This is a genomic window from Aequorivita soesokkakensis, from assembly GCF_001641085.1.
Classification (GTDB): domain Bacteria; phylum Bacteroidota; class Bacteroidia; order Flavobacteriales; family Flavobacteriaceae; genus Aequorivita; species Aequorivita soesokkakensis.
The window spans coordinates 1-45,405 of the sequence record NZ_LXIE01000007.1; the positions used below are offsets into that span (position 1 = coordinate 1).

The 45,405-nt window shown below is 37.5% G+C and carries 34 protein-coding genes and 1 pseudogene; 19 read left to right on the forward strand and 16 right to left on the reverse strand.

Going from position 1 to position 45,405, the window contains the following annotated elements:
- Both A7A78_RS15195 and A7A78_RS04420 read right to left on the reverse strand, forming a co-directional pair.
- Positions 1 to 230 (reverse strand): annotated as a pseudogene (locus tag A7A78_RS15195) (hypothetical protein); the annotation flags it as partial.
- A gap of 4 nt (positions 231 to 234) precedes the next feature.
- Positions 235 to 585 carry a hypothetical protein gene (locus A7A78_RS04420; RefSeq protein ID WP_068761247.1) on the reverse strand — a complete coding sequence of 117 codons (351 nt, stop codon included), beginning with the start codon at positions 583 to 585 and terminating at the stop codon, positions 235 to 237.
- 211 nt (positions 586 to 796) lie between these two features.
- Between A7A78_RS04420 and A7A78_RS04425 the strand changes: the two genes are divergently transcribed.
- From A7A78_RS04425 to A7A78_RS04500, 17 genes are all read left to right on the forward strand, one after another.
- On the forward strand, positions 797 to 1,420 hold the full coding sequence (locus A7A78_RS04425) for a Pvc16 family protein (protein WP_242649247.1): 624 nt from the start codon (positions 797 to 799) through the stop codon (positions 1,418 to 1,420).
- On the forward strand, positions 1,417 to 2,292 hold the full coding sequence (locus tag A7A78_RS04430) for a hypothetical protein (protein ID WP_068761248.1): 876 nt from the start codon (positions 1,417 to 1,419) through the stop codon (positions 2,290 to 2,292). Before A7A78_RS04425 ends, A7A78_RS04430 begins: the two co-directional genes overlap by 4 nt.
- Positions 2,293 to 2,300: 8 nt before the next feature.
- The gene (locus A7A78_RS04435; protein ID WP_068761249.1) at positions 2,301 to 3,725 is read left to right on the forward strand and encodes a phage tail sheath family protein; all 1,425 of its coding nucleotides are present in this window, start codon (positions 2,301 to 2,303) and stop codon (positions 3,723 to 3,725) included.
- Between the two features lie 95 nt (positions 3,726 to 3,820).
- Positions 3,821 to 4,258 (forward strand): phage tail protein, encoded by a 438-nt coding sequence (locus A7A78_RS04440; RefSeq protein ID WP_068761250.1) that lies wholly within the window; start codon positions 3,821 to 3,823, stop codon positions 4,256 to 4,258.
- On the forward strand, positions 4,258 to 4,698 hold the full coding sequence (locus A7A78_RS04445) for a phage tail protein (protein ID WP_068761251.1): 441 nt from the start codon (positions 4,258 to 4,260) through the stop codon (positions 4,696 to 4,698). Before A7A78_RS04440 ends, A7A78_RS04445 begins: the two co-directional genes overlap by 1 nt.
- Before the next feature lies 1 nt (position 4,699).
- Positions 4,700 to 4,861 (forward strand): DUF5908 family protein, encoded by a 162-nt coding sequence (locus A7A78_RS15075; protein WP_165593547.1) that lies wholly within the window; start codon positions 4,700 to 4,702, stop codon positions 4,859 to 4,861.
- Positions 4,861 to 5,547, forward strand: a complete 687-nt coding sequence (locus A7A78_RS04450; protein ID WP_068761252.1) for a CIS tube protein — start codon at positions 4,861 to 4,863, stop codon at positions 5,545 to 5,547. The genes A7A78_RS15075 and A7A78_RS04450 overlap by 1 nt, the downstream gene beginning before the upstream one ends.
- Before the next feature lies 1 nt (position 5,548).
- Positions 5,549 to 7,294, forward strand: a complete 1,746-nt coding sequence (gene vgrG / locus A7A78_RS04455) for a type VI secretion system tip protein VgrG (RefSeq protein WP_068761253.1) — start codon at positions 5,549 to 5,551, stop codon at positions 7,292 to 7,294.
- A gap of 39 nt (positions 7,295 to 7,333) precedes the next feature.
- A complete protein-coding gene (locus A7A78_RS04460; protein ID WP_068761254.1) occupies positions 7,334 to 7,627 on the forward strand; it encodes a PAAR domain-containing protein in 294 nt (97 codons plus the stop codon).
- An 80-nt stretch (positions 7,628 to 7,707) separates the two neighbouring features.
- Positions 7,708 to 8,118, forward strand: coding sequence for a GPW/gp25 family protein (locus A7A78_RS04465; protein ID WP_068761255.1), 411 nt, complete (start codon positions 7,708 to 7,710; stop codon positions 8,116 to 8,118).
- A 5-nt stretch (positions 8,119 to 8,123) separates the two neighbouring features.
- Positions 8,124 to 11,261, forward strand: a complete 3,138-nt coding sequence (locus A7A78_RS04470; protein ID WP_068761256.1) for a baseplate J/gp47 family protein — start codon at positions 8,124 to 8,126, stop codon at positions 11,259 to 11,261.
- Complete coding sequence (locus A7A78_RS04475) at positions 11,249 to 13,909, forward strand: YegP family protein (protein WP_068761257.1); 2,661 nt, start codon at positions 11,249 to 11,251, stop codon at positions 13,907 to 13,909. The genes A7A78_RS04470 and A7A78_RS04475 overlap by 13 nt, the downstream gene beginning before the upstream one ends.
- Positions 13,910 to 13,920: 11 nt before the next feature.
- Positions 13,921 to 16,545, forward strand: a complete 2,625-nt coding sequence (locus A7A78_RS04480) for a hypothetical protein (protein ID WP_131811106.1) — start codon at positions 13,921 to 13,923, stop codon at positions 16,543 to 16,545.
- 250 nt (positions 16,546 to 16,795) lie between these two features.
- A complete protein-coding gene (locus A7A78_RS04485) occupies positions 16,796 to 18,145 on the forward strand; it encodes a contractile injection system tape measure protein (protein WP_068761259.1) in 1,350 nt (449 codons plus the stop codon).
- 4 nt (positions 18,146 to 18,149) lie between these two features.
- On the forward strand, positions 18,150 to 20,897 hold the full coding sequence (locus A7A78_RS04490; protein ID WP_131811107.1) for an eCIS core domain-containing protein: 2,748 nt from the start codon (positions 18,150 to 18,152) through the stop codon (positions 20,895 to 20,897).
- 11 nt (positions 20,898 to 20,908) lie between these two features.
- Positions 20,909 to 21,829 (forward strand): hypothetical protein, encoded by a 921-nt coding sequence (locus tag A7A78_RS04495; RefSeq protein WP_131811108.1) that lies wholly within the window; start codon positions 20,909 to 20,911, stop codon positions 21,827 to 21,829.
- A 72-nt stretch (positions 21,830 to 21,901) separates the two neighbouring features.
- Entirely contained in the window at positions 21,902 to 23,230 is a 1,329-nt protein-coding gene (locus A7A78_RS04500) for an ATP-binding protein (RefSeq protein ID WP_068761262.1), read from the forward strand.
- Position 23,231: 1 nt separating this feature from the next.
- Here the strand turns inward: A7A78_RS04500 and A7A78_RS04505 are convergent, their stop codons facing one another.
- The 14 genes from A7A78_RS04505 to A7A78_RS04570 form a co-directional block, all read right to left on the reverse strand.
- The gene (locus tag A7A78_RS04505; RefSeq protein WP_068761263.1) at positions 23,232 to 24,356 is read right to left on the reverse strand and encodes a DUF2891 domain-containing protein; all 1,125 of its coding nucleotides are present in this window, start codon (positions 24,354 to 24,356) and stop codon (positions 23,232 to 23,234) included.
- Between the two features lie 97 nt (positions 24,357 to 24,453).
- A complete protein-coding gene (locus A7A78_RS04510) occupies positions 24,454 to 27,300 on the reverse strand; it encodes a M16 family metallopeptidase (protein ID WP_242649248.1) in 2,847 nt (948 codons plus the stop codon).
- 123 nt (positions 27,301 to 27,423) lie between these two features.
- Complete coding sequence (locus A7A78_RS04515) at positions 27,424 to 28,965, reverse strand: YifB family Mg chelatase-like AAA ATPase (RefSeq protein WP_068761265.1); 1,542 nt, start codon at positions 28,963 to 28,965, stop codon at positions 27,424 to 27,426.
- An 85-nt stretch (positions 28,966 to 29,050) separates the two neighbouring features.
- Positions 29,051 to 30,619 (reverse strand): glucose-6-phosphate isomerase, encoded by a 1,569-nt coding sequence (gene pgi / locus A7A78_RS04520; protein ID WP_068761266.1) that lies wholly within the window; start codon positions 30,617 to 30,619, stop codon positions 29,051 to 29,053.
- 27 nt (positions 30,620 to 30,646) lie between these two features.
- Positions 30,647 to 31,504: an N-acetylglucosamine kinase gene (locus A7A78_RS04525; protein ID WP_068761267.1), complete on the reverse strand. Its 858-nt coding sequence runs from the start codon at positions 31,502 to 31,504 to the stop codon at positions 30,647 to 30,649.
- Positions 31,505 to 31,507: 3 nt separating this feature from the next.
- Complete coding sequence (gene gap, locus A7A78_RS04530; RefSeq protein WP_068761268.1) at positions 31,508 to 32,506, reverse strand: type I glyceraldehyde-3-phosphate dehydrogenase; 999 nt, start codon at positions 32,504 to 32,506, stop codon at positions 31,508 to 31,510.
- A gap of 15 nt (positions 32,507 to 32,521) precedes the next feature.
- The gene (pfkA, locus tag A7A78_RS04535; protein ID WP_068761269.1) at positions 32,522 to 33,505 is read right to left on the reverse strand and encodes a 6-phosphofructokinase; all 984 of its coding nucleotides are present in this window, start codon (positions 33,503 to 33,505) and stop codon (positions 32,522 to 32,524) included.
- A 248-nt stretch (positions 33,506 to 33,753) separates the two neighbouring features.
- The gene (locus A7A78_RS04540; protein WP_068761270.1) at positions 33,754 to 35,598 is read right to left on the reverse strand and encodes a CocE/NonD family hydrolase; all 1,845 of its coding nucleotides are present in this window, start codon (positions 35,596 to 35,598) and stop codon (positions 33,754 to 33,756) included.
- 6 nt (positions 35,599 to 35,604) lie between these two features.
- Positions 35,605 to 36,867 carry a tRNA lysidine(34) synthetase TilS gene (tilS, locus tag A7A78_RS04545; RefSeq protein WP_341271715.1) on the reverse strand — a complete coding sequence of 421 codons (1,263 nt, stop codon included), beginning with the start codon at positions 36,865 to 36,867 and terminating at the stop codon, positions 35,605 to 35,607.
- 54 nt (positions 36,868 to 36,921) lie between these two features.
- The gene (locus tag A7A78_RS04550) at positions 36,922 to 37,626 is read right to left on the reverse strand and encodes a DUF3307 domain-containing protein (protein WP_068761272.1); all 705 of its coding nucleotides are present in this window, start codon (positions 37,624 to 37,626) and stop codon (positions 36,922 to 36,924) included.
- Positions 37,627 to 37,631: 5 nt separating this feature from the next.
- Positions 37,632 to 38,318, reverse strand: a complete 687-nt coding sequence (locus tag A7A78_RS04555) for a fumarate hydratase (RefSeq protein ID WP_068761273.1) — start codon at positions 38,316 to 38,318, stop codon at positions 37,632 to 37,634.
- Between the two features lie 133 nt (positions 38,319 to 38,451).
- On the reverse strand, positions 38,452 to 39,753 hold the full coding sequence (locus tag A7A78_RS04560) for an anthranilate synthase component I family protein (RefSeq protein ID WP_068761274.1): 1,302 nt from the start codon (positions 39,751 to 39,753) through the stop codon (positions 38,452 to 38,454).
- Entirely contained in the window at positions 39,753 to 40,295 is a 543-nt protein-coding gene (locus A7A78_RS04565) for an NADPH-dependent FMN reductase (RefSeq protein WP_068761275.1), read from the reverse strand. The genes A7A78_RS04560 and A7A78_RS04565 overlap by 1 nt, the downstream gene beginning before the upstream one ends.
- A gap of 86 nt (positions 40,296 to 40,381) precedes the next feature.
- Positions 40,382 to 43,831, reverse strand: coding sequence for a M36 family metallopeptidase (locus A7A78_RS04570; RefSeq protein ID WP_068761276.1), 3,450 nt, complete (start codon positions 43,829 to 43,831; stop codon positions 40,382 to 40,384).
- 209 nt (positions 43,832 to 44,040) lie between these two features.
- Between A7A78_RS04570 and A7A78_RS04575 the strand changes: the two genes are divergently transcribed.
- Positions 44,041 to 44,574 (forward strand): RNA polymerase sigma factor, encoded by a 534-nt coding sequence (locus A7A78_RS04575; RefSeq protein ID WP_068761277.1) that lies wholly within the window; start codon positions 44,041 to 44,043, stop codon positions 44,572 to 44,574.
- A gap of 6 nt (positions 44,575 to 44,580) precedes the next feature.
- Complete coding sequence (locus A7A78_RS04580) at positions 44,581 to 45,375, forward strand: anti-sigma factor (RefSeq protein ID WP_068761278.1); 795 nt, start codon at positions 44,581 to 44,583, stop codon at positions 45,373 to 45,375.
- Positions 45,376 to 45,405 lie beyond the last annotated feature (30 nt).

Here is a 45,405-nt window from a genome sequence, read left to right on the forward strand (position 1 = left end):
GAATAAATATTTCCCCACCAGTAATTTGTCTCGAAGGGAGTTCCTTTTAAAAAATGCAAAAATCCAGTATTTACAAAATAGGCATACCAACTAAAAAGTTCGGAAAAAAAAGTAATTCCCAAAAACCAAACCAGATATAAAGTAGGTTTGGATTTATTTTTTTGGTAATAGAATATTCCTGTAACAAATGCTATTATCTCAAAGAAGTTTATTAGTAATCCTGCTAGCACCGAATCAATAGTTTGTAGGGGGAAATCCCGTAATACCTTTATTTAAAGGTTCCAAGTTATAGTTGTTTGGCGATCCCGCTGTAATACCCGAAGTGGGTGCTAAAAATACGGTCGCTTTATCATTGGTAGGATTGTCATAAGCAGCAAAATAGATACGGACACCCGGCTGTGCGCCCATTCCTGAGCCTGATTTTATATAATCCAAAAACTGTTGAAGCTCTGCAACGCTGAACAAAAATTCACGTGTATCCACAGAGCCCATGGCTGCTTCAATATCTACAGCGCGCGTTGCTTTCCAGTTGTCCTGTAATTGTCTTGCTTCTGTTACGGAAATACAATTTGATGGTTTTGGCATAATTGAAAATAATTTATTGGTTATATGTGGACGAATGTAGTAAAAACAATCAAATAAGCATTTTATCCAGCAAATAAACAGGGAAAATCCCCTTTACAAAAAGGGTTTTCCCTGTATGCATGTAGGGGATTTCCCTATTGAAAAAACAGTGAAAAACCCCTCGAAAATTCAGGTAAAAACCTGTTGTACAGAAGCTTATAAACACTTAAATTTGGGTTTCATTCTTAAAGATTCCTCACAATTGATCTACGAAACACTCGAAATAGTAAAGGATCAGGTTTCAAAATATTTGGAACTTAAAACCACGGACAGCAATCTGGTGGTACTGGAAAACGTGTCCAAACACGACGATCCGGACATCAACACCACGAATGACAAAGTGGTTCTTTCACTTTTAAATATTGAGGAAGAAACTGCGCTTAAAAACAATCCAAACGTAAAATTTAAAAACGGGGAAACTATCTATAAAAACCCAGCTGTAAACCTGAATATTTTTGCGCTGTTTTCATCTAACAGAAGTACTTATACCAGTTCGTTAACGGCACTTTCCTTTATAATAGAATTCTTCCAATCAAAAAAAATCTTTACCCAAACAAATACACCTTTAAACCCATCCATTCCCGCTTTGGAAAACATAAAAGAGTTTCGCTTTATAGCAGAGCTCTATACCCCAACTTTTGAGCAATTAAATTATATCTGGGGCACTTTGGGCGGAAAAGCCCTGCCCAGCGTACTTTACAAAATAAGTATTGTGAAAATTGAAAGCGACTCGCTTGTTGAAAAAGGAAAACCAATTACTGAAATTTCTGGAATCCTAAAAAATAATGCGCCATGAGTTTTATTGCCACATATAAAATTCTGTTTGGTATAAATTTGTACCACCACTATTTTTTGGATGATGGCAGTATAGCTTTTGATACGAATGCTTCTTTAAAGGAAGTGCAACTCAACAAATACAATTTTGGGGATTTTTGTGAAATAGTCCCTTCCGAAGAAACACAGGAAATTTTTAAAGGCAACAAGCTCGTTTTTAAAACCACTCCCAGTGGGTTCACTATGTATGCTAAGGCGGAAGAAACTGCCCCCAATTCGGGAACTTATAAACCTTTTGTAAACCTTCCGCAAACAACAGTTTTCAATTTTTTGATTTATGTAAAAGATTCACTTTTTGAAAATTATTCAACTGTAAATTCAAAACCGTCCATCCCTTATTATTTTTCCAATAAAAAACCAGTTTCCGAAGGAGTTTCCTTCAAATACATAGATTTGGAAACCACTACCCTGCCCATTGAAAATTTCAGCATAAACCAAACAAGTTATGATGAAATAGCAAAAAATCTTTCCACAAAAGAAAAGGTTGGGCTTTTCGGAATTATTTCCTTGGAAATGGCGGGCGATGATACAATTCCCTTTGACGGCAACCCTCGAAATATTTTGAACGCAAACGGAACAATTCCCGACTTCCCAAAAAACTTCAAACTTCAATTAAAAAACCGAAGCACCATCTGGAACTACCGCGATGCTTCAACCAATACTCTCCTCCACTCCACAGATCCCACAACACTCCCGCTGGCCAAAAACGGCATTATAGGTTACAGTTTCAACGGCCAAGAAAGACCTTCCGCATTCCCATCCCGACTCATATTTGAAAAGGACGGGGGCGGAAATATCATAAAAACCATTTCAGAAATATTTATTAACCAATAACAAAAACTATGGCAACTACGTACAAAACACCCGGGGTCTATGTGGAGGAAATATCGAAGTTTCCGCCATCTGTGGCCCAAGTGGAAACAGCAATCCCAGCCTTTATAGGCTACACACAAATTAGTGATACTACAGTTCGCAACAAACCGAAACGTATTGTTTCGCTACTGGAATATGAAACCTATTTTGGAAAAGCACAAAACGAGGCAAATATTGCTGTAACTATCAATGACACTATAAACAATGGACCGCCAATTCAGCTTTTGAGTCAAAAGTTCAGCGTTGCGGTTGGTGCTACAAGTCCCTATGTAATGTATTATGCCATGAGGATGTATTTTGACAATGGTGGTGGGCCCTGCTATATAAATTCAGTTGGCGATTATACGAGTGGAGCAGTAAATCAGCCTTTGCTCGCGGCGGGTTTGGATGAGTTTGAAAAATTTGACGAACCCACACTTTACGTATTTCCGGATGCAATGGCTGTTTCAACAGCGGCAAGTTATTATTCGCTTATAAACAGGGCATTGATGCAATCACAAAAATTGAAAGACCGCTTTGTTATTATTGATGCTTTCGCAAATAGTAGTGATAACATTCGCAATACTGCCTCATTGGGCAATGGTGTTGACTTATTGAAATACGGTGCCGCCTATCATCCATTCCTGAAAACAGTTTACAGCTATGCTTATGACGATGCCGATATAACACTAGCGCATAATGTTACTGATGAAACCAATACCACCACAACTGGAGCCTACGATGGAAAAGCTTTGAGCGAACTTGCTGACAGCGGTGATACGGATTTTAATTTGATTTTATACAATAAAATCAAGTCCGAATTGGAGCAGCAATATGTCACACTTCCTCCAAGCAGTGCAATGGCCGGAATTTATGCACGAGTAGACAGCAATCGGGGCGTTTGGAAAGCACCCGCCAATGAATCAGTAAGTGCTTGTGTGGAACCTTCCATAAAAATAACACATGAAGCGCAGCAGGATTTAAACATACATACTACCGGAAAATCCATTAACGCCATTCGTTCCTTTACAGAGAAAGGTATTTTGGTTTGGGGTTCGCGTACACTCGCTGGAAATGACAACGAATGGAAGTACGTTCCTGTCCGTCGTTTCTTCAATATGGTTGAAGAATCTGTTGAAAAAGCAACTGCGCAATTCGTTTTTGAACCTAATGATGCCAATACGTGGGTGAAAGTACGTGCTATGATAGAAAACTTCTTAATTCTTCAATGGAGAGCAGGCGCGTTAGCTGGAGCCAAACCCGAGCAAGCATTTTATGTGCGCGTAGGTTTAGGCGAAACAATGACGGCTGACGATATTCTCAACGGAATTATGAATATCGAAATAGGAATGGCAGCAGTACGTCCAGCAGAATTCATCGTTTTGAAATTCTCACACAAAATGCAGGAAGCATAAATTTAGTTAGCAGTATTCAGTGGCAGTTTGCAGTGATTTATGAGCAGCCCAAATACTTTTAACATATAACTTTTAACCTTTAACTTTTTTCAAAGATGACAAACACATATCCATTAGTAAAGTTTCATTTCTCAGTGGACTGGGGAGGAACAAACATAGGTTTTACCGAAGTCAGCGGACTGGATGTAGAAACCGAAATGATCGAGTACAGACATGGTGCAAGTCCGGAATACAGCAAAATCAAGATGCCGGGGATGCAGAAATACAGCAATATCACCTTAAAACGTGGTTCGTTTGCAAACGACAACGAGTTTTATAAATGGTGGAACACCGTAAGTTTAAATACTATAGAACGCCGGGATATTACCATTTCATTGTTGAACGAGGAGCATGCGCCCGTAATAGTTTGGAAAGTTAAAAACGCTTTTCCGCTAAAAGTGCAATCCACAGATCTTAAAGGCGATGGCAATGAAACTGCAATTGAATCTTTGGAAATTGCACACGAAGGTCTAACAATCCAAAACGGAGATTAATGGCGACAGCATATCCTCCTGTAAGTTTTCATTTTAAAGTGGAATTTAACGGAATTTCCGCTCAGGAAAAAGACGTTCAGTTTCAATCAGTATCGGGACTTTCAGTAGATATCGAAACCGAGGAATTTGCTGAGGGGGGCGAAAACAGGTTCAAACATAAATTTCCTGTGAGGTCGAAATATCCAAATCTCGTTTTAAAACGAGGGATGGTAACCGATTCCGAACTCATAAAATGGTGCCGAAATGCCATTGAAAGTTTTCAGTTCGAACCAGTAGATCTCACAGTAAAATTGCTAAACGAAAAGCATGAACCCCTTGTTACATGGAACGTGGTGCATGTTTATCCAGTAAAGTGGAGTGTTGATGATTTCAATGCCGAAGAGAGCAAAATTACTATTGAAACCATAGAATTAGCCTATAACTATTTTACACTCGTATAAAATGCCTATCGAAATTAAAGAGCTCCACATAAAAATAAATGTGAACGGTGATGAACAAACCAATGCCTCTCCAAACAAACAATCAGGAGGCAAAGCAGAAGCTGTAATAAAAGCTGCTGTTGAAGAAGTTATGCGAATTGAATCACGAAAAAAAGAACGGTAATGAAAGGGGAACTTACAAAGTTGAAAATAATAGCCTATCGCGATAACAAGTTTACACGAATTGTGGGTGATGGTATATTTTCATCATTATTGAACCCAGAAAAATATGCTTTCAAATACAAGGTGGAGTATACCGAATCGCAGGGCCAAGGCACTAGCACATCACAGCCAAAATACGTTCGTTCCGTTCCAGAGGATTTAAACTTGGAGTTTCTTTTTGACAGAACAGGTATAATCAAAGGCCACAGCAATGATCTAGGAGTGGGAATCGTGGCCGATATTGAACGATTCAAAAGAATTGTTTTCGATTACAATGGCGACGAACACAAACCAAATTATTTAATGATTGGATGGGGTACACTTCTTTTTAAAGGAATTTTGGCCGAAATGACCATTGAATACAAGCTTTTTTCTCCCGAAGGAGTTCCATTGCGCGCCGTAGTAAAAGCCAGCTTTAAAGGAATTGTTGAAGATTTATTGCGTTTGGCCAAGGAAAATAATAATTCTCCAGATTTAACACACGTGCGGATTGTGAAGGAGGGCGATACATTGCCTTTGATGACGTTCAGAATTTATGGCGATTCAAAATATTATTTACAGGTTGCCGCAGCGAATAATTTAACAAATTTCAGAAGATTGCAGGCCGGACAACATATCAAATTTCCACCCATAGAAAAAGTTTCATAATATGCCCAATAGTAGAATCATAGAAACACAGCAAAGTGCAGATTTAGTGACCTTCAAAATATTGATTGACGGCAGTGAAATTTCCGCTGCATATCAAGTGAAGAACATTTCTGTAGAAAAGGAAATAAACCGTATTCCCTTTGCTCAGATTGTATTTATTGATGGTGAAGCAGCTTCGCAGGATTTTAAATTAAGCAATGAGGACATTCTTATTCCAGGGAAAAAAATTGAAATTAAAGCAGGATATCATAGCGATGATGAAACAATTTTCAAAGGAATCATTATAAAACACAGTCTTAAAATTCGGGAAAACAATTCAGTTTTAATTGTAGAATGCAGGGATGAAGCCGTGAAAATGACCATTGGCAGAAAAAGTAATTTTTACTACGAAAGCAAGGATAGCGATATTATTGAAGAACTAATTGGGAAATATTCTCTCGAAAATGAGATAGAATCTACATCATTTATAAACAAAGAAATGGTGCAATATCGCGCTTCCGATTGGGATTTTATAATGATGCGTGCTCAGTTGAACGGACAAATCTGTACCGTTGATGACGGAAAAATAAAAATTTCCAAACCAGATCTTTCCCAAGCCGAAATAGAAACTGTTGCTTTCGGTTCTACTTTATTGGATTTTGACGCCGAAATGGATGCCCGAAATCAATTTAACTCAATTACTGCTTACGGTTGGAATCCCTCGGAACAGGAAATTATTGACGCTGAAGCCAATGATCCCGGAATTTCCCTTAACGGAAATATTTCAGTTTCAGATTTAGCTGAAGTAATAAATCTCGAAAATCTAGAATTAAAACACGGCGGCAATTACAATTCAACACAATTACAAAATTGGAGTGATGCAAAAAATCTTTTTCAGCAGCTTTCAAAAACTCGCGGAAGGGTAAAATTTCAAGGAATTCCGATAGTAAAACCCGGAACCATGCTGAAGTTGCAAGGCGTTGGAGATCGTTTTAATGGAAAAATATTTATCAGCTCCGTACGCCATGAAATTGTTAATGGAAATTGGACCGTTGACGCTGAATTTGGAATGAACCCAAAATGGTTCAGCGAAACCTATGATATTTCAGAATTGCCTGCTGCTGGTATTATTCCAGCAGTTAGTGGTTTGCAAGTTGGGGTTGTTTCACAATTGGAATCAGACCCAGATGGCGAGGATAGAATTTTGGTAAAAATACCCATCATCAACAATGACGAACAAGGCATTTGGACACGAATTGCAACTTTAGATGCCGGTGATAATCGTGGTTCTTTCTTCTTACCGGAAATTGGCGATGAAGTAATAGTTGGTTTTATTAATGACGATCCAAACCATGCCATAATTCTCGGAATGCTTCACAGCAGCGCAAAACCTGCTCCATTGACAGCTTCCGACGACAATCACGAAAAAGGATTTGTAACCCGAAGCGAAATGAAATTGATTTTCAACGATGAGAAAAAATCAATCATTATTGAAACTCCGGGCGGTAAAAAAGTAACCATCGATGAAGATGCGGGAGTTATAAAAATTGAGGATGACAATAGAAATATAATAACAATGGATAACGCCGGAATTGCAATGGAAAGTGGAAAGGATTTCAGCATAAAAGCAACAGGCGATTGCAACATTGAAGCGATGAACATAAATGTAAAAGCCAATGCCCAGTTTAAAGCCGAAGGCAGTGCCGGCGCGGAAGTTTCAACCAGCGCCATTGCCGTTTTGAAAGGTTCTTTGGTTCAAATAAATTAAAAAACTATCAACTAACAACCATAAATAATCAACCAAATTATGCCTCCAGCAGCCAGAATAAACGATATGCACATTTGCCCGGTGACAAACCCAAACGGAAGTCCCCATGTGGGTGGGCCAATATTGCCGGCAGGAGAACCAACAGTTTTAATTGGCGGAATGCCCGCAGCAAGAGTTGGAGATATGGCGACGTGCGCAGGACCACCGGATTCAATTATTATGGGCTCTTCATCGGTTTTGATTGGCGGAATGCCAGCAGCAAGGTTGGGAGATAGCACGGCACACGGCGGAAGTATTGTTTTGGGAGAATTTACGGTTTTGATTGGTGGGTAAAGCACTTCTACTGCGCTCAGTGTGACAAGTGTTGGATGACGGATGATGAAAATAAATAATAGAAATAGAAAATAATTAATATGAATACATCAGATACATTTTTAGGGGAAGGATGGAGTTTTCCGCCGCATTTTGATAAGAAAACTGGGGAATTGGTTACAACTGCGGGAGTTGTTGACATTAATAAAAGCCTCGAAATTCTTTTATCAACCCGTTTGGGCGAGCGGGTAATGCTTCCGAATTATGGCTGCAATCTGGAAGAACTACTGTTTCAACCACTTGATGTGACCTTAAAAACATATGTAACGGAATTAATAAAAACCGCAATCCTTTATTACGAACCCCGAATCGATACACAAACCGTAACATTGGATGCCACAAATGAATTGAATGGCGAAATTTTAATAAACATTGAATACGTGGTCCGAATCACCAACTCACGGGCAAACATGGTATTTCCATTCTATAAAACCGAAGGAACTGAAGTATAAAAACAATGGCAAAAAACTGCGAAAATAAATTCCTGATAAACCATAAGGGCACCGAACAAACCCAAAGGTCAATCAGCGCTATGCTTTCAGAAAATCTAAACCTGAACGATTTTTCAACGGAAGACTGGATGAAGTTTGCATATAATTTCGCTTCGGAAGTAAATTATTTTTCAGTTGAAAACGCTACAGTACCATCGGGAAATTGGGAATCATTTTTTATCGAAAAGGATAAAATAAAAAGTTTTCTTTCTGAAGCTGAAAATTCCAATAACCTCACCCCGCACCTCACCCTTTTTGTGTGTTTTCTGAAATTGCTTGAAATTTCCAAAACACATTTTAACACGCTTACCAAAAGACATCTCGATTTCTATTACAACGAAATTCTTCAAATAGATAAAAAAGCTCCGGTCGCAGATAGTGTTCATCTCATTTTTGAATTGGCCAAGAATTTTTCTACATCTAAAGTAGATGAACACACGCTACTGGAGGCCGGAAAAGATGCATTGGGAAAACGTCTTCAATATGCAACCGATAAAGAAGTTGTAATCAATAAAGCGAGTGTTGCCGCGTTAAAAAGCGTTTACCATCACAGAAAAACCAACAATCTAAACCCAAATGAATTCAACGAACTATTCGTTGCGCCAGCAGTAAATTCAGTAGATGGAAAAGGCGAACCTTTTAAAAGTGATGCAAATTGGTTGCCTTTTGGTTATCCAACCCATTTTAAACCTTCAGTTCCTTTGGAAACGCCCAATTTGGGTTTTGCAATTGCCGCTCCAACTTTAAATTTAGCCGAAGGAGAACGGATTGTTCAAGTGATTTTCAATCTTGATAAATCAATTCCGGTTTTTAATATTTCGCAGGTTATTGATTGCATTGACGTTTTTGCAACGGGTGAAAAAGGATGGCTCGGACCTTTTAAAATTTCAGCTTCTGTCAATGGTTTTACATCTTCTATTGGAAATAAAACAGTCCAACTTTGCTTAAAAATCGATAAAACCGAAAAAGCAATTGTTTCCTATAACAAAGAAATTCACAAAGAAAATTTTGAAACCGAGCAACCTGTTTTTCGATTTCTTCTGAAAACAAAACAACCTGAATTCACTATTGGGTATAATCTTTATACAGAATTGCTTCAGAAAAAAGTAAAAAAAGCAACAATAAAAGTCTCCGTTTCCGAAGCTGAAAAATTGCAACTGAAAAATGATTTCGGAAATCTCGCAGCTGACAAACCCTTTTTTCCTTTTGGAACGCAGCCAATGGAGCGTTCGGCATTTTATATTGACTATCCCGAAATGTTCAGCAAAAAGTGGGATACAGTTTCGCTTAATGCTTCTTGGCTAAATACTCCGGCCGATTTCAAACAACATTACATTGCTTATAGAAGAGATGATACCAATTTCAATCTTTCGCCAAATCTCTATTTTCAAACGCTGTACTTCAATTTTAATACGGTAACCAAAAAATACGCAAAGCCTTCTGGTTTAGCTTTTAATCCCACCTCAAGTCCGAACAATCTTTACGTTACTGGAAATGATTATTTCAAAGCGAAAGTTTCCATTGAAAACAATGAAAATTTGGTTTCAGTAAATGATACTTTTACGCTTTTCACCAAAAATGGGGAAATATTTGAAAGCAATCTATCAGTAAATAATTCAAATTATACAACTGGGAAAAACGGACCAATAAAGCTTTCATTAAATCAATCATTTTTGCACGCTTTGTTTCCAAAAGTTTATGCGCTCGCACTTTCCACGGAAGAAGATACCGTATTGCCAAATGAGCCCTATACTCCAATAATTGAAAAAATGGAGCTTTCATATACGGCAAGTCAAGAAGTGGATTTTGGTATTTCACAAACTGCAAATCTTGAAAAAATCCAGCTTTTTCACGAGCATCCGTTTGGGCAGGCGGAAACTTCCGAAACTTTGGTTCCCACCTATTGTATGGGCGGTGAGCTATATATCGGTCTTGAAAATACCGAAGATTTGCAGCAAGTTCAGCTTTTATTCCAATTGCTTGAAGGAACCGAAAATCCTTTGGCGGAAACTTTTTCTTCTTCGAAAAAAATTTCTTGGTCTGTTCTTTCAAACAATTTGTGGATGGAACTTACGAGCGATTATCTTTTGGGAAATACGACAGATAATTTCCTAAAAACAGGAATCGTAACCATTACAATTCCTAGAGAAGCTACAACTGACAATACATTATTGAGTTCAGGTTTGGTTTGGATTCGCGCGAAAAGTCCGAAAAGTTTTGATGCGGTTTGCAGATTTATAAATATTCACGCACAGGTTATTACATCAACTTTCTTAGATAATGGCAATGAACTTTCCCATCTTGAAAACGGGTTGCCATCTGAAACGATAAGCAAACTTACCGAGCGTGATTCAGCAATAAAAGGCGTTTCTCAACCGTACAATTCCTTTGGCGGAAAAGCTGAGGAAAGTGATGAAAGCTACTATCGCCGTATAAGTGAAAGGATTCGTCATCGCGACCGCGCAATTTCACTGTGGGATTATGAACATTTAATTCTTCAGAAATTTCCGGAAGTTTATAAAGTGAAATGTCTTAATCATACAAAAGGGAATGATTATCATTCCCCCGGAAGTGTTGCTGTAGTTGTAATTCCTGATATTAAAAACAACAATGCTTTCGATATTTTTCAACCGCGATTGAGCACTGCAAAGCGAAACGAAGTTCAAAATTATATCAATGATTTGAATACATTTTTCGTTTCTGCGGAAATAATAAATCCCGATTACGAAGAGGTTGAGGTTACGCTTGGCGTGAAATTCAATATAGGTTTTGATGAAAATTTTTACACAAAACAATTAGAGGAAGACATCAAAAAATACCTTTCGCCGTGGGCATATTCTGAAACCTCTGTTCTGAATTTCGGGGTGGCTTTTCACAAAAACAAACTTATTTCCTATTTGGAAAACCAACCGTATGTTGACTTTTTGGACGATGTGATTGTAAAACACAGAACTTCTGAAACAGCTGTATATATTGAAAAAACTAATGTAATTCCATCGAGTCCGAAAGCGATTTTAGTTTCGGCAAAAAAGCATTTTATAACTGCAGTCCAATCAAAATGCAGTGTACAAACCCCTAAAAAACCTGTGGTATGTCTTCCGTAAAAACATACAGCACCATTGCAAAGAATACGTCCACGCAGGACGATCTTGATTATGAATTCCTTCGAAAAAAAGGAATTGAATACATCGAGTCTTTAGGAAGTGGTTTGTGGACGGACTACAACGCGTACGATCCGGGAATAACCATTTTGGAAGTTTTGTGCTATGCCATTACCGATTTGGGTGCGCGGCTTTCCCTTCCGTTGGAAAATATTTTGGCAGAAGAAAATAATCCGAGTTTTTTAAACGAACAATTTCTAACCGCGGAAAATGCACTTCCTATAAAACCAGTTGCAGCACTGGATTACCGAAAATTGTTTATCGATATTGAAGGCGTAAAAAACGCTTGGTTGAAAAAACACGAAAAGAAAGTGTATGCTAATTGTAAAGAAAATAAGCTTTCATACAGACCTTTTGAAATAAAAGAAAAATATAAAAAAGACTTCCTTTTAAATGGATTGTATGATGTTTTGGTGGAATTGGACGAGTTGGATGTTGAAATTTTCAACACCGAAGCAAAGCAAATAAAAGAAATTAAACGGCTTAAAAATAAAGTTCGAACAGTCTATCACGCGCATCGAAATCTTTGCGAAGATGTAATTGAAATCGAAGAAGTTGAAAACCATCCCGTAGCTGTTTGCGCCATCGTGGAACTGAAACCTGAGGCGGATGAAGACAAAATTCACGCTGAAATTTTATACACAATTGACGAATATCTTTCCCCTTCCCTCCGCTTCTATTCGCTAAAAGAAATGTTGGAAAAAGGTTATGCTTCCGATGAAATTTTTAACGGCCCGCTGTTGAATAATGGGTTTATAGACAATTCTGAACTTCGAAAAACTGAACTTCGAAAAGAAGTGCGATTGACAGATTTGATAGATTTAATTCAAAAAATCGAGGGAGTTGATGTAATTCGAGATATAACCATCAATAATTGCGACGGAAAAACTGAAAGTAAAAAAATCTGGAATCTCTGCGTTCCGGTTGGAAAAAAACCGAAACGATGTGATAAAAGTTCATTCAGTTATTACAAAGGATTTCTTCCGCTGAACATAAACAAAAAAGCAGTTAAGGATTATCTCGAAGCAATTTATGATGAAATTGAGGCCAATATTCTCGATATCGCTTCCCAGAAAAAATCATTGGAATTGCCTGTGGGAAATTATTCCGGCGTTGGGGATTATAGTACAATTCAAAATGATTTCCCCGAAGTTTACGGCGTTGGTGAGCTTGGCGTAAAAAGCACAGCAACCATTGCAGAACGAGCGAAAGTGAAAGAATTGAAAGCATATCTTTTATTTTTTGATCAGATTTTCGCAAGCTATTTCGCTCATCTTAAAAATGTAAAAGACATTTTTTCAATCAATGGAGAGCTTGACAAAAGTTACTTCACCCAAATGGTCGAAAACGTAAAAGATCTTTCCGAATTGGTTTCTGCCAATTATTCTTCCGATGAAAATATTACAGATATTTTGTTTTCAGACTTGGATGATAAAGTTTTGCGTAGAAATAAAATGCTCGACCATTTACTTTCGCGTTTTGCTGAAAACTTCAGTGAATATGCTTTTTTGATGAAGCAATTGTATGGCAGCAATACAGATGCAGCTGTGATCAAAACGAAAGAGCGTTTTCTTCATCAATATGGAATGATTGGTTGCGAGCGGTCTTTGAGTTTTAATTATTACGAACAGGAAGATGCCGATTTGTGGGACACGGGAAATGTTTCGGCATTTCAAAAACGGATTGCGCTTTTAAGCGGTAACCCAAATTATTTCCGAAGAAATTTTTCTGACGATCCTTTGGAGATTTACGAAGAGATTGATACAGATGGAATTATTGAATACCGCTTCCGTTTCCGAAGTAAAAACAAGGAAATACTTTCATCTTCCAGCAAGCATTACCACAATTTGGCTTCGCTCTATAAGGAAATTTTAGATGTGAAAAATTACGGACGCTTTGCCGAAAACTATGAAATAAAAGTGAATGTAGCCGGAAAGTTTTATTTCAATCTCACCAATCCGAACATTCCTGAAACTACAGATGAAGATCACGTAATTGCTAGAAAAATTTCGAGTTATACCACGCAAGCTGGCGCTGAAACTGCAATTGCAAAAACAGTGGCTTTTATAAACACGCTCGATTTCAATGAAGGAATGTATGTTATTGAACACATTCTGCTTCGTCCCGATGTAACAACCGATACAGCGCCCGAAAATACTTTTTTACCAATCTGCACGGACAATTGCGAAGGTTGTGAAGGTATTGATCCATATTCTTTCAGAGTTTCCATCGTGTTACCCGGTTGGACCGAACGGTACAGCAATGTTGATTTCAGAAGGTTTTTAGAAGAATTGATTCAAAAGGAGTTGCCTGCGCACATTATGGCAAAAATATGTTGGATTGGCTACCCAAAAAGTTACGTTACCAAAGGCGATGAAAATGAAATGGTTGAACTTGAAAAAGCTTACAAAGAATGGCTATTTGCCAAAACCGATATTGGTCAAAAACAACCTACCACAAAACTGAAACGTCTCATAAAAATAATGAGCACGCTACACACAATTTATACACAAGGAAAACTTCACGTTTGTGATGATGATGAAGAACAACAAGATATTATCCTGGGCAGGACCAACCTGGGCAAACTTTAAAGACCAAAGTTATGAGCATTAAATTAATGGAAATTACTCCACAGTACCGTTCCTTCGTGGACGACCAAGTACTGACCTCCGGGCAGCTGAACGAATTTATTGAATATTTTGAGGACCAAGATCGGTTAACGCGTGTATGCCTTGTGGGCGTTGGCGTAGCTTGCGGTTTTAAGGTTTCGGTAAACAATCAAAATTCGTTGATAACGATTACGCAGGGTTGTGGCGTTACGACCGATGGTGACTTGCTGAAACTTCAAAAAAGTATCAAGGATTCTTCCGATACTTCAATTGTTTTGGAAAGCATCAAATATTCACATTTTCGGGATTTTGAGGATGATAAAGCGAAGTACAAGCACTTCAAAAATGGAAATGTAACTATAAATCTTTGGGAATTGATTCCGCAGGAAAAAGTTGATTTGGAAGCTGGTCATCTTCCAATTAATTCACAATTGCTCAACGAAAAAGTTATCGTTTTATATTTGGAATGTTTTCCTAAAGAAGCGGATATATGTACTACAACAAATTGCGACAATCAAGGTCAGCCAAATGTTCAAAATTTAAGAGTACTGCTAATTGATAAAGAAGATGTTGAAAATGTAATCAATTCCAAAGATGGAATTTTCACGAAGCACAATGTTTACGAAGCATTTACAAATCTTCCGCAAACTGCTGTTCCGAAAGTGATTTTGAATGGGAACAATACAAGTTCATACGCAAAATTGTCCGCGTCATATAAATCTGCTATAACTTCTTCAAAAAATAATTTGCATTCCGCGTTTACAGAATTGTTTCAAGGTTTTTCTGAAATACTCGGCATTTTGGACGGCACTTCAAACACGATGTTAAACCAGATAACAAATTTGGATGATTTCAATACAAATGAAAAGGTTCAATATCGCTATGATTTAGTAAAGGATTTAAGTGATACTTACAATGAATTGGCCGACATTCTTTTAAAATTGAAAACCGAATGTTGCCCAAATATTGAAGCATTTCCAAAGCATTTATTATTGGGCGCAATTTCTTCCGAAGAAATTTTTCCCGAGTTGCGCCACGATTTTTACCATTCTCCAACAAATAATGAATACGCAAAATATCTCAAAATGGCGAAAAGTCTGGTTCAGCGTTTGGTTTTGGTTTTGGACAATTTTATTCTTTCGGACGAAAGACAGATTGCTATAACTCCTTCAAAAGCCTGTGGGAAGTTAGGCGAAAAAGCAATCCCTGTTTATTACGAAGTTGACAATGAAATACTCACCGCGTGGGATTTCAACAAAACCGAAAATTATAAACAACGATTCAACGTAAGCTTTCATAAAGAAAACCTTGCGCCGAATAGTTGGGTTCAAAATCCATTGAATTTTGAATTGGATTGCAACGATTTTTATAGAATTGAAGGACATTTTGGGCATCCCGCACAGGATAGCCGAAATGCAATCAACGGATTAAAAAATGATCACGCCTTGGATTTTGACTGTTTGCTTTTCGATCTTCAAAAAGACCCGCAAGCGTTTACTACTTTCTTAAAGGAAAATCCTTCAATAAGTCATAAAGGAGGCGTTCAAAAAGGGGGAACTTTTATTTTGGTTTCCGAAAGGGAAAATGTGGTGGCGGATTTTTGTATTTTGAATAAAATTAATGCTTCTTCCGAAGGTTGCTGTTCTTTAATGGAATGTACCTACCCTTGGATTAGTTCATTGAAATATATGAACAATCTTTCCCGAAGTCTAAAAGGAACGCAAAGCCGAAGAAGCCCGATGCCGAAAAACTATATTCTTCAAATTATTGAATATAGAATTAACGGCGAACCGCTTATAAATACTACTACAACGATAACTATTCCTTTGGAGCAAATTTTCCTGCGAAGAATTCACGCGGTTACTGAAGCGCTAAACAAAAAATTTGACAAAGGCGTTGTTTTCGATTTTAATGAAAGTCAAAAACGTTTGGTAATTACACGCGCTAAGGAAGACACATTTACTATTCGCATGCGCGAGATATCACAGGCAAATAACAATGCAATTTATACTTATAGTAACAGCGGAATGTTTCGAAATAATAAAATTTTCCGCCCAGATGCAATGCGCTGCCGTGATTTAAAAAGTTATCGCGAAGCATTTTATCAAAAACTTCATGCACAAATTGCGCCCGTAAACAAAGACGACGATTACGGAACATTTGATGAGAAATGGGCAAAATGGAGCAGATTGACTGAACGATTGGTAAGAAACAGTGATATTATTGAAGCCGGACTTACACGAATGATTACTTCGTCAGCTCAATTGCCACAGGAAATAAGAAGTTTGATCGCCATTATAAAAAGGGATTTTCAAGCAGCGGGAACTGGTGTAAATCTACAATTCCGTTTGGATGGTGATTGGGTTAATGGTACCTGGGTAAACAAATTTATGCTGGATCATCACAGGGCCAATAAGAAAAATACCCACGATGATATTGTACTATTCGTGAATTTGCGAAAATTCCTCCACAACGAGACTGGAGTCACAAAACTGTCCATTTACATTCCGAATTTTGACTATTCACAAGTTTTGGATGCTGCAATAGCAAAACACAAAACTGTTGCCGATTTCTATTTTGGAGCAGCGCCCACAGGAGAAAATTTTATAACTATATGAAGAAAATAGCTGAAAATAGGGCAAAAAAAGAAGGGTATCAGTCGGTAAAATTGTACAATCCGAATGATACCCCTATGGGTTAAACAAGATAAGAAAAAGGACTAACAAGAATGGACAAAAGGAACGAATGTAAATAACAATCGAAAGAACTAAAGGACAAACTATAAAAGAACTAAGACTACACTATAACAACCCAGTAATTCATCTCTGAATCGAATAGCAAATATAGGTCTAAAAAACTAAAAAACAAATGGTTGCGCAAAAAAATATCATAAAAAAAGTGGAAATTGGGGTAAATACCCCTTCACTTAGTTTGGGGATGCAATTAAAGGACGGATTGGATTTATTTTTTAAGGAAGAAATCTTTCCTGCAATGGATGAATATTTCAATTCAACACAAAAAAATAGTTCAAGTATTGTTCGAATAGACACTATTTCAATTGATATTTCATTTGAAAAAAACAATTCAATTAATGAATTAAAGTCATTAATTATCAATAAGTTAAAAAAAATTATTAATAATGAAATAATTTCGGACAAAGTAGAGGGAAATTTTACGATCATTTCTCTTGAACAAAAAGAAACAGATGCTTTCTTTCATTTTTTAAAAAATGGTACGCTACCATGGTGGCTTGAAAAAAAGGAAGATTTTTTAAATCTATTTATAAAAAACTTTAAGTGGGAGAAGAAAATTACAAAAAAACTAGAGGCATTTTTTTCAAATCTGGAGATTCGAAAAAGGTTAGTTTATCAATTTGACGATGCGCAGTTATTTCAAATAATTTATTCTTTTTTAAACATATCAAAAGAAGAAAATTTAATTGCTAAAATTCCCCCAACTTACAGACTACAATTTTGGGAGGCTATTATGCATTTTTCAGTTTTCCAAAACGAGAAAGAAGTTGGAAAAATATTTCAAAATATCTCAAATAAGGATGTATCAAAAATACAGGAAATATCAAAAAGAGCTTTTGGATTACATCTTTCTTTTAAAAGGGAAAGTCTTGAAAAAAAGGAGTTCAAGAATACGGTTTCTTCAGAGTTTGAAAAAGAACCAAAAGCGTTGGATTTAAATAGTGTTAAAGAAGAAAATGAAATAGTCAAAGAAGGCATTTTGGTTAAAAATGCAGGTTTAATTTTGCTGCACCCATTCTTAAAGACTTTTTTTGAAAAAATGGATTTTCTTACGGGAAAGTTCATTAAAACTGAAAAAATAGATGAGGCAATACACGCTCTTCACTATTTGGCCACCGGTAAAGAACAAGCATATGAGCACGATTTGGTTTTTGAAAAATTTCTTTGCAATGTTCCAATTCACCAACCTATAAATCGCCATTTTATATTATCAAAAGAGCAAAAAATAGCGTGTGAAGTATTATTGCAAGCGGTTTTGGAGCATTGGAGCGCTTTAAAAAGCAAATCGACGGAAATACTTCAAAATGAATTTTTGCAGAGAGAGGGAAAATTGACTATTTCCGAAGAAAAGCAAACCCTAATTGTAGCGCGAAAAACGCAGGATATATTATTGGACAAACTTCCTTGGAACATTAATTTAGTCAAAGTTCCATGGATTGAAAAAATTGTATTCGTGGAATGGTAAAAACATGAGAGCATTTTCAACAAATATAGCCCAAAACGGAAAACCTAATGCAGTGCAACAAATGAGGGTCAACTCATCGTTTTTTGTTGCTCAGACAAAGTTATCTGTGGGAAAAGCCGATGATGCATACGAAAAAGAGGCAGACGCCGTTGCAGACAAAGTTGTACAGCGAACAGAAAATAATTCTTTAAACTCTTCGGGAACATTTTTTCCTCCAGCTCCAATTCAGAAAAAAAATGAAGAGGAAAAAACAAATGAAATTCAAACAAAATCTCTTTCTGACTCCATCACGCCATTGATCCAACTAAAAGTTGATGAAGAAGAGAAGATTCAAGAGAAATGTGAGGCATGTGAAAAAGGAAATGCAATTTCAAAAGTTTCGGAGAATGAAGAAACCAAAAATGTGCAAAGAAAATGCGAAGCTTGTGAAGATGAAGAAAAGAAAGTTCAGAAAAAATCTGTTGGAAATAAAGAGATAAAAACTAACTCAATAGAACAGAGCCTTCAAAATAGTAAGGGTGGTGGAAGTGGTTTGCCAACAACTTCCAAAATGCAAATGGAACGAGGTTTTGGGGTAGATTTTAGCAAGGTTCGGATTCACGATAATACCACTTCAGTACAAATGAATCGTGATTTAGGGGCACAGGCTTTTACCAATGGCAATGATATATATTTTAATTCTGGGAAGTTTAGCCCTTCCTCAAAATCTGGAAAGCATTTGTTAGCGCATGAGTTAACACACGTAATTCAGCAAAATAAAGGGATACATAATAATATTCAGCGGGCTTGTGAAAATAGTCCAACCACAGTTCCATCTACTGGAATGAATGGCTGTTCTACCGAAACTTCAAGACCTTCACATCAAAATACAGAAATAAATTATTTAGTTGGCCATTGGGCAATTGATGCCTCCGGATTGGCAGCTCTTTCTGCTATTGCCGCCAAATGGCATGCAGATGCAAGAAATGATGCCATAAGAATTGATGGTTTTGGAAGTTGCGATGGAGCAGCCTCTACCAATTGGAAGCTTTCCTGTGATCGTGCAAACGCAGTGGAAAACGAACTTAAGAATCCAAGCGATGGAAGTCCCGGAATTCCATCAACGGCAACCTTTCATAAATTTGCACACGGAGAAACCGAAGAGTTTTCAAGTGTTGATGAAACCCAAAACCGAAAAAGTTTAGTTACCCTCCAACCAACGGCAACTTCGGTGCCTGCTGTAATGCCCACTACTGGGCCGAACGACTTCCAAATAAGTAAAATACCGAATTCCAGACAGGACAAAATCTTTTTTGCCACAGGAAGTTCCGTTTTGACCCCAGCAGGAATACATGAAATTGAACATTTAAAATTGACAACGCCCACAAATGTAAGGCTTATTGGTTTCGCAAGTTTGGAAGAACCCAGCACCCTAGCTCAGGATAGGGCCAATTCCGTTTCGGCAAGACTACAGCAAAGCCCAAATGCAATAAGCGTAGTTTCAGCAATTGGAAATGCAGCGGCCACTTCAACCAGAAGTGATTTTGCCAATGCAAGAAGTGTTGAAATTGTTACAGGAACTGCAACTCCCACAACCTTGGATTGTGATGCGGAAGTGCCCGGCAGTTCACCGCCAATAAAAGTAAATCCGCCAACGCAGCCGTGTACTGCAATGGATCCAAATACATTGACAGCTTTCAATACGGTATTGCCCATTGCAAATGCGGCAATGATTGCTGCTATTAATGCTGCAAATCCTTCACATGCAGATTTTAATGCTAATTTAGTACAGCAATTCTTCGGAAGAAATGATACTACAGTTTTAAGTACACTTTCAAATAATTTATTAAGATTACAAGCCCACGTAACCGGGCTGCCATCCATAACCCAATGTGGGGGGCAATGTGATACTGGAGGATGTGAATCTAAGGGTGTAATAGCCTATAATAATGATGTGGATTCTTCTTCAACAATGACATTATGCGTACCTACTTTTAAAAATCTAAATATTAATGATGCCGCACGAAACCTTATTCACGAAAGTGCGCACGGAACAACCCCGTTGGGAGGAGCTGGAGCCCCAACCGAAGGAACAAAAGATGTTGCTTACAGACATGAAAGAATGATGTTTCAGCTTTCTCCTGAAGACAGACTGCGAAACTCTGATAGTTATGCATTATTTGCTCTTTTTGCAAAAGAGATACAAACAACTGGAAATCCAAACGCAGTACCCAGCGGAATAAGAACACCCTTCACAGAAACGATTGTGGGAATAAGCAGCACCGACGAACCGCCATTAAAACTTGCACTTGCCCAAATGGAAAAAAGACTTTCTTGGGCAACGGATCATTCAGGGCAATTATTTGGAGAAGCGCAGAAGGTTCGATCGGGTTCAAAAATTTGGGCAGATAGTTGGGCACAATCATATATGCACGAAGCTGCTTTGCGTTTCCCCGTGAACGACCCCTCAATAGCTCCCCAGCAACCTACTTTGGATGATATGGTAAAATTGGCCGCTATTATTGATAGATATAAAACAATGAAAGAAGCAGTAAAACAAGATTTAACAATAACTGCAATGCCTACCGGTGTTGTAAGTTGGCCCAATATTGCAGTAAATGCCTTCTTTGTTGGGCCAGATTTTTTTAGAGCTGAGCCAAGACAACAAATATCATTATTGCTGCAAGCCGTTGCTGGAGCTACTCCAAATATAGAAACAGCTTTTATTCCTGCATACGTTTCGTTTGCAGAATGGATTCACGATCACGCGTAAAAATATTTAAAATGATAAAGAATAATTCATTCTTAAAAATTGAGAAAACAATTTCACTACCAATTGCTGTTGAAACACAGGCCATTGCAATTACGTGGAATGAAGAACTTTACATCTTGATAAATTCAGCGGCAAATAAGGAAACATTTGTTTTCAAATTGAATACTTCGTTATCTTTTGAAAAAATTGCCCGTCTCCCTCTTTTGTCAACTTCTGCTACAATTTGCAAACAGCAATTAATCGTTATAGGTGCCAATAGGGAAGGGAAACCATTAGTAATTGCAATAAATAATTCCGGTGAAATCCAAAAGGAAAATATTTTGGAAATTACCCCCACTATTTGGCCGGTTATGGCCTGCTCCAATGAAACAATAATCGCTTGGCAAGAAAATGCAACCGAAATAGAACGTGGATATTTCAATGTGGAAACTAACAAAATTGAAAAGCTGCCGTCCATTTCTGTTAGTAATCCGCCAGCTATAATTTTTCCTTTAAAAGAAGAGATTGTTGCAACTCTTTCGGAAAAAAATAAAACTCATCTCATAAATTTAACCAGCGGCGAAATAACAAATTTGGATATTTCCCAACCAATGGCCATTGGTAAAACCATCAATTCAATTTTTTATGGATGGTTGGAAAAAGATACTGTATCCCTCAAATTTTTGAAAAATAGCAAAGAGGTAAACTTTCATCTTAAAAATGCATCATTGGGAAAATTAAATGCTATTTCAGGAAAGGAAGCTACACTTTGGATTCAAAAACAAGAAACGGAAATTGGCAACGATTACCAATGGAACTCGGCCATTATACAAGAAAACACTGCTATTTTTGAGATTGAGGGCTTTATTTATGCGGTAGGGTCATGGAACGATAAAATTATTTTAATCCAAAACTCAAGATTGATTTTGCTAAAAAAATCAATTAACAATTAGACAATAGTCTTTGTAGCTAAAGTTATACTGCTGTATTTAATTAGCGGATGAAAATACAATTCATTTTAAATTATGAAAAAAACACAGGGAATAGAATTAAAACATATCATTTCGTTTTTAGAAGCTTTGATTTCTTGGAGAATTAAAAATACGGCGGCAAGTTTTGAAAAAGATGCACCAAAACTGGATTTAAAAAAATTGGGGAAATCAAACTTAGGTACCTTTTTAAAAGAAGAAAATCTTTCGCAAGCGGAAAGTGCAATTCTTTTACTTACAATTATCCCTTCTTTTAATCCCTCCTTTCTACAGGAAATTGTATCGAAAGAATTCCCAAACGGTACAGATTTTATAGAATTTGGCGGTGTAAAGGGACAAAATCACCGGGGGATTCTTCCCACTGGCGAAACCGTACAATTCATTTTGGGCGGCACTGACCTTTCAAAACGAATGCAGTGCATGGATTTTTTTTCCGAAGCACATTTATTCAACAAAAAGGATATTCTCTATCTGGAAAATGTACCTTCCGGTGAACCATTGATGAGCGGGAAACTTATTCTTTTCCCTGAAATTATACATAAACTTACCACTGGCACTGTTCCTCCGCCAAGACTTAGCACACAATTTCCCGCAGATAAGCTTGAAACTAAACTAAGCTGGAATGACCTTGTTTTGAGTGAAAAAACGATGCTTCAGATTAAGGAATTAGAAATTTGGCTACAACACAATGAGCATTTGTTCAAAAATTGGGGAATGGAAAAACGTTTGAAACCAGGTTACAGAGTGCTTTTTCACGGACCTGCAGGAACAGGAAAAACGCTAACTGCAAGTCTTTTGGGAAAATATACTAACAAACCAGTTTATAGGATTGATCTTTCAACCGTAGTTTCAAAATATATTGGGGAAACGGAAAAAAATCTTTCAAATCTATTCAATAAAGCAGCCCATAAAGATTGGATTTTGTTTTTCGACGAAGCGGATGCCATCTTTGGAAAACGCACGAATGTTCGCGACGCACACGATAAATACGCAAACCAAGAGGTTTCCTATTTGTTGCAACGTGTGGAGTCTCATCCCGGATTGATTATTTTGGCTTCCAATTTTAAGGATAATATTGATGAAGCATTTACAAGAAGGTTTCAGTCTATCATTGCTTTTGAAATGCCCAATGCCGCCGAAAGGATTATAATTTGGAAAACAAACCTTCCGAAAAAACTTAAGGTTGATGCTGAAATTAATTGGGACCAAATAGCAAAAAAGTATGAACTTACAGGTTCAAATATTCTGAACATTATTCACTTTTGCTGTCTAAAAATTTTAAATGAAAAAAGTGGTATTCTTACTTTAGAAATTTTGCAACAAGGTATAAAACGGGAATTTTTAAAGGAAAACAGAACGCATTAAATTATTTTCCGTGCAAAATATTCAATGCATAAATTGCAAAACTGCCCAGCCAATGGCCACCTTCATAACTATCTCCCATCAAATTTGGGTAAGAATATGCTAGGTGTTCGTTCGCTAGGTTTTCAAGGTGTTTGTATTTTGGGTATTGCTTCGCCAAACCATAAAAAACCCAAGCTCTGCTAAAGTTCAAACCATCCAAATGCACAAGTTTGCCATCTGTGCGATCGCTCACCTCCCCTACTTTCAAATGATAATTTTCATCCGAAAGTTGCGGTAAAAATGTATCCATCCAACTTATAAATTCTTCCGAAGAAAGCACGCGCCGCATAATATCTACTTCTTCTAAGCAAGGAGAAAGAAAATCATAACCACTGGGTTCCCAAGTTATTGGGCAATTTTCGTCATTCATATAGAAATCACGAGCACGCTTTTCAATAAGTTGTTTCAGTTCCAAATCTCCGTAGGCTTCAGCATAATCATAAGCAAAGGTTAGTCCAAAAGCAGTATTGGTATGTTCTCCCACACGAATGGGGTAATTCAGTTTCGGCAAGAATTCTTTATAACGAAGTACAATAATATCAGCCAATGGTTTAAGATTTTGTTCCAATTCCTTTGCCATCGGATCATCCCAATTGTGAAGCTCTTCGAAAAGTTTCAACAGCCAAGCCCAGCCATACGTTCTTTCAAAGGATTTATTAATTGGTTTTTCAAAAAATGCTACTTCAGTTGCAACGTTTTTGGGAGTAATTTTTTCATTTAGCAATTTTCGAACTTCTTCGGCCCTATCTATTTTTGGGAACTGTTTTAGTAATGTAACCATAGACCAATAGCCATGAACTGCGCTGTGCCAGTCAAAACAGCCATAAAATATAGGATGAACAGCAATCGGTTCCACCAAATCTGCTTTGCTCTCCAGTGTTTCGCCTGGTTTATAAGGGTATTCTGTGCCCACGCAATGCAATGGTAGCTCGATTAGTTTATTGGCTTCTGCTAGCGTGAAAGTTGGTTTAGGAAAAATTTCAGTTGATACTGCTGCATTTTCTTTTGCTTCAGTAATTTCGGATGTATTGTTTTTACAACCTAAAAGAAGAGTTACAATTAAAAATGTTAGAAATAATTTATTCATAGCAATACAAATTTCAAATAAAGATAAAGTATAAAACCACGAATGCACGAATAAAAATATATTCGTGCATTCGTGGCTATTATTTGCAATCTACTTTTTACAATTTCACATCGTCAAGTTTTACTTCCTCGCCGTTTTTGTCTAGAAGTTTAACTTCGTCAAAGCCCATTTTTTTGAATTGGGCAAACTGGGTTGCAGCATCACCAACCACTAAATAAGCCATTTTGGAAGCATCCAAATATTTATTGGCAAGTTCTTTATGTTGCTCCAAAGTCATATTTTTCACAACAGCTTCTTCTTTTTCAATATAATCTGCTGGAAGGTTATACTCGTTAATTTCCTGCAACATTCCTAAAAGCGAACCTTGTGTTTCAAAACGACGTGCATTCGACTTTATAAGTGCATTCTTCGTAAACTCAAGATCTTCGGGAGAAATTCCTTCTTTGTATTTTGAAATTTCATCCTTAAAAATCTGGACAGATTCACCCGTTGTATTCGTCCTAACACTTGATGAAGCTGTAAAAGTCCCCGGGATTTTACTACCGCTGAAATTTGTACGGGCGCCATAAGTATAGCCTTTTTCTTCACGAAGAATCAAGTTCACATTTCCTGAAAAGGAGCCGCCCAATTTATAGTTCATCACTTCCACTGGGTAAAAATCCGCATCAGTTCTTGGCAATGCGATGTAACCAATATCAATAACCGATTGTTTGGCGTTTGGTATATCAACAAAATAAAGGGAAGCTTTGTCTCTATTGTTTGCAACTGGATATTCCGGAATGCTTACTTCTTTTGCGGCCCAACGCTCCTCCAAACTTTTTAAATCCTTTAAAACAGCGTCTTTATCAATTTTACCCACCACTTGGAACGTGCTTATTGAAGGGGAAAAATTCTTATTGTAATATTCCTTTAAATCATTCATTGTGATTGCTTTCACAGATTCTACAGTACCGATTGTAGGGTAACTGAAAATATGATCCTCACCATACAGAATTTTGTTATAAACCCGGTTTGCAACAGTATTTGGATCGGCATCTGAGCGCTCAATTTGATTTATGGTTTTGGTTTTTATTCGTCCAAGCTCTTCTTCATCCCAACGAGGTTCCAAAAGAATTTCGGTAACCAAATCCATTGTTTTGTCAAAATTTCTAGTCAAAGTATTTCCACGAATAATTATGGATTCGTCAGTTGTGTACATTCTAATACTTGCCCCCAAAAGATCAATTTCCTCTTCCAACTGTTCCGGCGTTTTGTTGGCCGTTCCTTCCATCAAAATATCGCTCATTAAATTGGCAACGCCATTCTTTTTCATATCGTCAAGCAAATGACCCCCTTCAATAACCAAACTGAAGTTTACTGTTGGGATTTCATTTTGCTCAATTCCCGAAACTTTTATACCATTTTCTAAACTTGTATTCCACATTTCAGGAACATTAAGCTCTGGTGCAGGACCTTGCACGGGCGGTTTTGAACGGTCAAAGTTGGAAGGAGTTTTTACTATTTCTGTATTTGATTCTTCCACTTTTTTCGTAACGTTTTCCTTAATTTCTTCCTCAACAACTTTTGCTTTTTCAGAATTTTCAGCAATTAAGTTAAGTTGTCCTTTTGGAACAAAGCTGGTCATAACATAAGGTTTGTCTTTAATGTATTTATTGTAAACCCGCATTACGTCTTCCTTTGTAACTTTTTTGATGTTTTCAATATCTTGGGTAATAAAACCAGGATCGCCTGCAAAAACATTATATCTGGCAAGTTGAAACGACTTACCTAAAACACTGCTAATACCGTTGTAAAATTGGGTTTCCAAACCAGCTTTAATTCTTTCAATGTCACGATCGGTTACACCATCTTTTTCAAAAAGAACAAATGCTTCTTTGATTCCACTTTCTATAGAATCCAAATCCACACCATTATTCGCAGTTATTGAAATTTGAAAATCCCCAGCCAATTCGTTTGAGCTGTTGTAGGCAATCGTTCTAGCTGTTAAATCTTTTTCTTTTACCAATATTTTATAAAGAGGTGCTTTTTTTCCCTGTGAAAGAATTTCACCCAAAAAGTCCAGTGCGTAAGCATCTTCAGTATATTGTTCTAAAGTTGGCCAAACCATATTCAGTTGTGGTGCGGTGGCAAAATTGTCCTCGTGGTAAAGTCTTTTGGTTTCGGCCAATGTTACAGGTTGTGGTTTTAATGGATCCACTTCTTGACGACGCTTTATTTCACCAAAGTATTTTTCAATCATCTGCTTAGCTTCGGCTGTGTCAAAATCGCCCGCCAACACTAAAGTTGCATTATTTGGACCGTAAAAACGATCATAAAATTCCTTTACATCTTCAACGGTTGCATTTTGAAGATCTTCCAATTCGCCAATAACTTGCCAATTGTATGGGTGTCCTTCTGGATAAAGTGCTTTATCAATCACCCAACTCGTGTGCCCGTAAGGATTGTTATCCACACGTTGGCGCTTTTCATTTTGAACCACTTCCTGCTGATTTTCAAAAGCAGCTTCGGTAACGGTGTTTATCAAATAACCCATTCTGTCGCTTTCCAGCCACATCACGGTTTCCATTGCGTTTTTTGGAACAACTTCGTAATAAACTGTTCCGTCTTTCCAAGTTCCACCATTCAGCGTTCCTCCGGCATCTTGGATGGTTTTGAAGAATTGATCCTGTGGCACGTTTTCAGATTCCTGAAAAAGCATGTGTTCAAATAAGTGTGCAAAACCGGTGCGACCAGTTTTTTCACGGTTGGAACCAACGCCATATTGAATAGCAAGAGAAACAATTGGGTCGCTTTTGTCTTGGTGAAGAATTACATCGAGCCCGTTTTCAAGTTCATATTTTTCAAATGGAACAGAGAGCTTCGCACTTTCTTCTGCAGTGGCAGCTTTTTCGTTTTTACAGGAAACTGCAAAGAAAGCAACAGTAGCCAAAGCTACGAAGCTCATTTTAAGGGAAGTTTTAAACATGATGAATTGGTTTTTTTTAGAAAGTTTTAAAGATACTATGTGAAGTGGGTTTAAATCTTAAAAATAAGTTAAAACGAATAAGAAATGATTGAGAATGAAATTCTAACCAAACCACCCATCTCGATCCAAACTTCTATATTGAATAGCTTCGGAAATGTGGTTTCCATTTATTTCTTCAGAAGCTTCCAAATCTGCAATGGTTCTGGCAACCTTTAAAATTCTATCATAAGCACGTGCAGAAAGATTTAATCGTTCCATCGCGGTTTTTAAAAGTTGTAGTGAAGCTTCGTCCAACTTACAAAATTGGCGGATTTGCTTCACGCCCATTTGTGCATTATAGTGTACTTTTTCAAACTCTGAAAAACGTTCCAACTGGATTTTTCTGGCATTAGTAACCCGTTCACGAATTATAATGCTTGATTCGCCACGGCGTTCGTCACTCAGTTTTTCAAAAGGAACGGGCGTTACTTCTATATGGATATCAATTCTATCCAAAAGTGGACCCGAAATTTTGCTCAAATAGCGTTGCATTTCAGCAGGTGAAGACATTATCGGTGCATCTGGGTCATTAAAATAGCCTCCGGGACTTGGGTTCATACTGGCCACGAGCATAAAACTTGAGGGATAAGTTACCGTAAACTTTGCACGAGAAATGGTTACATCGCGATCTTCCAAAGGCTGTCGCATTACTTCGAGAACACCACGTTTAAATTCAGGAAGTTCATCCAAAAACAAAACGCCGTTGTGCGCTAAACTTATTTCTCCCGGCTGCGGATATTGTCCGCCGCCCACAAGGGCAACGTCGCTAATTGTATGATGAGGACTGCGGAAGGGTCGCGAAGTCATAATTCCACCTTTTTCAATAGTTCGACCTGCAACGCTGTGGATTTTTGTGGTTTCAAGACTTTCCTGTAAGGTCATTGGAGGAAGAATGCTCGGTAATCTTTTGGCAAGCATCGTTTTTCCCGAACCCGGCGGACCAATCAAAATAATATTATGGCCACCAGCTGCAGCAATTTCCATACAGCGTTTTATGGATTCCTGGCCTTTTACATCAGCAAAGTCGTGTTCCGGATGTTCCAAGTGCTCATAAAATTCGGCCACCATATCCACCTCGGTTTTTTCAAGTTGAATATTTTCGTTGAAAAAATCGATTACTTCTTTTATATTCTCAATTCCATAAACTTCAATTCCTTCAACGATAGCAGCTTCTTTTGCGTTTTGTTTAGGAAGAATAAATCCTTTAAATCCTTCTTCTTTCGCTTTTAAGGAAATAGGCAATGCCCCTCTAATGGGTTGCAGATTTCCGTCGAGGGAAAGTTCGCCCATAATTATATATTCCGAAAGCGGATTCTGCTCCTGAATTTGTTCCGTGGCAACTAGGATTCCCATTGCTAAAGTAAGGTCATAGGCAGAACCTTCCTTCCGAAGATCGGCGGGCGACATATTGAGAATTAACTTTTTTCCAGGAATTTTGTAACCGTTGTTTTGCAGGGCAGCGGCAATGCGGAAATTGCTTTCGCGAATGGCATTGTCAGGCAAGCCCACCAAATGGTATCCAACACCAATATCTACATTTACTTCAACTGTAATAGTTGTGGCTTCAACGCCAAAGACGGCGCTTCCATAAACTTTTGTAAGCATAACCCAAAAAGTATAAACGGGGAGTCTACAACTGAAAGATAAGAAAAAAGTGGGAAGTGTGAAATGGAAACTCCGAAGTTTATAGCTATTTTTTTTGAAATTTTTTCAGCAAATTAGCTGTTGAACGGTTTTCTACTTTTGAAGCATTTTTATTTTCAATGGCTTTTAAGGTTCCTTTTGCAACAGTTTTTCCCAGTTCTACGCCCCATTGGTCATAACTGAAAATGTTCCAAATGATTCCTTGTACAAAAAGTTTGTGTTCATAGATGGCAATGAGACTTCCGAGGTTTTTTGGGGTCAATTTTTCTATTAAAATTGAATTGGTTGGTTTATTGCCCTCGAAAAATTTAAAGGCATTTTCAACATTTTTGTTGTGCGTTCCTTCCCATAAAGCTTCAGTTTGAGCGAAAAAATTGGCCATCAAAATATTGTGGTTTTCACTATTGCCGTGAAGCGATTCGCTAAAACCTATAAAATCCGTCGGAATTAATTTTGTTCCCTGATGTAAAAGTTGAAAGTAAGCATGTTGTGAATTGCTACCCACATTTCCCCAGACGATCGTTCCTGTTTGATAATTTATTTTTTCGCCATTTCTGTCAACACTTTTTCCGTTGCTTTCCATTACGGCTTGCTGTAGATACGGAACAAGTTTGTGCAGATATTGTGAATATGCCACCACCGCTTCACTTTCCGTTTTAAAAAAGTTGTTATACCAAATTGAAAGTAAGGCAAGTATAACAGGAATGTTTTTATCAAAACTTTCTTTTCTGAAATGATTGTCCATTTCAAGAGCGCCTTTCAGCATAGCTTCAAAATTTTTGAAACCTATGGCACAGCAAATGGAAAGACCCACGGAACTCCAAAGGGAAAATCTACCGCCAACCCAATCCTGCATTGGAAAAATATTTTCTTCGGAAATTCCAAAATCCTTTGCGCCTTTCACATTCGCAGACACGGCTACAAAATGTTTTTGAATGTCAGTTTCCGAAGCATTTTTTAAAAACCACGACCTTAAAACTGAAGCATTCGCAATGGTTTCCTGTGTTGTAAAACTTTTTGAAACAACTATGAAAAGCGTTGTTTCTGGGTTTAATTTTTTAAGTGATTCCGCAACCGCGTCCCCGTCAATATTTGCAATGAAATGAATCTTTAAATGGTTTCTGTAAAACTGAAGTGCTTCCGTAACCATTTCTGGACCCAAATGACTTCCGCCAATACCTATATTTACAATATCAGTAATCGCTTTTCCCGTAAATCCTTTATGCGACCCGTTTATTATTTCTTCGGAAAAAAACTTCATTTTTTGAAGTGTAGCCTTTACTTCTGGTTTCAAATTATTAAAATCTCGCAAGGCAGTGTGAAGTACTTCCCGATTTTCGGTTTCGTTTATTTTTTCCCCAGAAAATTGTTGATTTATGGCTTTCTTCAGTTTTACTTCTTCCGCAAGTTTTACTAAAAGCGAAAGCGTTTCTTCCGTAATTCTGTTTTTTGAATAGTCTAAATAAAAATCCTGCCATTCAATCTTAAAACAGTCTGCACGAGCGGAATCTTTTAAAAAAACATCCTGCAATTGCTGTCCTTTCATTTCTTGAAAATGGGTTTCAAGTGCCTTCCAAGCCTCGGTTTTTGTAGGATTTATTTTGGGTAAAGACATTCTGATTTACGATTGAAAATTTTAGGTTTATGAGTTATGAATTCTGCTTTTATAATAATCTATTAACCCATCAATTGGGCGTTGAACAATGTTGCCAAGTTTAAGATTATGCGCCGCAAAACATTCCTTTATAATTTTTTCTGAAAAATGTGCAATGGAACCAATAAAATGAACGGGGACCTCGTGCGCTTTTTCATAACAAAGAATTCGGCATTCTATAAAATTTGAAATGCCTTCTTTTATCAGCGCGTAAAAGTATGGGTTTATTTCTTTCTGTGTAAATATGAATTGGGCAAAAGACGCTAAATATGCGTTGGGATTTGGCTTTTTGTATAAATTCATTTTTATTTCGTCTGCCTCCAAATTGAATTTTTTCTCAAATTCCTCAGCAATTTCTATAGGCATTCTATGGTAATAATAATCGCGGATCAATCTTTTTCCGAAGTAATTTCCACTGGCCTCGTCCATCAAAATAAAGCCCAAAGCTGGAATTGGCGCGTGAATTTCGGTGCCGTCAAAATAACAACTATTACTGCCCGTACCCAAAATGCAAACAATTCCCGGTTTGGTGGTTGCGGCAAAAACCGCGGCTTCCATATCTTCGGAAACGTTGACTTTCGCTTTTATAAATAGTTCTTCCAAGACTTCCTTTAAAATACTTCGCGGCGTTGCGGTGCCGCAGCCTGCTCCATAAAAATCTAGAATTTCAACACTATTGAAAACACTTTTTAAATCTTCATTTGAAGCAATGCGAAGCAACAATTCCTCTTTTGGAACAACCGTGGGATTAAGACCTGAAGTAGCTGTTTTAAAGACAAGCTCACCAGAATTATCCAACAATACCCAATCACATTTTGTAGAACCGCCGTCGGTTATTAGGGTCATAATTTATAAAGTTGCAACGTGAGTGGCCAAATCTACCAATTTTGCGGAGTATCCGTATTCGTTATCGTACCAAGCCACTAACTTAAAGAAATTATCATTAAGCGCAATGCCAGCGTTGGCATCAAAAGTACAAATATGCGGGTCTGAAACGAAATCCTGCGAAACCACTTCGGCCTCGGTGTAATTTACGATTCCTTTATATTCCTTTTCTGAAGCTTTTTTGAATAGTACTTTTATTTCTTCATAGTTTGCGGGTTTTTCAGTGCGAACCGTTAAATCAACCACCGAAACATCTGTGGTTGGTACGCGAAAAGCCATTCCCGTCAGTTTGCCCTTCAACTCTGGAATTACTTTGGTTACCGCAACGGCAGCGCCGGTTGTGGTTGGAATAATATTGCTCAAAGCACTTCTTCCCAAACGGTAATTTTTCTTTGAAGGTTGGTCAACCGTGGATTGGGTAGCCGTCACGGAATGAACCGTGGTCATCAAAGCTTCAACAATTCCGTATTTATCATTGATAATCTTCGCCATTGGAGCCAAACAGTTTGTGGTGCAGGAAGCATTTGAAATTATTGTATCGGAAGGTTTAATTTCTTTGTGGTTAACACCCATTACGAACATAGGTGCCGTTTTTGAAGGAGCAGAAATAATTACTTTTTTAGCACCTGCTTTTAAATGTGCCGAAGCTGAATCAACTTCCTTGAAAATTCCCGTGCAATCAATTATAATTGTTGCGCCAACTTTGTCCCATTTTAAATTTTCAGGATTTTTTTCAGCAGTGACCCTTATTTTGTTTCCATCAACAATTAAATTTCCATCCTTCACTTCAACTTTACCGGGATATTTTCCGTGAACGGAATCATATTCCAATAAATATGCTAAGTGATCTACTTCCAGCAAATCATTTACCGCAACAATTTTTATATCCTTTCTTTGTGATGCTATTCTGAAAGCTATTCGCCCTATTCGGCCAAAGCCGTTAATTCCTATCTTCGTTTTCATTATTTTTTTTATTTTTTAAATTGAAATGATATCTGCAACGCGTATCAAATCTTCATCAATTTCATTACTGCCTTTTATTGCTTCGGAAAAAGGGACTAAAGTCACTTTATTGTGAACAATTCCAATCATAACATTTGTTTCGCCATTCAGCAATGCATCAATCGCCCCAACACCCAAGCGACTTGCAAGAACACGGTCATAACAACTGGGGGCGCCGCCTCTTTGAATGTGTCCGAGTACTGTAACCCGAACTTCGTATTCCTTTAAATTTTCTTCGATATATTTAGCGAGACCAAAAATATTCTTTCCTATTTGGTCACCCTCGGAAACTACGACAATACTTGAGGTTTTACCGGATTTTTTACTTCGGCTCAGTGACTCCAACAGGCGTTCGCGACCCATATTCTGTTCAGGAATTAAAATTTCCTCCGCTCCTGCGCCAATGCCTGCGTTTAAAGCAATATCTCCAGCATCGCGCCCCATTACTTCCACCAAAAAAAGACGGTTATGTGAATTTGCAGTATCGCGAATTTTATCTATTGCTTCAACAACAGTATTTAAAGCTGTGTCATAACCAATGGTATAATCAGTTCCATTTATGTCATTGTCTATTGTTCCTGGAAGGCCAACAATAGGAAAGTTAAACTCTTTTATAAATACCGAAGCTCCAGCAAATGTACCGTCGCCGCCAATAACTACCAAGGCATCAATGTTTTCGTTTTGAAGGTTGTTAAAAGCTTTTGTTCGGCCTTCAAAAGTCATAAAATCTTTTGAGCGGGCAGATTTAAGAAATGTACCACCACGGTTGATTATATTTTTTACGGAACGAGCGTTCAATTCCTTAAAATCAGCTTCAATCAAACCTTGGAGGCCACGATACACACCTACGCACTCCACATTATGATATGTGCATGCCCTAACAACAGCCCTTATGGCTGCGTTCATTCCTGGTGCATCTCCGCCACTGGTTAACACCCCTATTTTACTTGGTATTTTCATAAATGGAAAGTTACTATTATTGTTTACAATTCAAAATGATTTCGGTCAGAAAAAAAATACGTGTAAGTACGTATGGTGCAGACGGAATTACTGTCATATATTTGATATATAGAATTAGTGGATAATGCACAAAGAAATATTTTTTGTGGGGATAGAAAATATTCTTAGTGCACTTTAAAGTTTACTAAGTTAGGTTTGTTAAAGAATCCCGGCCAATGGTCGGGATTCTTGTTTTATAGATTCTTTACTTACTTTTTCAGAATGGTAAATTCTATCGAAGAATCATTATAAACTTTATGCGTTTGTTTTTTGAAATCTTCAGTTTTCGCTTCAAAAATATTCGGAACAAATGTTTGTGGGTTTAAATCTATCAAGGGAAACCAAGTGCTCTGAATTTGAATTTGGATTTTATGCCCTTTTTTGAAGGTGTGGTTTATGTCCTGAAGTTTTATGTTTACGGCAGTTTTTTCATTGGGGGTGAAAGGTTCCGGATTGCTGAAACTATTTCTGAAACGCCCACGCATCACTTCACTCCTAACCATCATAAAATAATTGCCCATTTTTAAATATTCCTGCGTCTCGGGATAATCTTCAGCATCGGGAGGGAAAACGTCAATAACTTTTACAATCCAATCTGCATCCGTGCCAGTTGTGGAAACATTCAGTTTCGCAAAAATTGGGCCTGCCATTAAAACATCTTCCGTAAGTACGGGAGTTTCAAAAACCAATACATCTGGACGGCGCGCGGCAAAACGCTGATCATCGGTCATATATTTACGCGGGGTGAAAACCATTTTAATATCTTCGGAATATGGCACCGGTTTTTTGGGATCGCTTATAAATTCTTCAAAAGTGGAACTTTTTTCAGCTTTTTCATTTAAACGTTGGTTACTTTGAAGAAAATAGGATTTCTTTTCAGCATTTTTTGGGGGCCATTGCGCATAGGATTTCCACTGGTTTGTACCGGTATCAAACATATATGCCTCGGGCAAATTGTTTTCTCCTTTCCCATTTTCCTTTAAAAATTTATTAAAAAAATTAGTTTCAATATCGCGCTGATAATCCCTCGAAATATTATCGCCAAAATATACATTTCCAATAGCTTGCCTTTCAATGGTGCGTGCCCAATCCCCATGGCTCCACGGTCCATAAACAATAGTGTTATAATTGGAACTATTCTTTTCTACAGCTTCATAACTGTTGAAGGGCCCGTAAAGATCTTCCGCGTCAAAAAGACCACCAACAAACATTACGGCGGGCTTTACATTTTTTAAATGCTGGATTATTCCACGGGATTTCCAAAATTCATCATAACTGGAATGTTTCTTTAATTGCTGCCAAAAAACATTGTCTTCTTTGTAATATTTATCAAGATTGCCCAGCGGGCCCGCATCCAAGAAAAACTGATATTGGTCTTTTGAGTTCAGCTCCGGAAAACTGTACCAAGGCTTGTCTGTAGGCTGCGTTTTTTCATAACCAAACAAAGCCGTTGCCCGCCAATAACTCAACAAATAAGCGCCATTATGGTGAAAATCATCAAAAAAGAAATCTGCAATACAGGCTTGTGGGGAAACTGCTTTTAGTGCAGGGTGCGAATCGATCAAGGAACAGCTTGCATAAAATCCTGGGTAACTGATGCCCCAAATGCCCACATTTCCATTATTGTTGGGGATATTTTTCACCAACCAATTAATACTATCAAAAGTATCACTGGACTCATCAATTTGTTTTCCTTTTTTATTTGGAATGTATGCGCGCATATTGTCATAAACCCCTTCGCTCATCCAACGGCCGCGAACATCTTGGTACACTATAATGTTTCCCTCTTTCATTAAAAATTCGTTCGGCGAAATTTTTGAACGAAATTCCGACTCTCCATAAGGCGCACAACTATAAGGAGTTCTCTGAAAAAGAATTGGATATTTTTTTGAAGAGTCTTTCGGCGAATAAATTACGGTGAAAAGCTTCACCCCATCACGCATGGTGATTGTTGTTTCAGTTTTGTTATAATTTTCTTTTACATAATTTTCATCCTGCGCGAAAGCGACAAAACCGACAAAGAATAAAAGGCAAAGTATTTTTAATGATTTCATAGTTTTCTATTCTTTCAAATACGTTATTTTAAATATTTTCCTTGTGTTTTCAGTAACTTTGAAACGTTCATCCATTCGATGACCAATAACCCACACTATTTTTTCCCCGCTTAAAAGCAACCAGATTTTTTCCTTTTCGTTTAAGGAGATTTTTTCATCTTTAAAGAATTTGCTCAGTTTCTTTTTTCCTTTCATCCCAAAAGGTTGAAATGTATCACCATCCCTCCACTTTCTAAGTTTTAAGGGAAAATTTAATTTTTCGGACGCAACGTAAATCAAATTCTTCTCTGTTTCTCCAATATATTTTGAAGGTTCCATTTTTAAAGTGATTGGCGCGGTAATTCCCTCTTCGAAAATCAAAATTTCTTTATCATCTTTTTCGAAATAAATTTCAGTCAGCACCAATTCATCGCGATTTTTCAAAAGTCGGTGCGTTTTTGAAAAAACCTGTTTGCCAGTCTGCGCTTCCAATAAATTTGAAACATCTTCCCATTCCGAAAAGCCAAAGCCATTCAAAAGTTCATAAAGCAAAGCTTCCGTGTGCGGTAATTCCTTGATTTTTTTGATATTGATTTTATAGGAATCCATCCCTTCGGAAACCACAAGTTTGTAAACCAACGCCATATAATCTTCTAAAAGATTTTGCGAAGCTTGCAGGTTTTGTTGGGTTTTCTGAAATTTTTTTAAAAGAGATTTACTTGTTTCCTTAAATTTTGGCAAAACTTCCAAACGCAACTTATTCCGAAGATAATCCGTTTTTTCATTGCTGCTGTCTTCGCGCCATTTTAAATTGTTTTGCTCAGCATATTTCAAGATTTCTTCCCGAGAAAAATTTAAAAGTGGTCGTATAATTTTGTTATTTTCTTTCGGAATCCCCGTAAATCCGTTTAAACCCGCTCCTCGGGAAAGGTTGATGAAAAATGTTTCCAAATCGTCGTCCAAATGATGGGCGGTCAATAAATAATCGTATTTAAAATCTTTTAATATTTCTGCAAACCAATTGTAGCGAAGGTCGCGCGCTGCCATTTGGGTGGAATTTTTATGCTCTTTGGCAAATTTTTTAGTGTCAAAAGTTTCAGCAAAAACTGGTATTTCCAAGGTATTTGCCAAACCAATCACGAACATTTCATCGCCATCGCTTTCTTTGCCACGAAGCGAAAAATTGCAATGCGCCAAAGCGATTTCATAATTGAGATTTTTCATCAGGTGTGTGAGAACCACGCTGTCCAAACCACCGCTGCAGGCAATGAGCAATTTTTTTCCTTTCAAAAAAGAAAAATGGGTTTCAATATTTTTTTTGAATTGGGTAAGCAATCTCTTTATTTAGAAAAAATTTATGATTATTCCAGCAATAACGGCAATTCCGAAGCTTAGCATGGTACCGATCAGCACGTATTCCGTTTTTAAGGTTTCGTTGTTTCCGTAACGTAAAATAGACTTTGCGGCAATCAAAAAACCGACCGCCGAATATTGCGAAACTATGATGAAAGTGAGCGTTAAAATTCGTTCCAAAACGCCAATTACCTTTCCTGCATTTGGCATTTCATTATCGCTGCTTACTTGTATTTCCGTGGATTTAAAAACTTCCCGAATAAATATATTGGCTGGTTTTAGGCACACCAAATATCCAGTGATTATTAAAAGATATTTAAAGTTTATTGAAACATCAATTGATGGATTGATGCCCTGCCATTTATCAAACAAAACAACAACCACTACCAAAATAATTAAATGAATTGCTTGATCAATAAAAAAAGCATATCGCCCAAAATACTTACTATTATTGAGATGGTGTTTAAAGCCATCCATCAAAAAATGGGTTATCGCAATTATAGCCGCAGCAAAAACGAAACTAATCTGTATTGAAAACAACCAGGCCAAAACAAAACATACCAACGCATGCCAATATAAAAAGGAGCTTTTAAAACCAATTGTATTTTTTTGTTTTGCGAGTCTATCGGTCTGAAAAAAATAATCCAAACACAGATGCGCGATGAATTGCAGCAGTATTAATTCTTTTAGTCCCATAGTTTCTATTTTGAAATTACCAGTTTGAAATAGTTAACCGCTTCTTCAATAGCGTTCCAACCAACACTGGTGGAATGCTGATTTACTGCAGATTGCCCGATACCTAAGCGTTTAGCTATTTCATCTTCTGGATTGTTCATTAACTTTAAATATAAAACTTCGCATTGGCGCGAGGTTGCTTTACTCAATAAAACATCCAACAATGCGAGCAAAGGTTTTAAATTTTCATTTAAATCTTCGCTTTTTGAAGCGAAAAACATAGTATTTTTTATAACGATCCGTTCTTTATTATATGTGGTTTCCCCACTAATTTCCCTGCCTGAAAAGTAAATTGCCTCTCCGTCTATAATCCCTTCCTCAGGCTTGTAGCGACTCAATTCGCCATAGCCAATTGCTAATCTTATTCCGTGGGTCTTGAATTGTTTTACTCTATTGTCCTCACTTTTATATTTTTTTATTTCCACGGGAATTGCTTTCACAAAACTTTTAATTGCCAGCGCTACCTGAAGTCCTTCTTTTGGATTAGGGACCACACATTCCAGATAATCACCTTTTATAATACGGCCAAATACATTAAATTCCTGCTTTAAATCGGTTAACAGGATTTTTAAATTTTCCTCAACAAATTTTTTGTCTTCACTATTTAAACTTGTTGATGAAACAATGTCACCGGATATTACTGAATACTTCATTTCATTGAAATTTTATTCAAATATAAAAATTTATTAGCTTTTAAACTAATAAAGTATGTTTATAAGCTTAAACACTAATAAATGGATAATATAAGTTTAAAGACTAATAAAATATATTTATAAGTTTCTGAACTCATAAAGTATCGTTCAATACTTCGCGCATTGCTTTTGCCTTCAACAAACATTCTTCGTATTCATTTTCGGGAAGGGAGTTTATGGTTATGGCACTTCCCACAGAAAAACTCACATATTTTCTGGAAGCATTATACAGAATACTTCTAATAACAACATTAAAATCAAAATCGCCGATAGGGGAAAAATAGCCAATGGCACCACTGTAAAGACCGCGTTTGGCATCTTCAATTTCTTCAATAATCTTCATTGCCGAAATTTTTGGCGCTCCAGTCATACTGCCCATTGGATAAGTATTTTTTAAAACCTCAACGCTGGAAATGTCTTGAGAAACAGTACAGGAAACAGTAGAAATCATTTGATGCACCTGTTCAAAAGTATAGATTTCACAAAGTTCTTCAACTGAAATACTGCCTTTTTCCGCTATACGCGAAAGGTCGTTGCGGACCAAATCTGTAATCATAATATTTTCACTGCGCTCTTTTGGGTCGTTTTTCAATTGCTGGGCTATTTGTAAATCAGCCGCCATATCTGCTACGCGTTTGGCAGTTCCTTTGATTGGCTGGGAAATTAGCGTGTTTCCAGTTTTTTTTAAATACCGTTCCGGCGAAGCGGAAAGTGCAAAAAATTCATGCAACTTTAAAAATACCGAAAAAGGCGGTCTGGAAATTTCATTAAGATGAAGAAATGTGGCCAAAGGATCAATTTGTGAGGCTTCAGAATAAAATTCCTGACAAATGTTTGCTTCATAAATATCGCCGCGCTTTATGTGCTCAAGCGTTTTGTTCACTTTTTTGAGGTAGTTGTCCTTTGAAGTGCGAACACGGATGTTTATGGCATTGGAAACCTCCGTTTGGTCGTGCCGGTATATTGTTTCAGAGATTAATTTCCAATCTGTTTCAATTTCATCAGCAACCATATTCAAATAATGCAGCTCCACACTATTTTCAGAAAAAAGAAAAAGTTTTTTTGGTTGAAAAAAATATAAATCAGGAAAACCCAAGCCATCAAAATTGTTGGACTGTAGTTTTTCCAGATCGTTTTTAAGATCATAGGAAAGATAGCCGAACAACCAATCTGCAGTAATGGTTTGATATTCCTTCAAGTTTTCAAAAGCATTTTGGGTGTCGGTTTTTAAAGCCGTAAATGCATCTACAGCAAGAATTGCTTGATAGGATTCGTGCTTTTGGGAATAACGGTTACTGTCCAACCAAACAACCTCTTCAAACTGCTGTGCCCAATGGAGGAAACGTTTTTTTGCATCTTCAGATAAAGAAAAAGGATATCTCTTTACAGTGCGCATTATTGCTCAATTTGATGGACAAAGTTTTGGATTACGTCCGTAAACCCAAGCAGTAAAACTTCGTTGGAAATTGAATTGGTTTCTTCGGAAAAGTTTTCAGAATATGAAGGAAAGCTGAAGCTTTCAACAATAGTAGCGCCAAATCTGGGCAATACATTTTTTGTAGCTTCCAAAGAGGAAGCTGCGCCAAGTTTTCCTCTGGAAGTGCTCATCAACAATATTTTTTTTCCTTCCAAAAAATTTCTATCCAATCGCGATAGCCAGTCTATTGTATTTTTGAAAAAGGCAGAAACCATTCTATTGTGTTCATTAACAGAAATAACCAATGCATCGGCTTCTTTTATTTTGTTGTTGAGCATTTTAAGATTTACGGAATATCCTTTTTCACGTTCAATATCTTCGCTAAACATAGGTAATTCATAATCCGTTAGTTTAATAATTTCAACATTATGGCCAACAATTTGCGACGCTGCGAAAGTTACAAGTTTATGATTGATGGATTTGCTGCTGTTACTGCCTGCAAAGAATAGAATTTTTTTCATCTGCCAAAGTTATTGAAAAGCAAGTTGTAAAAAAACCCGCGCCAAACAATTTGGCGCGGGTTCTATAAAATTTAAAATTTGAAAAACTATTGTTTAACGATACGTTTTACAATACTTGTGTTTTCAGCATTTATTTTAATAAAATACATTCCTGTTGCAAGGCTTTCCAATGAGAAATTGGTTTCAACCCCAGCTTCAGATAAATCTATTGTTTTAATGGTTCTACCGTTTACATCAGTAATAACAGCATTTTCTAATTGCGCTGTTGTTTTGTTCATCAACGTAATTAAACCAGTTGTTGGGTTTGGATATAACGAGATATTGTTATAGAATTCGCTATCCTCAAGTCCTAAAACTTCTTCTACAGTAACAGTAAATGTACAAGTATCTGCATTTCCGGCAGCATCTGTGGCAGTCATTGTCATTGTTGTAACACCCGCACCTACCATAGTTCCAGCCGCTGGATCTTGTGTTATTACAGGGTCTGGATTACAGTTATCAGTTGCAGATGCATCGCCAGTATAATCTGGTAATGTAAATTGATCCCCAACATTTACTTGAACAGTTACATTAGCTGGGCAAGTAATTTCAGGATTTACTGTTTCAGCGATAACCTCTGTAAGTGTGCGTTCTCCCGCACAACCCGCAGCTCCTAAGTTAATGTCACTGTTTGGTGTTCCGAAATCTGCAGTTTCGCAAGTTCCAGTCCAGTCTGCAGCCGCATTTGTATCTCCTACTCTTCTGAAAGAACCGGATGCGCATTCACCGGTTAGTGAAGCTCCAATTCCTGACCAATCAAGATCAGCAGCCGTAATATTGAAACCACTAACTGTAACATTGAAGCCAGCTATATCACCAGCGCTAAAATTCCAGAATACTGAATCTACCACGTTTCCACTTGGGTCGATAATTAAAATCCATCCAGAGCCTGTATTGTCCCAGAATAGGTTGTTACCCCAATATCCTGCGCCTCCATCATCATTATAATCAACAACAGAGTTTGCGGCCATATTACCTAACGTTTTTACAATAGGGTTTACGGTATTTATATTGTTATATGGAGTATCGCTAACAGCAACTTTATAACCTGAATAATCGGTAGCTACACCCACATTTTGGATTTCGAATCTATCTGGAGTTTCCAAATTGATTTCTGAAACAACCAATTGTGACAAAGGTCCAGGAGCACTTTCTTGTGCATATAAATTTATTGTTCCCGTTGGGGTAAAGGTATATGAAGTGCCTTCAAAAAGGAAGTTTCCTCCTGTTGGGGCATCAAACCATCTAATAACATTTGAAGGGTCGTTAAGTGTAGCCGTAACAGTAACTTCATCACCAACACAGAAATCACTTACACCCGTAGTTGTAGGTCCTGCTGGAACCGCAAGTACTTCAATAGTATCAGTAGCAGATGATGCCACTGCACAATCACTAGCTTGAATATCATACGTTATAGTATGAACACCTATTCCCGCTGCGGCTGGATCAAATGTAAATGTTGAACCGTTTCCGTTATCGGTAACGCCTGGACCGCTGTAAGTTCCTCCACTTGGCGCTCCACCTCCTAAATCTGTAAGTATTTCTGAAGAAGCACATACTTCCTCAAGAACTGATAAAGTAGCCGTTTGAGAAGGAGTGTCAAAAGCTTGTGTTCCATCACTTCTACTTCCTGAAGAACCTTGGCTAGCGCTGAAACCTAAACCTCTTTTTGCAAATGCATCCCAAAGTAGGCACTGGTTTGCACCACCATAAATAGCTTGATCTGCAGCCATGATTGCATCACGACCATCAACAAAACCAGGGCTACAAGGCTGCAATTTCATACCTTCAGTAACAATAGCCAATGCCATAATGTTACCAGCATCTTGGTTTACATCTCCTGTGAAGTTATAAATATCTGCATCAAAACCGTGCTCATCAATTAAAGCCCAAGTTACTTCCCAAAGCATTTCTGCCCAAACCGAACCAACTCCGTGAGGCACAGCTGCAGTTTTGATAAAGTCATAAGTTTGTGGATTAACCCCCATATCTGTACTATACGGATAATCACGGATTCCTCCACCTCCTTGGCCTTGACCAAAAAGATAGGTTCCCACCGCGCGAGCATCTGTTCCTGTATCACCAGGCTCAATAGTCAATAATACCCCGAAAAAGTCACTCCATCCTTCTCCCATTTGTTCTTGGTTCTGCAAACAGCTTGATGCGCCAGGACCACCTGTTAAACGGTTTGAAATACCATGACCATATTCATGTAGAATTACCAAGTTGTCAAAATCTCCATCTTTATCGCCACAAATATACATCTGCATAGTTGGGTTGCTACCGTCTGGAGGTGTTCCGAAGTTAGCATTACAAGTTCCTGAACCGTCTTGCGCTTCTGCATTTACAGAATCACTTCCGGCACCGCCGTTTCCATAATTGTTTTCTTGAAAATTACCTCCTGCTTCATCAAACCCGTATTGATACATAATATCATGGAAGATATTATTCATATAAAAAAGGTTTGTAATTGCAGCATCTTCATATTGGTTTGCATTGGTATATATTTGGCTGAAAGGATACCCTATAAAATCCAAGTCTGAACCAGCATCTGGTTGGTAGCCAGAATTGTTTCCATCTTCATATGCATTTGCATTATTTCCGCGAGTGGTTGTAAACTCAGCACCAGCAACACCATTGGTATCGTGCCATCCAAATGGGGAAGCAGTAGCATCAGCAGGCTGAACTTCTACAGTGCGAGCACCATAATAAGGACTTTCAAGAGGCAATGCTATTACTTCATAACATTCAACACAACCTGCTTCTGCAGCGCCTTTAAGTTCAGCATAGTTTGGAATATCATAAAGGTTTGTATTGAAATTCATTTCTTTCACATCATTGCTGTGATCGTGATGCATAGCACAACTTACCATCCAGTTTGCTCTGTTTACAATAGTACCTGTATTGGCGTCAATTCGTAAACTCCACCAATCTTGTTGGCTTTTTTCCTGAATAGAAATATCCCACGTTAAAACCAGTTCGTTGGTTTCGGTGAGGGCATACATCAGTTTTGCCGGAATTGGGCTTAAAGAAATTCCTCCATCGCTAAGCAATGTTTCTCTGTCAATTCCATGAGAGCCTTCTAAAATTGTAAGTGGTTGCGAAATAGAATAATTTAGTTGTGCAGCAGCTGCTTGAACTGCTTGTGTAGCAGTAAGTGCTGGAGAATTGGAACCAACCAATTTTTGAGTAGTATTTTTAATGAACCTACTGTCCTTTGAAATTACCTGTCCATTTGACAAAAGGTGGATACTGGATTCAGTACCGTAAATTTCAATTCCATTAAATAGCTGTCTGTAATAAACGTGCTGAACGCCGCTAGTACTACTAACAGTTTCACTCGTTACTTGCCACTGAACATCTTGCGGCAATAATTCATTCTGCTCAACAAAATGATTCAATTGTTGGTCGATTGCTCCTGAAAAGTTCTGTGCAACCATAGTGCCTGAAAAAGCGCACATAACTGCCAGGAATAAACTCCGGGTAACTTTTTTCATCTCTTTGATTTGTTTAGATTAATATTAGTCTTAAGCGGGTTAAGTTTTGTAAAGCTATTAAAAAATATAATTTTCACAACATTTTCTTAAAATTGACTCTAAATTTAACATTGCTCCAATAAAAATATATAGTGTTTTATGTGAATTCTAAAATCTCTCCAAAAACTTAATTAATAATTTCATTACATTTACTTTCAAAAAAAAGTTCTATGGAACAACCCAATGATCTCATTTTAGAGATGCAAAACGGAAATGAAAAAGCATTTTCCCGTTTATATACAATGTATAGCGAGGCTATATATGGTATTATTTACAGCATCGTTTTGGACGAAAACACCGCCGAAGAGGTATTACAGGACGTTTTTATAAAAGTTTGGAACAATGCTGCTTCCTATTCCGTCAATAAAGGCCGCTTTTTCACGTGGTTGTTAAACATTGCCAGGAATACGGCTATTGATGAAACCCGTTCAAAAGCATTTAAAAACTCCAGAAAAAACCTAAGTACCACAAACTTCGTAGATATATTATCATCCTCAGATAGTTTAAATAAAAAAACCAATGCAATAGGTTTAAAAAAGTTTGTAGATGCCCTTAAACCGGCCTGTATCAAAATAATTGATCTGCTTTATTTTAAAGGATTTACGCAAGCTGAAGCATCAAAAACATTGGACATACCATTAGGAACAATTAAAACAAGAAACCGAACCTGTATAAATGATTTACGGGTGATGGTCTTAGGATAAAAAATTATGAACCCCGAAGAAATCATAGCATCAGGAAATTTAGAGATGTACGTTTGTGGCGCATTGCCACCAGAGGAAGCACTTGAAATAGAAGAGGCAATCGCTGCCTACCCTGAAGTGAAGCGTGAAATAGAACTTATTGAAGAGTCATTGCTGCACTTGGCGGAAACCGTGGCTCCTCCAGTACAGGTAATGACTTGGACAAATATTTTAAATTCAATCCGAAATATTAAACCCACAGAAGATACCAAAGTAAGAACATTAAACTGGCCTGCAATTACTGGCTGGGCAGCGGCAATACTGTTTATGGGCGGAATTATGTGGATGCTGAAACAAACAAATGAGCTGAATAACTCACTTCAAGTTACTACTACAGAAAATACGGTTTTAAAGGGTGAAAAAGAAAGTGTTGAAAACCAACTAGCTGAAAACAACGAAGTGCTTGAAGTTTTAAGATCAAAAGAGTATCAAGCTTATACCCTTCCGGGAAATCAAGCTGTGGCGCCTGAAGCTTTTGCAAAAGTATATTTGAACAAAACACAAAATATAGCCTATATAGATATAAAAGGTTTACCAGCTCCGCCCCGCGGAAAAGTTTATCAAGTTTGGTCGCTTAAAATGGAACCACTTACGCCAACTAGTGTCGGTTTAATTTCTTCTGAAAATGAAACCAGTGAAGGAATTTACAAGTTCGTAAATTTCCCAGACCCGGAAGCCTTCGGAATAACGTTAGAGCCTGAAGGCGGAAGCGAAACTCCTACGCTATCACAACTATATACTTTAGGAATGATTACAATTTAAAAAGCAAAGTTTTAAATTAAAAACCTGTAC

Excerpts from the sequence above, each read along its gene's own strand:
- A7A78_RS04420 (WP_068761247.1), bottom strand. The coding sequence starts at position 585 with ATGCCAAAACCATCAAATTGTATTTCCGTAACAGAAGCAAGACAATTA.
- A7A78_RS04430 (WP_068761248.1), top strand. The coding sequence starts at position 1,417 with ATGAGTTTTATTGCCACATATAAAATTCTGTTTGGTATAAATTTGTAC.
- A7A78_RS04435 (WP_068761249.1), top strand. The coding sequence starts at position 2,301 with ATGGCAACTACGTACAAAACACCCGGGGTCTATGTGGAGGAAATATCG.
- A7A78_RS04440 (WP_068761250.1), top strand. The coding sequence starts at position 3,821 with ATGACAAACACATATCCATTAGTAAAGTTTCATTTCTCAGTGGACTGG.
- A7A78_RS04445 (WP_068761251.1), top strand. The coding sequence starts at position 4,258 with ATGGCGACAGCATATCCTCCTGTAAGTTTTCATTTTAAAGTGGAATTT.
- A7A78_RS15075 (WP_165593547.1), top strand. The coding sequence starts at position 4,700 with ATGCCTATCGAAATTAAAGAGCTCCACATAAAAATAAATGTGAACGGT.
- A7A78_RS04450 (WP_068761252.1), top strand. The coding sequence starts at position 4,861 with ATGAAAGGGGAACTTACAAAGTTGAAAATAATAGCCTATCGCGATAAC.
- vgrG (WP_068761253.1), top strand. The coding sequence starts at position 5,549 with ATGCCCAATAGTAGAATCATAGAAACACAGCAAAGTGCAGATTTAGTG.
- A7A78_RS04460 (WP_068761254.1), top strand. The coding sequence starts at position 7,334 with ATGCCTCCAGCAGCCAGAATAAACGATATGCACATTTGCCCGGTGACA.
- A7A78_RS04465 (WP_068761255.1), top strand. The coding sequence starts at position 7,708 with ATGAATACATCAGATACATTTTTAGGGGAAGGATGGAGTTTTCCGCCG.
- A7A78_RS04470 (WP_068761256.1), top strand. The coding sequence starts at position 8,124 with ATGGCAAAAAACTGCGAAAATAAATTCCTGATAAACCATAAGGGCACC.
- A7A78_RS04475 (WP_068761257.1), top strand. The coding sequence starts at position 11,249 with ATGTCTTCCGTAAAAACATACAGCACCATTGCAAAGAATACGTCCACG.
- A7A78_RS04480 (WP_131811106.1), top strand. The coding sequence starts at position 13,921 with ATGAGCATTAAATTAATGGAAATTACTCCACAGTACCGTTCCTTCGTG.
- A7A78_RS04485 (WP_068761259.1), top strand. The coding sequence starts at position 16,796 with ATGGTTGCGCAAAAAAATATCATAAAAAAAGTGGAAATTGGGGTAAAT.
- A7A78_RS04490 (WP_131811107.1), top strand. The coding sequence starts at position 18,150 with ATGAGAGCATTTTCAACAAATATAGCCCAAAACGGAAAACCTAATGCA.
- A7A78_RS04495 (WP_131811108.1), top strand. The coding sequence starts at position 20,909 with ATGATAAAGAATAATTCATTCTTAAAAATTGAGAAAACAATTTCACTA.
- A7A78_RS04500 (WP_068761262.1), top strand. The coding sequence starts at position 21,902 with ATGAAAAAAACACAGGGAATAGAATTAAAACATATCATTTCGTTTTTA.
- A7A78_RS04505 (WP_068761263.1), bottom strand. The coding sequence starts at position 24,356 with ATGAATAAATTATTTCTAACATTTTTAATTGTAACTCTTCTTTTAGGT.
- A7A78_RS04510 (WP_242649248.1), bottom strand. The coding sequence starts at position 27,300 with ATGAGCTTCGTAGCTTTGGCTACTGTTGCTTTCTTTGCAGTTTCCTGT.
- A7A78_RS04515 (WP_068761265.1), bottom strand. The coding sequence starts at position 28,965 with ATGCTTACAAAAGTTTATGGAAGCGCCGTCTTTGGCGTTGAAGCCACA.
- pgi (WP_068761266.1), bottom strand. The coding sequence starts at position 30,619 with ATGTCTTTACCCAAAATAAATCCTACAAAAACCGAGGCTTGGAAGGCA.
- A7A78_RS04525 (WP_068761267.1), bottom strand. The coding sequence starts at position 31,504 with ATGACCCTAATAACCGACGGCGGTTCTACAAAATGTGATTGGGTATTG.
- gap (WP_068761268.1), bottom strand. The coding sequence starts at position 32,506 with ATGAAAACGAAGATAGGAATTAACGGCTTTGGCCGAATAGGGCGAATA.
- pfkA (WP_068761269.1), bottom strand. The coding sequence starts at position 33,505 with ATGAAAATACCAAGTAAAATAGGGGTGTTAACCAGTGGCGGAGATGCA.
- A7A78_RS04540 (WP_068761270.1), bottom strand. The coding sequence starts at position 35,598 with ATGAAATCATTAAAAATACTTTGCCTTTTATTCTTTGTCGGTTTTGTC.
- A7A78_RS04550 (WP_068761272.1), bottom strand. The coding sequence starts at position 37,626 with ATGGGACTAAAAGAATTAATACTGCTGCAATTCATCGCGCATCTGTGT.
- A7A78_RS04555 (WP_068761273.1), bottom strand. The coding sequence starts at position 38,318 with ATGAAGTATTCAGTAATATCCGGTGACATTGTTTCATCAACAAGTTTA.
- A7A78_RS04560 (WP_068761274.1), bottom strand. The coding sequence starts at position 39,753 with ATGCGCACTGTAAAGAGATATCCTTTTTCTTTATCTGAAGATGCAAAA.
- A7A78_RS04565 (WP_068761275.1), bottom strand. The coding sequence starts at position 40,295 with ATGAAAAAAATTCTATTCTTTGCAGGCAGTAACAGCAGCAAATCCATC.
- A7A78_RS04570 (WP_068761276.1), bottom strand. The coding sequence starts at position 43,831 with ATGAAAAAAGTTACCCGGAGTTTATTCCTGGCAGTTATGTGCGCTTTT.
- A7A78_RS04575 (WP_068761277.1), top strand. The coding sequence starts at position 44,041 with ATGGAACAACCCAATGATCTCATTTTAGAGATGCAAAACGGAAATGAA.
- A7A78_RS04580 (WP_068761278.1), top strand. The coding sequence starts at position 44,581 with ATGAACCCCGAAGAAATCATAGCATCAGGAAATTTAGAGATGTACGTT.